Here is a 54,272-nt window from a genome sequence, read left to right as displayed (position 1 = left end):
CGACGAACCCCTGGACGTCCTTGCGGACGTGGATGGGGGTCTTGCCCAGCGACTCGACGAACTCGGCACCTTTCTCGGCGACCGACGCGGCGGTGTTCTCGCCGTGGACGACCTCCACGAGGTCCATCTTCACCGGCGGGTTGAAGAAGTGCAGCCCGACGACACGACTCGGGTCCGAGACGGCCTCGGCGATATCCGTGATGCTCAGACTGGACGTGTTCGACGCGAGGATGGTCCCCTCGCCGGTGTGCTCCTCGACCTCGGCGAATATCTCGCGCTTGAGGGCCATCCGTTCGGGTGCGGCCTCGACGACGAGGTCCGCGTCGGTGACCGCTGCTGCGAGGTCGGCCGTCGTGTCGAGCCTGTCGAGCACCGCTTCGGGCGACTCCTCGATGCGGTCCTTCTCGGCGAGCTTCCGGAGGCTCCACTCGATGTTCTCGTAGCCGTCGGCGACGAACTCCTGCTCCACGTCGCGCATCGTCACCTCGTAGCCCGCGAGGGCGGCGACTTCGGCGATTCCGTGTCCCATGTTCCCGGCACCGAGCACGGCGACTCGGCCGATGTCATCGACTGTCATGCGGGAACGTGTGGCCACGAGCGGCTTAATTCCACCGGGCACTCTTTACTACTGTTAAACAGAGATCCAGAATTCGAAACGACGGTAACTCCTCTGCGGCTCGGTCAGGCGTCGTTGGCCCCGTCGACCGTGCGGGCCACCGCGTCGACACCGTCGTCGTGGACGAGGTCGCCGACGACGACCACGTCGGCGTGCTCGCCCATCAGGTTCGCCGACTCGTAGTCGTGGATGCCGCCGCCGTAGAACAGCGTCGACTCGTCGAGTGCGTCCGCGGCCGCCTGCACCGTCTCGGGGTCGCCGAGCATGCCCGAGTACTCGACGTAGACTATCTCCTGCCCGAACATCTTCTCCGCGACCTCGGCGTACGCCGCCACGTCGTCGGCGGAGAGGTCGCAGTCCGCTTCGGTGTACTCGGCGACGCTCGCCTCCGGGTTCAGCACGATGTAGGCCTCCGTCGTCGTGCGGTCCCAGTCGAGCCCGCCCTCGATACGGACCCACTCCTTGTGCGCGCCCGTGACCCAGAAGATGTCGCCCGCGTTGAACACCGTCGGAACGAGGTAGCCGTCGAGCGCGTCGCTCTCGACGACGACGCTCGGGTTCGACGGCTCTTGGTAGATTGGGATGTCGTAGGCCGCGCACGCCTGGATCATCTCCCGCATCTTCTCCTCGGTCATCCCTAGCGTGCCGCCGATCTCGATGGCGTCCGTACCAGTGGCACACACGTCCTCGAACGTCTCGCCCTCGACGAGGTCCTTGTCGGGGTCGAGCTTGAGGATGTGGTTCCAGTCCTCCCAGGGTGCACTCATACCCGGTCGAACCCCACGTGCGACCAAAACCCCTTCGATACGGTGGAATCGGCATCCGATTCGGGGCTCGAAACCGAACGAACGGTTATGCCCACCCGACCGAGACACACGCTCGATGCAACGACGACGGGTGCTGCGGCTGGCTGGCATCGCCGCCGTGACGGCAGTCGCCGGCTGTTCCGAACTCTCCGGCGGCTCCAGCTCCGAAGCGGGCAGCGGCATCGCCCGTCGCCCCAGCAAGGACGCACCGCCCCGGGCCGTCCTCCCGAGCCCGGAGGGTGGACTGGCGATCACCGGGATTCGAACGACCGGCGGTTCGGTCGGCGCGAACGCCGGCCAGCTCGCCACCTACGAGGCCGACGACGGCACCACCTTCGAAGTTGCTGCCCTCCGGATGGAGACGGAGTCCGACGCGGCCGCGCTGGCGAGTCGTATCCGGGACCAGGGCCGGTTCTACGGGATGGACGTCGCGGTCCGCCACGGCGTGTTCGTGGTCGTCGGTGGAACCGACGACGACGCTCGCGACCGGCTGCTGACGCTGTTGAGCTACTCCGAGGCACTGAGCCGAGCGTTCATCGCGGATAACGACCTCCTCGCCGCCGACGGATAGCCACCGTTTTACTCGCGCCACCCCTCGACCGGGACATGAAGCAGGCCATCGTCGCGCGGACCGACATCGGCATGGGCCAGGGGAAACTGGCCGCACAGGTCGCCCACGCGTCGCTCAGCGCGTACGAGGACACTGACGCCCGGACGCGGAAGGCCTGGAAGGGCTCCGGCCAGAAGAAGGTCGTCCTGAAGGGCAGCGGCGAGTCGGAGCTGTTCGAACTCGCCGACAGGGCGGAATCCGAACGGCTCCCGCACGCCATCATCAGGGACGCCGGCCACACCCAGCTCGACTCCGGCACCGTGACTGCGCTCGCTATCGGCCCCGGCGAGGACGAGGTCGTGGATCGCGTCACCGGACACCTCTCGCTGTTCTGAGCGATGCGCGAGGCACATCCACGCGAACGGGCTGTCGGCATCGACGACTACGTGAGCGACGACGACGGCGTGGGCGGCAGACTCCGTGCCGAGAACGACCACTTCCGGGTGGTCGAGCGCGAGCGGTTCGAGTCGAACCCCGTCGACGCTCCCACCGGTGACTATCCGTACCTCGTCGTGCGCGCGACGCTCCGCGGCTGGGACACCAACGACTTCGTCCGCCGGCTCTCGAACGAGCTCGGGATGAGCCGGGGGCGCGTCTCGTGGGCCGGCACGAAGGACAAGCGCGCGGTGTCGACGCAGCTGTTTACCCTGCAGGGCGTCTCGCCCGACGACCTGCCGTCGCTCTCGCGGGCGGACCTCGAAATCGTCGGCCGCGCCGGGCGGGCCATCCAGTTCGGGGACCTGCTCGGCAACGAGTTCGAGATCGTCGTCTCCGAGCCGGACGACTCGACGGCCGCGGACCGCGTGACCGATGAGCTGCGCGCGTTCGGCGACGGCCGGGTCGCCGTCCCCAACTTCTTCGGCCAGCAGCGCTTCGGGAGCATCCGCCCCGTCACACACGAGGTCGGCCTCGACATCGTTCGCGGCGACTGGGAGGGCGCGGTGCGGACCTACGTCGGCAACCCGCATCCTGACGAGCGCCAGGAGACCCGCGAGGCGCGCGAGCTGGTCGAGGACGGCGTGGCCTGGGCGGACGCGCTGCAGGCGTTCCCCGGTGGGCTCCGATTCGAGCGGTCGATGCTCCACACGCTCGTCGAGAACGGTGGCGAGGAACCCGCGGATTTCCGCGAGGCTATCGAGACGCTCCCGGAGAACCTCCAGCGACTGTTCGTCCACGCGGCGCAGTCGTACGCGTTCAACCGCATGCTGAGCAGGCGGCTGGAGCGGGGCCTTCCGTTCACGAGACCGGTGGCCGGCGACGTGGTCTGTTTCGCAGACGCGGACGCACCCGAGGAGTTCCCGCTGCCGGACGTGGCCCGTGAGCAGCGCGTGACGGAGTCCCGTGTCGACACCGTCGCACGCCACTGCGAGCGCGGTCGCGCCTTCGTGACCGCGCCGCTCGTCGGGACGGAGACGGAGCTAGCCGACGGCGAACAGGGCGAGATCGAGCGCGAGGTGCTCTCGGAGCTGTCGCTCACGGGGGCGGATTTCGACCTGCCCGGCGAGTTCCACAGCGAGGGCACCCGGCGCGCGCTGCTCGTCAGGACGGCCCTGGACGTGGCACGGGAGCCCCTGAACTTCTCCTTCTCGCTCCCGAAGGGCTCCTACGCGACCGTCCTGCTGCGCGAGTACCTGAAGGTGGACCCGGTCGAACTTGGCTGACAGGCGACGCTCTCCTCGCGTGGACCGTCGCGTCGCACACCCGCTACGCGGTCCACGACCGCTGGTCAGGGCACGCCGGTGGTGGACCCGGCTTCTTATATGAACCCCCGGGAGGACACTCGCCGGACGACGGTCGCCGGTGGCCGAACCGCACGGCTTTAGGTCGGGCGACGGTTACAACCGGCCATGGACTGCAGGCGGTGTGAGACGCCGCTCGAACGGCCGGGGGACTTCTGTCTCACCTGTAACACCGCCAACTGCGACGCCGTCGTCGTCGACTGTGGCCGCGAGCGAGCGACCGTGACGGTGCTCGACGGCGACGAGGTCGTCGGCGAGACGACGGTGACGACGGTGCCCGACGACGGCGAGGAGACGGGCGTCGTCGAGTTCCGGAACTTCGCGGGTCGCGTGGCTGACGAGGTGCGACGGAAGCGCCCGGAGACGGTGTACGCGGCCGGCGACCGGGCGGTGATTCGGGAGACGCGTGCCCAGCTCCACCACGAGTTCTACCGTGTCGACGACGAGGACCCGGTCGCGGCGGCGATCGGTGGGCTGGGCGAGTCGGGGCTCGACGTCGTCGACCTCGCGCCCAGGGAGAAGATCGGCGGCGCGCACTCGACCCTCATCGGCGGCCGCACCGGCCAGACCGCCATCCGGACCGTCGCCGAACATCCGCACGTGAAGAAGGTCATCCCGGGGCCCATCGAAGCCGGCGGGTCGAGCTCGCAGGCCAGCGTCGGGGCGAAGGTGACCCGGGCTGACGGCAACGGTAACGTCCGCATGCTCATCCGTGACGGGTCGAGCGTCCAGGAGAACCGGGTGGTGACGACGGCGGGCGACCGCGAGATGGGCGAACGGGTCCGCGAGGACCTGAACGAGGCGCTCACGACGGCCGACCTTCGGTGACGCGGGCGTTCCAACTCAACAGGTTTATTTGCGGGCTGACGGTACTGACTGGTATCATGGCCAAGAAAAAGGGAAAGACCGGTAGCTCCGGCCGATTCGGCGCCCGTTACGGTCGCGTCTCGCGACGCCGCGTCGCGGAGATCGAGGACGAGATGCGGAACTCCAAGGTGGACGGTGACGACGTCAAGCGCGTCGGGACCGGCATCTGGGTCAACGAGGAGACCGGCGAGAAGTTCACCGGTGGCACGTACCGCGCCCAGACGCCCGCGGGCAAGACCGTCCGGCGCTCCATCCGCGCCGCGCTCTCCGACGACAGCGACGACGAATGAGCTACAAGTGCTCGCGCTGCAAGCGTGACGTGACGCTCGACGAGTACGGCGGCGTCCGCTGTCCCTACTGCGGGCACCGCGTCCTGCTGAAGGAGCGCAGCACGGACATCAAGGAAGTCGACGTGCGGTAGGGCGGGCGATGCCCGCGAACGAGACCGTTCTGGAGTTCGAGTACGACGACGACGCGACGGCGACGTTGGTCGCCGAGAGCGTTCGTCCGGAGGTCGGCGAGATAGCGAGCGACCGCTCTACCACCAGCCTCCGGTGTGACGGTGGCACGGTCGTCGTGACCGTCGCCGCGGACGACCGGGTCGCGCTGCGTGCCGGGGTCAACACGTGGATCAGGCTCGTTGCCGTTGCCGAGCGGACCCGTGGCCTCGTCAGCGGGTCCTGACCCGGCGCCCGCATTCGATTCTACCCGAGGCGAGGGTGGGTGTGTCTCGCGCCCGGGAAAGCGGGGGTTTTTCAGGGCGGAAACCATCCAGCAGAGTATGCAAGGAAATCTGCCGCCGGAAGCACAGGAGAAGATCGAGGAGCTGCAGGACCTGCAGGAGACCGCACAGCAGGTCGCGGTCCAGAAGCAGGAGGCCGAGTCCCAGCTTACCGAGGCCCAGACGGCTCTCGACGAGCTCGACGACATCGACGAGGACACACAGATGTACCGCGAGGTCGGCGAGCTGTTCGTCGCCACGGACTACGACGAGGCCAGCGAGGCGCTCGACGACAAGGTCTCCAGCCTGGAGATCCGCGTCGAGACCCTCGAGAAGCAGGAGGAGCGCGTCCAGGAGCAGTTCGAGTCGCTTCAGGAGGAGCTCCAGGACATGCTCGGCGGTATGGGCGGCGGCATGGGCGGCGCCGGCGGCGCGTAATCGGATGAGCGACCCGACGGACGAGGAAGTCGTGCAGGTCGCTGCCGAGGCCGCCGAAGGCCTCGTCCGCTCTCGATACAAGCAGTCGAACATCCGTGACCTCGACGTGACCGTCACGTTCGAGGACGGCGTGCTCGACGTCGACGTCTACCTGAACGCCCCCGAGGGCGATGCCGATGCGGAGGCGGTCGCCGACGAGGCTGCACGCGCGGCACAGTCGGCCGCCGACGAGCTGTTCGAGGACGCCTAGGACAGCAGGAAGACGACGACACTCAGGCCCATCGCGGCCATCGTCAACAACACGGCGAGCGCCCCGCCCATCGAGACCATCGCGTTGGCGTGGCTCGCCAGCGTCTCCGTTCTGTCGTTGCCGAACACCGTGACGCGAGCGCGCTCCGAGGCCATCCCGGCCTCGACGGGTTCGCGGTCGGCGAGTGCGCGGTTCGTGAGGTCGCCGACGAGCTCGACGAGTTCGTCGATGTCGAGCGCCTCGCCGACCTGGTTGCTCGACTCGACCCGGTTGACGACGTGGGTGTCGGTGGTCATCACCTCGGCACGCGCGACCTCCTCGGGGAGCCCCTCGATGAGCCGCTCCCTGACACCGGGCTCCATGTTGTTCCCGTCGACGAGTACGTACACCGTCACCTCGCCGGCGACGTCGACACAGGCGACACGGACGCCGAGGGGGCCGATGCCGTCCTCGGGCCCCCAGTCGGTCGCCTCCCACGCGACGCCGAGCTCGAACGGGTGGCGGTCGGCGTCGGTGAGTTCCTCGGCGGCCTTGCGCGCGGCCTCCATGATGTCGAACGAGCGCTCGCTACCGGGAGTGACGTGGCCGAGGTCGTCGCCGCGGAGGCCGTTGTTGCAGTTGTGGGCGTCGACGAGCAGGGCCTCGTCGAAGCCGCCCGAGCGCGCCTCCGCGATGGCCGAGAGGCCGACCGCGTAGTCCACGTCGTCGGCGAATCTGGGAGAGTGCGTGTTGACGAGCAGGATGTCGTCGCCGAACGCCTGGGCGAGCAGTTTGGCGTCGCCCGAGGTGGTGCGGACGCTCTTCGTCGCGCCACCGCCGACGGACAGTGCGTCGGTCGCGACCGCCGCCGTCTCGACGATGGTGTCGACCTCGCGCTCGGTGACGAGGTTGAAGTCGTGTCCGGCCGTGGCGTGTGGTGGTAACGCCATCCCCTCGGTCGCCCGGGCGACGCGTTCGGGGAGGTTCCCGCCGCCGATCTCGCCCATCGGGCCGGGGTGGACCATCGGGAGGACGGCTCGGGCCTTCTCGGAGCCGTCCTCGCGCCGGAAGCCGAGGACCGTCACCGGCACGAGCGCCTCCTCGCCGAGCTCCTCGAAGAAGGTCTCGAGCTCGCGCGAGTCCTCGGCGATGTGGCCGATGAAGCCGCCGAGGAAGTCCCGCACGGAGACACCGAGGCTGCGCTTCCACGGGCGGTCGATGATGACGAGGAAGAGCCACACCGCAGAGCCGTACAGCAGGCAGACGACCCCGAGGATGACGAAGTCACCCGGGACGATGGGCGTGAGCTGGATCTCGGTGTGCTCGGCCCGCGAGAGGAACGCCTGGACGAGTGGGCCCCCGACCTCGAGGTAGCGGCTCGTCCCGCTGTAGACGAACAGGAGCACCGCGGCGGCGACGGTCTGGATGCTCGCCGGGACCACCGCTCGGGGGATGGAGTGGCTCGACACCGCGGCGATGACCAGGAGCCGGAGCGCGAAGACAGAGGCGAGGCCGGCGTAGAGCACGTCGAACACGAAGTTCTGGCCGAGAGGAGTGACCAGCGCGACGACACCGCCGACCGCGAGGAAGACGACGACGAGTATCTCACAGAGCAGCGCGAGCAGCGACGACCGACCCGCGGTGAGCTGTCCGCCGAGTCGCTGGTCGACGACGCCCGTCAGCAGGCTCGCGACGACCGTCGGCACGCCGATGAAGAAGATGCCCTGGGTGAACCCTCCGAGGAGGAAGCCGTCGTCGAAGACGCCGACGCCGGTGACGCCGGCGACCACCATCGCGAACGCGAGACTCGTGTACCACTGTGGGGCCCGGAAGATGTACCGCGAGAGGCTCGCGAGGTCGCCCTGAGTGGTGGTCATGGTGGTCCCCCGGGCTCACTCACACAGAGCGAGGAAGTTCTCGAACACTTCCTGGCCTTCCTCGGTGTGGCTGACTTCGGGATGCCACTGGACGCCGTAGAGGTCGCGGTCGGTGTCGCTCATCGACTCGACGCCGCAGACGTCGGACTGGCCGGTGACGGTGAAGCCCTCGGGGACCTCCTTGACCTCGTCGGCGTGGCTCGCCCAGACCCGCGTCTCGGGCGCGAGCGACCCGACGAGCGGGTCGTCCTCGTCGAGAACGTCGACGGTCACGTCGGCGTAGCCACCGTACTCGCCCGCACCGACCGAGCCGCCGAGCTCCTTCGCGATGATCTGCATGCCGAGACAGATGCCCAGCACCGGCACGTCCATGTCGAGGTACGCGGGCGACTCCCCGCGTCGGTCCATGTCCGGGCCGCCCGAGAGGACGATGCCGTCGGCATCGACCTCCGCGGGTGGTGTCTCGTTGTCGACGACCTCGCTCTCGACTCCCATATCTCGCAGTGCCCGGTGTTCCAGATGTGTGAACTGCCCGTGGTTGTCCACCACGACGATGCGCGTCATTACGCACTGATAGCGCGCGGGTCCCCAAAAACCGTCCGACATCTCGTGCCGGCTGGACACCGTCGCAAGCGTCGCCGTCTGCGAGGTCCCGACGGCTCCCGAGTCCCGCCGTCCGTCGGGCGCGTGGGCACGGGTGGCTCCGGACCGGTGTAACTAAGCCCCACGCACCACACGGGTCGGGCATGGAACTCCCAATCGACTCCGACCACCCGTCCTGGCTGACGGTCGCCGGGACGTTCGGCGGCTACGGGCTGCTGCTCGTCGTGATGTTCGTCCTGCTGTTCGTGGTGCCGCTGGCGATCTTCAGCGTGCTGTAGGACCGCGGCGAAAAGAATCCGGTCTCAGGCGAACGTCTTCGAGATCTCGTCCTCGTTCTCGCTGCTCTCTGCCTGGATCTTCTCCCAGGCCTCCTCGAAGTCGCGCTTCTCGATGGTGCGGCGGTCGTCGCGGATGGCGAACATCCCCGCCTCCGTACAGATCGCCTTCACGTCGGCGCCGGAGGCCTCGTCGGCTATCTCGGCGAGGTCGGCGAAGTCGACGTCGTCGGAGACGTTCATGTCGCGGGTGTGGATCTTGAAGATTATCTCGCGGCCCTCGACGTCGGGCTTGGGCACCTCGATGAGGCGGTCGAACCGACCCGGCCGGAGGATGGCGCGGTCGAGCATGTCGAAGCGGTTGGTGGCCGCGATGATGCGGATGTCGCCGCGCTCCTCGAAGCCGTCCATCTCGGAGAGCAGCTGCATCATCGTCCGCTGGACCTCGGCGTCGCCGGAGGTCTTGGACTCGGTCCGCTTGGCCGCGATGGCGTCTATCTCGTCGATGAAGATGACGGCAGGCTCGTGTTCGCGGGCGACCTGGAACAGGTCACGGACCAGCTTCGCACCCTCGCCGATGAACTTGTGGACGAGTTCGGAGCCGGCCATCTTGATGAACGTGGCGTCGGTCTCGTTGGCGACGGCCTTGGCGAGCATCGTCTTCCCCGTCCCCGGCGGGCCGTGCAGTAGCACACCGGACGGCGGGTCGATGCCGACCTCGGTGAACATTTCGGGCTTCTCGAGGGGCATCTCGACGGTTTCGCGGACCTCCTGCATCTGCTCCTCGAGGCCGCCGATATCGGCGTAGGAGACCTCGGGGCTCTCCGTGACTTCCATCACGCGGGCACGGACGTCGGTCTCGTTGCTCAGCGTCTTCACGATAGAGAGAGAGTTGTTGACGGCGACGCGCATGTCGGGCTCGATCTCCTCGCGCATCTCGTCGGTGACCTCGGTGAGGGCCTCCTGGTTGTTGCCGTGCTGCTTGATGATGACGCCCTCGTCGGTCAGCTCCTGGATGGTGGCGACGAACAGCGGCGACTGCTTCAGCTTCTTGTTCTCGTGGGTGAGCCGCTCCAACTTCTGCTGGTACTTGTTGTTCTCCGCGTTCGCGTCGAGGAGCTTGTCACGCATCTCGTCGTTCTGCGCCTCCAGCACCTCGAGCCGCTCCTGCAACGCCGCGATCTTCTCCTGTTTGGACGCCTCCTCCTCGTTGTACGGGAGATCGACGTCGTCCACCGTGTCGGTCATCAGCGTTTCATAAGGCACTGATTCTTAAGAGGCTTCGGGTGCCGTACGGAACCGCCGGCCTCAGGCCGTGTGACCGGTACTCGTGGGTACTTCGGTTCGCCCATGCTGACGAACCCGGACCGTCGCGGCGACTGCCCCAGCGGCGGTGCCAGCATGGCATCGCAACCGATGTCCAGAAGTAATATTTCTAATGAGTAAGTATTATTACGGGGTATGCACAAACGGTGGATACGATGAGTGCAACCGAGCCGAGAACGAGCGAGCCGCCCACCGGGAGCTGGGACGACGTCCGCGACCTGCCACCGAGCGCGAAGCTCGTCGCGAAGGTACTGGAGTACAACGACACGCTGACCCAGAGCCAACTCGCGGAGGAGACCCTGCTACCGCCGCGTACCGTCCGCTACGCGCTGAACCGTCTCGAAGAAGAGAACGTGGTTCACTCTCGCTTCTCCTTCTCCGACGCCCGCAAGCGTCTCTACACCCTCACGGTCGAGTAAGGTCCGGCGTCGGACCGGCACGCTTAGGGGCCAATCTGTCGAACGTCGAGCCATGGTACACGACCTCGACAGCATCGAGCGTATCGGCGTCGTCGGCGCGGGCACGATGGGCAGCGGCATCGCACAGGTGGCCGCGACGAACGGCTACGCGGTGACGATGCGCGACATCGAGGAGCAGTTCGTCGAGAACGGCTTCGAGTCCATCGAGAGCAGCCTCGACCGCTTCGTCGGCAAGGACACGCTCTCCCGCGAGGATGCCGACGCGGCGCTCGACCGCATCGACGGCACGACCGCGCTGGGGGACCTCGCGGACTGCGACGTCGTCGTCGAGGCAGCCGTCGAGAACATGGATATCAAGCAGGAGGTCTTCGCCGACCTCGAGGAAGCCGTCGACGAGGACTGCCTGCTCGCGACGAACACCAGCACGCTCTCCATCACGACCATCGCCGCCGCCACGGAGTCCCCCGAGCGCGTCGTCGGCCTGCACTTCATGAACCCGGTCCCTATCATGGAGGGCGTCGAGGTGGTCGACGGCGAGAAGACGAGCGCGGAGGCACTCGACCTCGCCCACGACATCGCCGAGGCGCTGGGGAAGACGACCTGGGAGTCCGACGACAAGCCCGGCTTCGTCACCAACCGCGTGCTCATGCCGTGGATCAACGAGGGCATCCGGGCCTACGACGAGGGGGTCGCCACGAAGGACGACATGGACCGCGGGATGAAACTCGGCACGAACGTCCCAATGGGGCCGCTGGAGCTCGCGGACCACATCGGCCTCGACGTCTGCCTGCACGCGAGCGAGACGCTCCACGAGGAGCTCGGTGACCGCTACAAGCCGGCCTACCTGCTCAAGCGCAAGGTCGACGCGGGCGACCTCGGCAAGAAGACCGGCAAGGGCTTCTACGAGTACGAGTAGACCGTCCCAAATTTCTTCTCGGTCGGCGTCGTCGCAACGAACGATGTCCCTCCACCGACCGCAGACGCTGGCAGTCCTGACGCTCCTCGTGCTGGCAGCCGTCGCCCTCCCAATCGTCGCACCAGTCACCGCAGGACCCCCGCCCGAGGCAGTCTGTGGGCTCTGTACCGACGATGCGCTCGACGGCGGGGTCGAGCACAGCGAGGTCGTCGTCCGGGTCCAGGACGACGGCAGCGCCGACTGGACCGTGCGGGCGACTCTCGACGAGCGAACGGCCGGCGAGTTGCGCGACGCTCCCGCCGAACGTCGCGACCGCGTCCGTGGTGAACTCACCCGCCGGACCGTCGTCGACGAGGTCACAGCCCTCCAGACCCGCATCGAGAACCGCACCCTCGTCGCCACGTTCACGTCCGCCGACTTCGCACACCGTGGCGTCGGGGGTGTCCTCGTCGCCGACGGCCTGTTCCCCTCGCACGAGGCAGCGGGGGTGACCGTCCACGCCGACCGGCTCGCCGTCCACGGTCCCGACGGCACCAGCCCGACGCTCGTCCCCGACACCGCGACGGCCGACGGCGGCGCGATAGTCTGGACCGAGCAGACCGGCATCGGCTCGGAGACGTACCTCGCGTTCGGTGCCGACGCCGGCCTGGTCGCCACCGGTACGAGCTACCTCGCGGTCGGGATGGCCGTCGTCGAGCGGTCACTGGCGCGGGCCCTCGCTATCGTCGCGCTTCCGACGCTCCTGTTCGTCGGCGTCCTCGTCGGGTTGTTCCGCGACGGTGACCGGTTCGGACCGGACCGGGCCGACGACGGACTCGCCACCCGAATCGGACTCGTCGTCGGTGCCGTCGCACCCGTCCTGCTTGCGGCCGGCGTCGGCCTGTTCCTGCTCGGAACGAGCATCGAGGGGTGGGCCGTGGACCTGGCGATATTCGTCGGTCTCACGCTCGTCTCGCTGGTCCCACAGACGCTCGTCGCCGCGGGCACTGCTGCCGCGTTCTCCCTCTGGGGCGACCGCATCAGCCTCGACAGCTACGCCTGGTGGGTGTTCCCGGCCGCGAGCGGCTGCTGGCTGGTCATCGTCGGGGCGACCGGCCCGAACCGGCTCCTGGGCACGTGGACGACGACCGTCCTCCTGTTCCTGCTGCTGGGTGCGGCACACGAGCGCAGCACGCTGGCGGCGGCACCCGTCGCGGTCGTCACCCTGCTGACGCCGACGCTCGCCGCTTTCCCGTTCGTCTCGCCGTCGGTCGCACCGTCGTATACACTCCTGCTCTGGGCGGTTGGGACAGTCGTGCTGGGAGTCGCGCTCTACGCGCTCGGGCGGCAAGAGTCGGCGAGGACGGAGGTCACGGAGTCATCGGACACCGAGAAACCGACGGCCGAGGCGACCTGACTCAGGAGAGGTCCGCTTCGTGTAGTGGCTTCTGCTCGATGGTCTGTCGCACCCGTTCGAGCGCCTGCCGGTCACCGGACTCACGGAACCAGTGGATGATCGCCATGACCTCCATCCGCGAGACTTTCACGCCGCCTTCGCGGACCACGTCGGCGGGTCGCTCCCGGAGCTCACGGAGGGTCGCCACGGCGAGCAGGTACGGGATACCCCACGCCGACAGCGTGTTCCCTCGTCGCTCGGGGAGGGCTTCGAGGTAGGTCTGCGTGTCGTCGAGGTAGCCGGAGGCGTGGTCGACGACGCGCTCGATGACCGTCGCCACTGCCTCCTCGTTCTCTGGGTCGCAGACGGCGTCGCGGTCCACGCCCTCCGACTCCAGCCACTCCGCGGGTAGGTAGACGTTGTTCTCCTCGTGGTAGTCGTCGCTCACGTCCTTGGCGACGTTGACCAGCTGGAGCAACAGTCCGAACGACCGTGCGTTCTCGCGGAGCCGGGACTCGCGTCGGTCGGTCGTCCCGCGGGTCACGAGCCCGGTCACGAGGGAGCCGACCGTGCCGGCGACGTACCAGCAGTACTCCTCGAGCTCGTCGAGCGTCTGGATCCGCAGCCCGCCCGAGTCGGCGTGGCGCTCGACGAACTCGGCCATGCCGTTCGTCAGTTCGAGCACGGGCGGGAGGATGGCATCCTTCGCCTCGGGCGGGAGGCGGCGATACGTCCGTACTACCCGGGGGGACTCGGCGACGACGGTCCAGTCCTCGTCGCGTTCCTCGGGGAGCCACTCGTCGACCGCGGTCCTGAACTCCTCGGCGGTCGCCGGGTCGTCGGCATCGAGCACGTCCGCATAGAGACGCAGCAGTTCCGCCTTCTCCGCGGGGGGGATGTGGCCCGCGTCCTCGACCGTGTCGGCGACGCGGCAGAGGAGATAGCCCAGACAGATGTGGCGGGCGGTCGGCTCCTCTAGCTCCTCGATGGTGATGGCGAAGGTGCGGGAGACGCCCTGCACCGCCTCGTAACACCACGCGAGGTCGTCGTCGACCGGATACTCTACCTGTTCCTCGTTCATTCACGTTCCCCTGTGTATTCCACGCTGAAAAACCCACCTGCCACGACGGCAAACTCTGGCTCTGGAGAGAAACACACGCCCGTATCGCTCATACCTCATATGGAGCCCTCTACTCGTCTATACTTTTCGGACCCGGACCGTGGACGCAAGACAAAAGTAAAGTCGCGAGGGTCGAACGTTCTCCCATGGACTTCAGCCTCAGCGCGGAGCAGGCCCAGATACGGGACATGGTCGCCGAGTTCGTCGACGAGGAGGTCGTGCCGGTCGCCGACGAGATCGACCACGAGGACGAGTTCCCCGCCGAGCTCGTGAGCGAGATGGCGGACCTCGGGCTGATGGGGATGCCGTTCCCGGAGGAGTACGGCGGTGCGGGCCTCGACTACCACAGCTACGCTATCGGACTGGAGGAGATCTCGCGTGGCTCCGGCGGCCTCGGCACCATCGTCGCCGCCCACATCTCGCTGGCGGGCAACATGATCTACGAGTTCGGCGACGAGGCCCAGAAGGAGGAGTACCTCACTCCGCTCGCGGAGGGCACCGACATCGGCGCGTTCGCCCTCTCCGAGCCCGGTGCCGGCTCCGACGTCCCCGCGATGGAGACGACCGCCGAGCGCGACGGCGACGAGTACGTCATCGACGGTGGCAAGCTCTGGATATCCAACGGCTCCGTCGCCGATACCGTCACGGTCTTTGCGAAGACCGACCCCGAGGCCGGCAACAGGGGCATCTCCTCGTTCGTCGTCCGGCCCGACGAGGACGACGGCTTCCACGTCGAGGGCACCGAGGACAAACTCGGCGACAAGGGGTGTCCCACGGCCGAGCTCCGCTTCGACGACATGCGCATCCCGGCCGACCGCCTGCTCGGCGAGGAAGGTGACGGCTTCGTCCACGCGCTGAAGACGCTCAACGGCGGCCGCATCACCATCGCCGCTCGCGGCGTGGGTATCGCCCGCGCCGCCCTCGAGCAGGCGACCGAGTACGCACAGCAGCGCGAGCAGTTCGACCAGCCCATCTCGGAGTTCCAGGCCATCAAGCACAAGATCGCGGACATGGACACGAAGGTCCAGGCCGCGAAGATGCTGATGCACCGCGCCGCCGACAAGAAGATCCGCGGCGAGAAATTCATCAAGGAGGCCGCACAGGCCAAGCTCTACGCCTCCGAGATCTCCCGCGAGGTGGCGAACGAGGGCATCCAGATCCACGGCGGCTACGGCTACACGAAGGACTTCCCGGCCGAGCGGTTCTACCGCGACGCGAAGCTCAACGAGATCTACGAGGGCACCAGCGAGGTGCTGCGGAACACCATCGGCGACCAGGTGCTCGAGGAGTAGTCGCACCGGCCGGAACTCTTTTCGACGCGAATGGTAATATTTAATGGTACACCTGTCGAAGGGACGTTCTTAGGCATCAACAGGACCCAGCAGACGGTCCTGGTCGGCGGGCTGAGCTTCGCGCTGATGAGCTATGTGCTCGTCAACTCGTCGGCGGTCGACACGTCGTACGACCCACTGCTACTGGGGGTCGGGCTGGTGATGGTCGTCTACGCCGTCGTTGTCGCCGTGCACGACTTCGTGCTCGGGTGACCGCCGACTCAGACGAACAGCCGGGCCCGGGTTCCCACCGTCCGGAGCCAGGTCAACGCCGTGAACACCGAGGTCGCCTCCAGATAGACGTGTCGCGGGAACGGCCCGGGGTCGAGGAGTACGAGCGCACCGAAGGCCATCGTCGCGAGCCAGATTACCGCCGTGACCGGCCGACCGCCGGCCGTCGCCGCGAACGCCTTCACGTCGTGGAGCATGGCCGGTCTGGTCCCGGCCTCCCAGTTGAAGCCTCGCCCGGGTTACCCCACGTCGCGCGTCCGTTCGACTACCCAGTCCACGTGTTCGTCCACCCGCGCCCGCCCGGCGTCGGTCAGCGAGTAGACGTCGTACAGCCCCTCGGTGTGGGTCTCGACGAACCCCGCCGACTCCAGCGCGTCGAGCGCGCCGTAGAACGACTTCGGCTCGATTCGCTCGTCGTAGTGTCGTTCGAGGCGGGTCTTCAGCGCCTGTGCCTGGAGTTCGCCGGCGTCGTGGAGCAGCAAGCAGAGGTCCCGCCGCCGCCCGCTCTGGATGAACTTCGTCATGCGTGTGTGCTCGCGGCCGGCCCACTGGTGCGTTTCGCTTCCGAAACCGGCAGGTACGACATCCTCCGGTCCCAACGCCCGTCCATGACAGAGGACACGGCGACGAGCGATGGCATCACGGCCCGGTACGAGGAGACGGAGACCGAGCGCGTCCTGTCGTTCGAGCGCGACGGCGCGACCGCCGCTGTGGCACAGAACGTCGACGGCTACGCGATGCTGAAGGTGCGACCGACGGCAGGGGGCGACGAGTTGGAGCGCTACTACGGCTTCGACATGGCGCTGGACCACGTGGCGGAGCTGTTGGGGGTCCCGCCCCACGACCTGCCTATCCCGGCGGCCGCCGAAGACCTGGGCATGTAGCTCAGGTGACGACGGCGTACAGCAGCAACATCCCGAAGTAGACGACGACGAGGGCACCGACCAGCTTCAACCGGTAGAGCCCCAGCTCCGCCTCCTCGGCGGAGTACACTTCGCGGAAGGCCGCTTCCTCGGCCTCGGTCATCCGGTCGTAGTGGCTCAGCCCGACGTGGAGCGTGCGCTGGTCCTCGTGACGGAACGGCCGGTCGCAGTACGGACAGCGGTGGGCCGTCGCACCCGCGGGGACGTTCGTCTCCGAGGGCGCATCGGTACGGTCGTGGTGGGAGTCGGTGCTGGCTGTCATAGGAACGGTGGGGTGCGTGCGGGGGCTGCGACGATCCAGAGGCTCACCATGGTGTAGACGACCATGACGCCGATGAACGGGTACTGGCTGCGGACGGCCTGGAGACGGCTCGGGAAGACGTCGTAGGCGGTCGAGTGCGCCACCCAGATGGCGAGCAGGTGCCCGAGCAGGACGAACGCGAGCTCGAGCCCGCCGACGAAGCCCGGCAACCCGTACCGCTGGGGGTTCAACGGCGGCGCGGTCGGGTTCGCGAGCACCTGCCAGAGGGGGAGCGAGAGCACGACGAAGTAGCTCAGGTAGTGGGCGAGGTGGTAGCCCGCGGCGATGGCGAGCAGGGGTGCGGCGAACCGTCGGCCGAGGGCGGCCGGCGTGAGGAACGTCTCCCCGGTGGTCCGGGCCAGCAGCGCCGCGAGCCAGTAGACGCCGACGAACACTCCGAAGCCGAGCAGGTACGCGAGCAGGTAGGTCAGCAGCCAGGGGAGCCCGCCGCCGACCGCGGCCCTCGCGAAGTCGCCCCAGAGCGGCGTCGTCACGAGGCCGTCGTAGGTCGTCACCCACAGCAGCGTGACGACGAACACCACGTCGCTCCGGTCGCGGACGACCGACGAGTCGGTCAGGCCCATGCCGGGGAGCCGGAGCCGGACACCGTCGTCGGACCGGACGAGCGGGGCGACGGCCCCGAACGCGGCGAACGTGCGCGAGACGGGGTCGCCCCGCTCGAACCAGCTCTCCCCGAAGGCGAGGCCGGCGACGGTCGTCGCGACACCGTAGCCGGCCACGGCCGTCGCGAGCAGCCGCGGGTCGTCGGCGAGCGGGAGCACGACCTCGGTGAACACGAGGGCGAGCAGGCCGACGACGGCGGGCCAGCTCCCGAGCCGCTGTGGGTACTCGCGGGGCGGCGCGGCGCGGAGCGTGTACACCCCCCGGACGAGCGCGCGGAACGGGTTCAGCGCGCGCCAGGTGTTCCCGACGAGGTACGTCGTCATCGTGAACCCGGCCCACCAGCCGACCCAGACGACCACCACTGCGAGGTTCCGGAGCGGCGTCGTCGGTCCGGTGAACCCGAACCAGAGGACGGCACCGAAGCCGACCAGCCCGACGAGCGGCGCGAGGTAGCGCGAGACCGCCACCGGGAACCGCCGAAGCGTCCGATGCCAGTCGTCGATACTCGCGATGTAGCGTCGGTCCGTCACCGTCGCGGCGAGCAGGAACGAGGCCCCGACGGCCGCCCCGCCGGTCAGCAGGAAGAGCCAGGCCGGCACCGCGATGCTGCCGGCTTCACCACGGAGCGAACCGCCGTGGGCGAGGGCCGTCCCCGTCGCGAGAACGAGCGTCCCGAACGCCGCCAGCACGAGGCGTCGGGGACGGTGTCCCTCCATCGCGGGTTACGCGACGGGTGCGCCGACGTACAGGACGACGACGAGGAAGATCCAGACGATGTCGACGAAGTGCCAGTACATCGAGACCGTGCTCACGGAGACGTGGCGCTCGGCGGAGTACTGACCCCGTAGCGCGCGCACGAAGACGATGCCGATGAGCACCGCACCCAGGCTGACGTGCAGGCCGTGCAGTCCGGTCAGCGCGTAGAAGCCACTGGCGAACACCTGACTGAACTCGCCGGAGCCGAGGGCGAACCCCTCGTGGACGATGAACTCGTAGTACTCGTACACCTGGCCGGCGATGAACACCAGCCCGAGGACGAGCGTCGCGCCGAGCAGGCCGATGAACCGCTTGCGGTTGCCCTTCAGCAGCGACGTGTGTGCGAAGTGGATGGTGAAGCTGGAGGCGACCAGCAGCGCCGTGTTGACGATGACGAGGCTCCCGAACAGGTGGGGCACCTCGCCGACGTCACCGACGCGGACGAAGAAGTAGTACACGAAGCCCGCGCTGAAGGTGGCGACCTCCGAACCGAGGAACGCGACCATTCCCCATCTGAGCTTGTGTGCACTGTGTTCGTCGGCACCGCGCTCCCAGAAGGAGACGATGAACGCGTGGTAGAGCCAGCCGAACAGCCCGACCAGGAACAGGAGCGTGCTCAGGATTGCAGCACCGGCGAACACGCCGTAGCTCACGATGTTCCTCGATACGAGCACGTACAACGCGGCGCCGAGGTAGATACCGCCGGCACCGAGTGCGGCGACGAACGGCCACCAGCTGGCCTCGCCGAACCCGCGCGGCCAGTCCTCGACGGCCGGCAGGTGGTGCCCGTGGTCGTCCCCGGATTCTTCGGCAACTGTCATGGAAGGGGCTTACGAGTGGACTACCAAAAATCCATCCAAGCGCGTTCGCGTCCCGAATCGGCGAAACACCGGGACGGAACCGACATCGCTCGCCGGCGACTGTCGAGGCGCTGTCAGCTCGCCCGGGCCGCCGGCCGGTCGCGAAGACGAGCGCGAGCCGGAGCACCGCCAGCCCGGTCAGGACGAGCCCGAGGAGTGCCAGAATCCAGAACACACTGCCGACCTGGAGAGCGACGACCGCGCCAGCGACGAGGTCACCGACCAGGAGCCGGAGCGACCGCCGAGGAGACGGGTGTTCCAGAGTGCGGCGAGCGGGCCACGCGGGGTTGCACACCGGCGCTCGGAACAGAAAGAGATGTTCGAAGTCGCGCGTCGAAGCGACGTTCAGTCGTCAGGCCGCGACCGTCGCGTTGTTCGAGTTGCCGTCGTCGTCGGGCGCCTCGCAGGTCAGCTCCTCCTCGTTCCACTCACCGGTACACTGGTCGGCGAGCCACGTCTCGTACTCGTCCTGGGGCATGACCTCGACCTCGAACATCATCGCGGAGTGGCCGGTGCCACAGTACTCCGCGCAGTAGCCCTGGTAGAGGCCGGGGTCCGTCCCGGTGGTCATGATGTAGTTGTTCTGACCCGGGACCGCGTCCTGCTTGAGCCCGAGCTGTGGCACGTGGAAGGCATGCAGCCAGTCCTTCGTCGTGATGTTGAAGTACGTCTCCTGGCCCTCGGGGATGACCAGCTTCGAGCTGGAGGAGACGTTGTGGCGGGTGTACTCGAACGTCCAGGCGTACGTCTCCGCGGTCACGTTGACGTGCTCGGCGTCGTCGGGGACGTCGGCGCGGTCCTCGACGCCGTCGGCGATGACCGACTGGTCGGCCATGACCATCGTCGTCGCGATGCCGACGAACAGGAGGATGACGGCGGTCGCGACGGTCCAGGTGATCTCCAGACGACGGTTCTCCCGGGTCGGCTTGGCCTCGTCGCTGTCCTTGAACTTGAGGACGGTGTAGATGAGGATGCCCTCCACGAGGACGGTGATCGGGATGGCGACGACGAGCAGGCGCTCGTTGAGCCCGTTGATGGCCTCGGCGGACGTCGACTGCGCGGCCGCCGGGTCGGCAGCGAGCAGCAAGAGCGCCGCCCCGAATGTGGCCAGCGGGGCGATTCGCTTTGCGTTCATGTCGATTCGTGGCTTAGGAAGACGGGGTTAAATATGTGCTGACTCGGGGCCGACGACCGGGTGAAAGCGTCGATTCTAAGTGCTCCCAGCCGAAGGTTGCCCTAGTACCCGTGTCCCGACCGTACCCCCGCCCCGTCGGCTCGCGTCGCCGGTTCACCGGCCTGCTCGCAGCGACCGCGATGGGCATCTACGCGCTCGTCCTCGTCGGGGGGACGACCGCCATCACCGGGGCGTCCGAGGCCTGCTCGACCTGGCCCGCCTGCAACGGGCAGTGGCTGGTCGGGCTCTCGAACCCCGACCTGCTCGTCGCGTGGGGGCATCGCGTGGCCGCGCTGTTCGTCGGCCTCGCGGTCGTGGCGACGTTCGCGGCGGCCTGGCTCGGCCCGGCGAGCCGCCGCGTCAGGCTCGCCCTCGCTGGCGCGCTCGTGCTCTACCCCGTACAGGTCGGCCTCGGCGCGGTCGCCGCGACCACGGCCACGCCGACGGCGCTGCTCTCGGGCGTCCACCTGACCGTCGGCGTCTCCATCTTCGGCGCGGCGATGTTCGCCCTCGCCTGGAGTCTGGAGTCCGCGACGGCGACCGAGGACGACTACGACCCGTCCGTCGACGCCGACCCGGTCGACGAGGGTGACGGCGACGCCGACGCGCCGGCCCGTGACCTCCCGGCCAGCGGGTTCGCACGCGCCAAACTCGTCGCCAACGCCTACTTCCGGCTCATGAAACCGCGGCTGATGTGGCTGCTCTGCCTCGTCGCCGGCGCCGCGATGGCGCTTGCGGCGGCCACGAGCGCGGCCGACCTCACGGTCCGCATCGTCGGCCTGACGATGCTCGGCGGCGTCCTCTCCATCGGTGCGTCGGGAACGTTCAACCACGTGCTCGAACGCGACGTGGACCGCAAGATGCAACGCACCTCCGACCGGCCGCTCGCGGTCGACGTGGTGCCGGTCCGCAACGCGCTGGCGTTCGGGTTCGCACTCGGAACCGCGTCCCTGCTCTCGTTCGCGGCTGTCAACCTGCTCGCGGCGGTGCTCGGGCTGGTCGCCATCCTGTTCTACAGCGTCGTCTACACGCTGGTGCTGAAGCCGAACACGGTCCAGAACATCGTCGTCGGCGGTGCGGCGGGCGCCCTCCCGGCGCTCATCGGCTCCGCGGCGGTCACGGGCACCATCGGCCTCCCGGGGCTCGCGCTCGCGACGGTCATCTTCCTCTGGACGCCCGCGCACTTCTACAACCTCGCGCTGGCGTACAAGGAGGACTACGCCCGCGGCGGGTTCCCGATGCTCCCGCTGGTCCGCGGCGACGCCGTCACACGCAAGCATATCGTCTGGTACTTCACGGCGACGCTCGCCGGCGCGGGCGGACTCGCGGCCGTCTCGGACCTCGGACTGCTGTACGCCTTCGTCAGCATCACGGTCGGCGCGGTGTTCCTCTGGGCCATCGTCCGCCTTCACCGCGAGCGCACCACCGACGCCGCGTTCCGCGCGTTCCACGCCTCGAACGCGTACCTCGGTGCGCTCCTCGTGGCCGTCGTCGTGGACTCGATGGTGTTGTGAGATGGCGACCGAACGCGTGGACGTCGCCTCGCTCGTCCCCGAGCCCTCGACCGTGTTCGCGGGGTTCGTCGTGCTCACCATCGAGGCGCTCCTGGCGCTGCTGTACCTCACGGAGGTCAGCTCTATCGCGCTCTCGCTGGTGGTGCTCCCCTTCGTCTGGATCAACGTCGGCCTGTGGGCCCTCTGGCGAACCGACCCGCCGGCGGCGCCCGTCCGCCGCCGACGAATCGCGGCCGTCGTCGCGGTCGGCTACGCGCTGATACTCGCGTACTTCGGCGGGCTGCTCGACCTCGGCTACGCGTTCGTCTCGGTGCCGGGGTACGACCCGTCCTACGGCTGGTACGTCGCCACGTCGCTGCCGCCGGGGTTCGGCCCCGCGGTCACGTACGAGAGCGACCTCCTCATCGTCCGCCTGTTCCCGTACCAGGTGGTCGGCTACACTGCGCTGGCGTACCTGGTCTACGTCACGGTCATCGACGCCGCTGGCGCGGCGGTCTCCGGTGTGCTCGGCCTGCTCTCGTGTGTCTCCTGTAGCTGGCCAGTCATCGCGACCATCGTCACCGGCGTCGCCGGGAGCTCCTCGGCGCTCGCGGCGCAGGCGTACCAGCAGTCGCTCCCCCTCTCGACGGCGGTGTTCGTCGTCACCGTCGGCCTGCTCTACTGGCGGCCGTCGCTGTAGCTCGATGGCGGCGTCAGGTGGACGTGGAACAGCTTCTCACAGTCGGGCTCGCCGCAGACGGGGCACTCCCGACCGTCGCCGGGGGTGCCGCCGTCCGTGGTCGCCAGCCCGCGGTGGGCGCTCCGCGAGCCAGGGGCGGGGTCGGCTGCCGAGACCACCCGCTCGCCCGCGTGCCCGAGCTCGTAGCCCTCGCCGGTCTCCCGGACGTAGTACTCGCAGAGCTTCGCGAGGTGGTAGTTGAACTTCCCGCTGTCGCGCATCCCCACCCTGGCGTGGAGCGCAGAGAACGACAGGGGCTCGTCGGCCTCGGCGAGCGCGCGCAGGATGGCGATGCGGTGCTCGTGGGCGAGCACGTCGAGGGCGTCGGCGGCGTCCGCATCCTCCATGTCTGGCGGTGTGGGAGAGTCAGTGATATAGTTCGTGGTACGTATCGGAATCTCTTCATAAATCCCGTTCAGAGAACGGTCAAGTGGCTCCCGCCGATGGGTGGAAACGTGACCGACGTCGTCTCAATCGAGCGGTTCGGCCTCGGCGACCGGCTGTCTGTGCTGCGCAATCGCAGCTTCAGACGACTGCTCGCCGGCCGCGCGGTCAGCGTGCTCGGCGACGGCCTCTACACCGTCGCGGCGATGTGGCTCGTCTACGAACTCACGGGGTCGACCGCCTACACCGGCATCGCCGGGTTCCTCACGGGCATCCCCGGCCTGCTCTCGGTGCTGGTCGGTCCCATCGTCGACCGCTCGGAGCTCGAACGCGTGCTGACTCTCTCGGAGGTCGGGCAGGGACTGGTGGTCCTCGTGGTCCCACTCGCGTGGGCGACCGGGCACCTCACGGCCGGTGTCGTGCTGGCGACGATGCCGCTGCTCTCGCTCGTCGGGCTGTTCGCGAACCCCGCCCAGAACGCCGCCGTGCCCCGGCTCGTCCCCAGCGACGCACTCGTCCGGGCGAACGCGGCGACGACGACGGTCCGGAAGACCGTCGACGCGACCGCACGAGGGGCGGGCGGGCTGCTCATCGCCGCGGTCGGCGCGGTCGGCGTGTACCTCGTCGACGCCGCGACGTTCGGCCTCGCCGCGCTCGTGTTCCTGGGCCTCTCCGTCCCGTCGGCGGAGCCTCACGACGACGAGGATGCTGCGTCGGACGACGCCGAAGCGGCCGGCGATGGCGCGACCGACGCCGACGCGGAGGGCGACGGCTTCGACCTCGACACCTACCGCGACGACCTGCGCGAGGGCGTCGCGACCATCGCGGGCTCCGAGCTGGGTCTGATGGTCGTCGGGAGCCTCTCCGCGAACTTCCTGTTCGGCGTCGCCTACGCGGTCCTGCCGGCGTTCGCCGACGGTATCGGCGATGCGGGCACCTACGGCCTGCTGCTGGCGGGGCTCACCGCCGGGACGGTGGTCGGCTCGCTCCTGGCCTCGGTCACGGAGTCGTACCCGCTCGGCTGGACGACCATCGTGAGTCTCACCGGGTCGGGCCTGCTGTTCGCATTCGCAGTCTGGCTCGCGGCCCCGTTGCTCACCGTCGGGCTCGTGGCCGTCTCCAGGGTCCCCATCGGCATCTACAACGTCTCGGTGATGGCGACGCTCCAGTCGGGCGTCCCGCAGGACCGGCTCGGCCGCGTGAGCGCCGTGCTCGGCAGCGCGGCCAGTCTCGTCTCGCCCGCCGGCATCCTCCTCGGCGGGTTGCTCGGGACCGTCGTCGGTGCCCCGGCGGTGATGCTCGCGAGCGCTGCTGGGACCGTGCTGACGGCGCTGTTCTGGCTGGCGACGCCGTCGCTCAGACGGTTCGGACCGCCGGTCGAGGTAGAGCAGGGTCGGTTCGCGTGAGGCCGAAACGCCGGGCGAGCCCGGCCCGCGGTCAGAACAGCGCCTCGTCCTCGTCGAGCAGCCGTGCCGGACCGCCGACCTCCCAGATGGTCGTCCGGACGCCGGTCTCGCTGACGGCCTCCTTGACGCGCTCGGCGTGGTCGGCGGTGGTGTTCACGTACACCGACGCGCCGGTGTCGGTCGAGAACCAGACCGGCACGCTGTCGACGTCGTCGTCGTCCTCGTAGCCGTTCTCGCGCAGCTCGCGTACCTTGTTGAAGACGGCGAGCGTCGGGGGCTGCCAGTACACCCAGCCGTCGGGGCCGGTCATCGTCGTGGCGGCGAGCGAGAGCGAGTCCTGTTCGGCGATGTGACCCATCCGTTCGAGGTCGTCGTCGTGCAGGGCGTCGCGCATCTCGACGAGCTGGTCCTGGACGTACGCCCGGCGGTCGCCGAACATGTGGCTCTTCTCGGCCTCCGCGTGGGCGTCGTCGGTCTGCTTGTACGAGGGGACGAGCGCGACGATGATCTTGAGCTCGTCCTTCAGGTCCGTCGGGATGCGGTGGGAGCGGCAGTCGCGGTCGTTCAGCCCGGCGCGCAGGTGCGAGAAGCCGCCCGTCACCGAGCGGGCGGCCGACGCTGAGCCGACGCGTGCGATGGTCGAGATCTCGGCGTGCGAGGCGTCGAGTTCGGCGGCCTCCGAGAGCGCCATGGCGGCCGCGGCGAAGCCCGAGGACGACGAGCCGAGGCCGACGTTCGACGGGAAGGAGTTCTCGGACTCGAGCTTGACGGGGTAGACGGTGTGGGCCGCGTCGGACATGTCCCGCGCCTTGTCGACCACGCGCTCGACGCGGTCGAAGGCGTGGCCCTCCAGTTCCTCGCCGTCGACGATGTACGTGTCCTCGTCGTAGTCCATCGAGAACTCCACCGTCGTCTTCGTGTGGCTCGGGGCCGTACAGACGCTGATGGAGTCGTGGTACGGCTGTCGCTCGATGTCGTCGCGCATGCCGTGGTACTTGACGAGTCCCTGGATGGGGTGCGCCATCGCGGTTGCCTTCATACCCCGATAGCCGACCGACGCGCGCTTAAAAGTCACGGGTGATTGGGTGTCGCCACGACCGTGGCAGAGTTCGACAGCACTGGCGGCACGGGTCGGTCGTCCCCAATCGACACAGGAATTCTTAACTCAATTAACCGATAATGTCGTGTAGAAATGTCTCCCAGTTCGCTCTCGTCGACGATTGTACCGCTCGCGTCCGGGGGTCTCGCGGGCTGGGCGTCGACCAACCCATTCCTCGCGGCGTCGTTCTGTCTTTTCGTGACCGGGAGCGCGTACGCATTCAGTTCGACGTTACGAGGGAAGGACCTCGACCTGTGGCTCGGTCTGCTCGGTATCGTCTCGGGTCTCGTCGCGATCGTCTCCGGGCAGGCGGTCGCCATGGTCGGCTGGCTCCTGATCTTCGGCCTGGTATGGACGGTGACGGTCGGCCACTTCTACGAGACGGACAAGGAGACGGAGGAAGACGCGTTGGCGCAGCCGGATGGCTCCGCGAGTGCCGACTCGGGTGAGTCGGACGACGACCTGTCGACGTTGATCGAGGAGGCCGCTACGGAGGGGGAGGACGAGGAGACCGCGGGTATCGACCCGGCTGACGTCGTCGAGCCGTCCGTGGGGCGCACCCTCGACGGAATCGCAGGGATGACCGAGCAGGTCGATGCCATTCGGAACCGGGTGCTCGACCCCCGTTCGAACAGCGAGCTGTACGCGGACTCCGGCGTCGACAGTGTCAGTGGGGCGCTCCTCTTCGGTCCACCCGCCTGTGGGAAGCGGACACTCGCCAGCGCGACGGCCGAGTCGCTTTCGGTCCCGTTTCTCAGCGTCGACCCGACAACGTCGCTTGGGGATGGTGCGGACACCGACGAGCTCGTGGAGGACGTGTCGACGCTGGCCCGCTCTCACAGTCCCTGCGTGTTGTTCCTCGAAGCTGTGGACTCGTTCGCCTCCGCGCCGGACCAGGATGCCCCGTCGAGGCGCTTCGTCGTCTTGCTCGGGGAGACGCTCGCGGACGACGAGGACGTCCTGGTGTTCGGGTCGGCGCGTTCCATGGACGCCGTCCCGGACCAGCTACGCAAGGGCGGCTGCTTCGACGAGCGCATCGCCGTTCCACTTCCGGACCGGGAGACGCGGGCGGCGTTGCTCGCCGAGTTCCTGAACGAGGAGGCCGTGGCAGCCTCCTTCGACTGGTGGCGGGCCGCCGACCAGCTGGAGGGCTGTGACGCCGCCGACATCGAGTACGTGGCCGACCGGCTGACCAGGCAGTCGGTTCGGACGGGCGAAGCGGTCGAGACGAGCGACGTGCGCGCTGTCGCACGCGAGACGGGACAGGAGGTGTCCGAAGTCGACCACGACGTCAGCACGAACTGAACCCGCACTCACCGGCCACTACAGGCGCCTGGGACAGTGTCCAGATAAGGATGAAGGGTGGGGCGGAACGACCTTTGAGTGGTGTATGCTCGAAACTCTATGAATTGGGTGTCGACGCCTTTCGTTCAACCATCCATAACTGGGTGCAGTAAGCTGATTTACAGCCGACAGACGGCGTCGAACCGAATCACGTCGCGGTTGACGAGACTGTGGTCCAACTCAACGACGAGCGATATTGGCTGTACGCCGCCATCGCTCCAGCAACGAATCGCCTGCTGCACGTCCGGCTCTATCCGACGAGAACCCAGGCGCTGACCGAGATATCTCAACGAACTCTGCGAAAACCCCCCGTCGACGACGCCGTCATGCTCGTCGATGGAGCGCCATGGCTGCAGGTGGCCTGTCACTGTCACAGGTTTCGATTCCAACATGAAACTCATCGGAATCGCACCAGTGTCGAACGTGTCTTTGCAGAACTAACCAATGCTCAAACTGTTGCAGCCATACCGAAGCAGAGACCGTCGAGGATTGGTTGCAAGCGTTCGCACTCGTATGGAATCCGCTAATCTGAACGCTACCTACGGCCGGTCGTGACGCCGAACAGGGTGCAGAATCGCTCGAACCCCGACGGCTCCGGGGAATTGACATAGAAATATTTAACTTAATTAACTAGTAATACGGCGTATTAATGGATAGTTCGACTCTGGGCCCGGCGGGGAGACCGCTCGCGTCGGGCGGTATAGCGGGCTGGGCGTCGGCCAACCCGTTCCTGGCGGGGGCGTTCGGACTCCTCGCGGTCGGGTCGGCCTGTGCGTTCCATCCGGGCCTGCGACGGAAGGACTACGACTGGTGGATCGGCCTGCTCGGGGTGGTATCGGGGGTCGTCGCGCTCGGCTCTGGCGCGGGTCTCGCGATGGCGGGCTGGCTCGTCCTGGGAGGACTCGCCTGGCTCATTACTATCGGCCACTTCCACAACAAGGACACGCAGACGGTCGACGACACGGGCGGGCCGGATGGCAGCGAGGACGACGGCGAACAGAGCCTCGACGTCGCGTCGCTGTTCGAGCGCAACCCGGACCGGAGCTTCGACGACATCGGGGGGATGGACGACCTGAAGGCGACGTTGCGCGAGCGGGTCGTCCGGCCACTCCACAACCCGCGCCAGTACGACGACTACGGACTCGGGGTGGTCAACGGCGTGCTGCTCCACGGCCCACCCGGCTGTGGGAAGACGTACGTCTGCGGCGCGCTCGCCGGGGAACTCGGCTACAACTACGTCACCATCTCGCCCGCGGACGTTGTGAGCAAGTACATCGGCCAGGGCTCGCGGAACGTCGCGCGGCTGTTCGAGCTGGCCCACCGGAACCAGCCGTGTCTCGTGTTCATCGACGAGATCGACGCGCTCGCCTCCGACCGGGGGTCGGACATGACGAACAGCGAGAAGCAGATGGTGAACCAGCTGCTGACCGAACTGCAGGAGATAGACGGCGAGGACATCGTGGTCGTCGCGGCGACGAACTACGTCGACGACATCGACGACGCCATCCTGCGCTCGGGGCGGTTCGACGAGCGCATCGAGGTCCGGCCGCCGAACGCCGAGGCGCGGGCCGAGATCCTGCGGCTCCATCTCGCCGACAAACCCCGGACGGCGGACCTCTCGCTGTCGTCCATCGCGGACATGACCGCCGGCTACGCGTCGAGCGACCTCGAACTCGTGGCCGAGACGGCGGCCAGACACGCCCTGCAGGACGAGGAGCCCATCGACGAAACGCACCTCCGGGCGGCCGTCGCGGAGACGGAGACCAGCATCCCCGACTGGCTGCACCGGTACGACCACCTCGACGACGGGGGACAGACGACGCTGGACGAGGCCGTGGAGTCGAGCGGGTTCGACGCGGCCGACGCGGTCCTCGACCCCTCGGAGATCGTCGAGCCGGACGTCGGCCGGGACCTCGACGACATCGCGGGGATGACCGACCAGCGCGACGCCATCCGGACCCGGGTCCTCGACCCGCTCTCGAACAGCGAGCTGTACGCCGAGTCGGGGATCGACCGCGTCGAGAGCGTGCTGCTGTTCGGGCCACCCGGCTGCGGGAAGGAGACCCTGGCCCGGGCGACCGCGGGAACGCTGTCGGTGCCGTTCCTGACTGTCGGTCCGACCACCTCCACGGTGGACGACGCCGGCCCGGCGGCGTTCTTCGAGGACGTGGCGGCGCTCGCGCGGTCGCACGGACCGTGCGTCCTGTTCATCGAGGACGTGGACTCGTTCGTCACGGGCGCGGACCACCCGGCCGGGGCGGCCCGGTTCGTCACCCTCCTCGCGGAGATGGTCACGTCGCTCGATGCCGACAGGGACGTGCTGGTGTTCGCGTCGGCGCGGTCGATCGAATCCGTCCCCGCCGAGCTGCTCGACGAGGGCTGCTTCCACGAGCGCATCGAGGTCCCGGCACCGGACCTCGACACGCGGCGCGCACTGCTCGTGGAGTTCCTCGACGAGGATGTCGTCGACGACGGGTTCGGCTGGTCGGAGGCGGCGTCCCAGCTCGAGGGCTGTGACGTCTCCGACGTCGAGTACGTGGCGAACCGGCTGACACGGCAGTCGGTCCGGTCCGACGAGCCGGTCGGTGTCGACGCGGTGCGCGAGGTGGCACGCGAGACCGGCCACGCGGGGGGTGAGTCCAGCGACAGCGTGCGCCCGATCTGAGCCGGGATCGCCGCCTCGCTGTTCCTGCCGAACGTTCAAGCGTCCGGAGTGCGAACTTCTCGCATGGAACCGACCGAACACGACCACGGAGAGGCGGTGCTGGAACGGGCCGGCTACGAGCTACGAACCGCGAGCCACGCCGTGGTAGGCGACCCACGCGGCGGGACCCGGCGGCTGACCGGCACCGACCGACCGCTGGCGGTCGTCGCGCTCGACGACCCGCAGGTCGAGCCCGCGGCGCTGGTACCGGAGTTCGCGTCGGTCCTCGCCCACGGTCACGACGCGCTGTTCGTCGTCCCGGACGTGGACGCACTCGCGGCGGTCGTCGAGGTGCTCGACAGGCCGTACTGCGTCGCCGCCGAGGACGAGGACCGCTGCCGGACCTTCTACGACGGCCCCGACCGCGTCCCCCTCGCGAACGGCCACTACGCCCTGGCGCCGGCGGGCGACCTCGTCTGGCGCGAGCGCGACCCGCCGGAGGCCGACGACGGGGACCGGACTGGCTCCGACCGCAAGCAGGTGGTCCTGGAGGACGGCGACGAGATTCTCGCCCGCTTCGACGACGTCGACGCGCTCGCCTGCCCGTCGGCCGACGCGTTCCCCCTGTCGTACAAGCGCGGCGGCGACAAGACGTTCCACGTCTACGACCGCTGGGGGAGCGAACTCGGTCGCTTCGGCACCATCAAGGCCATGCGCCAGCACGACTTCGAGCCGGTCGCGATGCCGCTCGTCCCCGAGCACAGCTTCGACGACGGCTCGCTCGTCACCTCCTGGGCGGTCGTCGTCGAGGGCGCCAGTACGGTCCACACCGCGGACGGGACCACGCAGCTCCCCGAGGCCTGAGATGTCGGCGTCGCCGTACCCCGCACTCGCGCCGGACGGCGACGGCTGGCGGCTCAGTGACGAGTCCACCGAGGTCGTGTTCGACCTCGCGACGGTGCGAGTGCTCGGCGCGACACGGCTGTACGAGGACGCCGACCTGCGCGCGGCGGTGCGCGAGGCGACCGACGGCGCGCTCGACCAGCCCTGGCGGTTCTGTTTCGCCACCCAGCTCTCGTTCCAGCCGCCGTTGATGCCCGGCGTCGGCCCGGCGTCGCTGTCCCCGACCGTCGTCTCCTCGGCCCGCCGTCAGTTCGCCGACGACCTGCGCGAGCGGGGGTTCCGGAGCGTCGAGCGACACCGGAGCGAGCGCATGCGGACGGAGACCGGCGCGCGGGCTCGTCTCACCCGGTACGAGGCGGCGCTTCCGCTGACGGACGCGCTCGATGGCCCCTCCGACCGCCCGGCCGACGTCGCCGTCGAGGGCTGGCTCTCTGTCTGGCTGGCCGATGGGCAGTTCAGGCTCGCCGGCGGCGCGTACCCGACCGACGGGCTGGACGCCGTCGCGCCCGGGGTGGCCGACGACCCCGGGTCCTATCGGAACGAACTGCTCTCTGTCCTGCGGTCAGCGTGAACCCGGGCGTCCGTTCGCGAGTGGCGTCGACTTCTGACCACCGGCGTGTGGCTGTGCCGGGGTCGCGGCCGGTGGGCACTGGACGGACCAGTCCACACGGCACCTGCGACGACGTCTGAGCCCCCCAGTCGGTGTCGGCGAGCGCCTGCGGTGCTCTGGCTGCGCTCGCTGGCGAGTGTTTCGACTCCGGGAACCGAACAGGAGCGCCCATCTCGGACCCTCCCCTCGCGGACCGCAACACCTTTTACATCTAGGTGGTACCACTAGGTTGTATGGACGACTTCGACTCGTTCGCGGACGTCGGCGAAGCGGAGGTAACGCGCGCAATCGGGCAGGAGTGGAGCGAGGAGTTCCTCGACTTCAGCGACAGCGAGGTCATCATCGTCGGCGGTGGCCCGTCGGGACTGACCGCTGCGAAGGAGCTCGCCGAGCGCGGCGTGAAGGTGATGGTCGTCGAGAAGAACAACTACCTCGGCGGCGGCTTCTGGCTCGGCGGCTTCCTGATGAACAAGGTGACCGTCCGGGACCCCGCCCAGGGTATCCTCGACGACCTCGACGTCGAGTACGACGAGGCCGGTGACGTCGACGGGCTGTACGTCGCCAACGGCCCCGAGGCGTGTTCGGGCCTCATCAAGGCCGCCTGCGACGCCGGCGCGAAGATGCAGAACATGACCGAGTTCACGGACATCGTCGTCCGCGAGGACCACCGCGTCTCCGGCATCGTCATGAACTACACGCCGGTCCACGCGCTCCCCCGCGAGATCACCTGCGTCGACCCCGTCGCCGTCGAGGCCGACCTCGTCATCGACTCCACCGGCCACGACGCCATGGCCATCAACAAGCTCGACGAGCGCGGCGTCCTCGACGCGCCGGGCATCCAGGCCGCCAACGAGCGCGGCGAGGTCATGGACCAGACCGGCGACGACAGCTACGGCGCGCCCGGCCACGACTCGCCCGGCCACGACTCCATGTGGGTCGGCCGCAGCGAGGACGAGGTCGTCGAGCACACCGGCGTCGTCCACGACGGTCTCGTCGCCAGCGGCATGGCCGTCGCCACCGCCTACGGGCTCCCGCGCATGGGCCCGACGTTCGGCGCGATGCTCGTCTCCGGGAAGAAGGCCGCACAGGTCGCGCTGGACGAACTCGACAAGGACGTCGAGCCCGTGACGCTCTCGGACTCGCGCGCTGCCGCCCCCGCTGACGACTAGACGGTCACCCTCCCCCTACTCCTCGTCGTCGTTCGCCACGAGCAGCCACTTGTACTCGCCCGAGGTGACGAGGATGTCGGTCGAGAAGGCGACCTCGGCGTCGGCCGCGGTCACGTTGTCGGCGACGGTCGCACGGACCCAGCCCGTCCGCGAGTCGCCGGTCGGGAGCGGCCGGACGCTCCGGTACAGGCCGTCGCTCGCCCACGTGGGCGCGCCGTCCGGGTCGTTGGCGGTGGTGTTCCGCGGCCTGACTGCGACCGCCGGGGTCGCACCGTCCTCGTTCCCGACGTTCTCGACGGTCACCTTCACGAGGAGGAACTGCTCGCCGTCCGGCGCGGTGACGGTCTGCGTGCCGCCGGAGTCGTCGGCGGCGTCGTAGGAACCGGCGAACCGGTAGTCGTCGACCGTGACCGCGATGGTCGTGTTCTCCTGGCCGAGCTCCGCCGTCTCGCCGATGCCGTACGAGTCCTCGCTGCCACCCCCGAAGTCCTCGGTACACCCGGCCAGCGACAGGCAGAGGACGACTGCGAGCGCGACGGCGACGTAACGGTTCGTTTGCATACGCCACTGACGTATCAGTCTACGAAAGTTCTTGTGCCGCGTTGGGACCCATCAGGCTGGCTTGCCGAACGCGAACAGCGTCATCGGCGTCTGGTTCGCCGCGCGGGGCGAGAGGTGGTCGGTGACGAGGTCGTCGAAGAAGGTGAACCCGCGGCCGCCGAGCCGGCGATGGGCGTAGGTGGTGAGGTAGAGCCGGCCGAGTTCGACGCCGGCCTGGAGCTGGGCGAGCCGGTAGCCTCGGTTCCCGAACAGCTCGACGAGCGCGTCCACGTCGGCCATCGTGTAGACGTTCACCGCGGCGTCACCGACGACCGACTGGCCGGCGGCGAGGTCGCCTGCGGTCTCCCTGTCGGTGGCGCCGAGGCGTTCGAGACAGCCCTCGTCGGGGTGGTACTGGTAGGCCCCGGACTCGATGCCGTCGACGGCGTGGACGAGGCAGTAGTGGTCGAGCACGCCGTGACCGCCGTCGAAGCAGTCCGTCGGGACGCCGGCGAGGGCGCGGTCGAGCACCGTCGCGAACAGTCGGTCGCTGATGGCGTCGTGGCTGTACTCGCGCGCCGAGCCGCGCCGACGGATGGTGTTCCCGAGCGGGCGGGCCGAGGCCGTCTCGGCTTCGACCGGGTCGAGTTCGAGGCGCTCGTCGCTGCCCGGTCCGTGTGTCCCCAGCAACTCGGCCGTGCCGTCAGCCTCGTCCGCCGGGACCCGACCGCGCCACTCCCGCGCCGCGTCGCCGTCGGGCAGGGAGCTCTGTTCCCAGGCATCGTGGACGAGCGGGTAGTCGACAGGGCCGGAGTCGAGGAGCACCTCGGGGTCGATGGGGTCGATGTCGGGTCCGTCCGGCGCGGGGTCGTCGCCCCCGACCGGGACCAGCGCGAGCGGCCCCTCGTCCACGGGGTCGAGCCCCAGCAGATCCACCACTGGTGCGTCGGCGAAGCCCGCCACGACCTCGGCGCGTCGACCACCGGCGTGGGCGGCCGCGAGCAGGTTCGCGAGGACGGTGCCCGAGTCCCAGAAGGCGTGCCGGTAGGTTCGGTCCCGGTACTTCCAGGCGTTGCGCCACCAGGTCGACGTCGCGACGACGGTGACCGGTGCCTCGGCGACACCCTCCTGTCCGCCGGTCGCCACCGCGAGCACACCCCGGTAGTCGCCCTCGCGTAGCACGTGGAACGCGTCGCTCTCGGGGTCGTACTGGTAGACCCCGGCGTCGACCCCGTCCAGGTCGCCACAGACCACGTAGCAGTCGACGTGGTACAGCTTCCCCGTGCAGGAGGCCGCCCGGAAGGCGACCGGCTCACCGCCACGCTCCAGCGTCTTCGTGACGCCGTTCGCGTAGTGACAGAGGGTCGTGAGTGCGTCGCCCGACAGCGGTTCGAGCCCTACTTCGGGTGGCTCACCCGGCGCGCTCCCGGGGACGGCAGTCGCCGTGGCGACGGCCGAGAGCGCTGGCGTTTCCGGTGGCTCGACCACGGCACCGAGCGACCGCCGCGGCAGGTCGGCGTACACCTTCCACGAGCGCGGCTGGTTGTCGAAGTCCAACTCGAACTCCATCTCGCGGAACTGCTGCGGTGTGTGTTTCGTGCGTTCGTGGTACTCGCGGGCGTCGACCATACCGTTGCATTTCACACCCCGACGAAAACAGTTTGCCGTCCCGTGTGTCCCGGTGACGTGACTCAGAGTCGCCCGCCTGTCAGCCGGACGAGACCCAGCACGCGCTCCTCGCGGTGGCTCGCCCGCGCTCGGCCCAGCAGCGCGTCCCGGGCCGACTCGACCCGCTCGCGGAGCAGTTCGTGCGGCGGTGGGTCGTACCGGAACTGCAGCGTCGGCGGCGTCGAAAGTATCGTCAGCGCGCGAAAGAGCGCGTTCACCGGTGCGGCCCGCGAGTCGTGAGAGAGCGCCGCGTCCACGAGCACGACCGTCCCGTCGGGCGCGAGGTCGCACCAGCCGTCGACGGCCGCGGCGGGCTCCGCGAGCATCCCCGAGACGAACGTCGCGAGGACGCCGTCGACCGGCTCCGAAACCGGGGGAGCGGTCGCGTCGCCGTGGACGAGGTGGACGTTCTCCCAGCCCCTCCTGTCGACGAGTTCGCGGGCCTGGTCGAGCATCCCGCGGGTGTAGTCCACCCCGACGACGGTGCCCTCGGGGCCGACCTGCTCGCGGAGGTACGGCAGGTTCGCGCCGGTGCCACAGCCCATCTCGACGACGGTGTCGCCCCGGTCGAGAGCGAGCACCCGCGCTGCGTGGTCGCGCAACTCACCGACGCCGGGAACGTACGTCGCCAGCAGGTCGTACAGCCCCGCCCACCGACCGTAGAAGGCTCGCGCGGCGGCGGTGCCGTCGCTCATGTCAGCTCGCGTATCGTCTCCGCGACGGCGACGGGGTCGTCGCCGAGCACGTAGCAGATGGGCTCGATGCCGACCGCGCCGGTCTGGTACAGCACCGTCGCGTCCGGCGTCTCGTCGAGCGCCGCCGCGACGCCCGCAGCCACGTCGCCCTCGCTCTCGAACGCCGCCGTCACGTAGCCACCTTCCTCCAGCGCCGCGACGATGTCGGGGTCGTAGCGGATGTTCGCCGCCGCGTTGACACCGCTGCCGGCATCGCGCGCCGCCAGCAACACGCTCGCGACGTACTCGCTGACGCCGAACTCGGGTTCGGCCGGAATCGTCGCCCGGCCCTTCACGTCAACGATGCGGCCCGGTACCCCCGCCACGTCGTCGATAGTGGTCGCGTCGGGCGTACACGCCACCAGGTTCGAACCCACGTTCGGGATGAGCCCCGCGAACCCGCTCGTGTTCTCCAGCACGCGCAGCCCGCGCCGGAGCGACGACAGCACGCGCTCGGCGCTGCGCAGGTCGCTGTCCGGGTCGTGGATGGCGAACTCGGCGCCGTACTCCGCCAGCTCCGGCATCTGCTCCCTGTGTATCGCCGCCAGCAGGTCACCGCGCTCGAGCTGCCGGATGACCACCTCCGCCTCCACGAGACCCTGGACCGGGCGCATCGTGTCCGACGCGAGCCCCTCACCGACGCGTGCGACGAGCTCCTGGACCCGTTCGTCCTCGACGAACTCCTGCCGTCGAGTCACGTCGCCGTGTGCGTACTTCGACACCGCGGACTGGCTGATGCCGAGTGCCTCCGCGACCTCGCTCTGGGTGAACCCGCGGTCGCGCAGGTCCTCCGCGAGCATCGAGCGGAACGTCGGGAGGAACTCCTCGACGACGATCTCCTCGACGAATCTCATTTCTGGTCTCCACTAAACTCGTGATCGCCTTGAATCTTCGACGCCTGCGGCCCGCTCTGGTCCTGGTACTTCGACCCACGCTCGGTCCCGTAGGGGCGCTCCGCCGGCGTCTTCAGCTCCGTGAACGTCAGCTGGGAGATGCGCATCCCCGGGGTGAGCGCGACCGGCGCGCTCCCGAGATTGGAGAGTTCGAGCGTGATCTGCCCGCGGTACCCCGGGTCACACAGGCCGGCGGTGTTCGAGAGGAACACCCCACCGCGACCGCCGATGAAGTTCTCTATCGTCCTCCCTCTGGGCTGTACCTCGAGGTCGTACGTCTGTTCGACTCGCTCCGTTTCGGTCACCTCGGTGACCTTCTCGAAGCGGATCTCGCCGTCGAGAACCTGGTCGAGACGGGTCGTGTCGGCTCCCGCGTCGGCGTAGGCGTCGCGGAAACGTCGCAGCGTCTCACGCTTGACAGTGCCGTACTGCTCGTTCTCCACGTTCGAGATGCTGGATTTCGAGGCGTAACCCATCGCCTCTGCTGCGTCCGCCATCCGCATTCCAGCTTCCTCACGGAGTTCTTTGAGAAGCTCCGTCGGCACCGGCACGTACTGCCCGCGCTTGTGACGGTTTCGCTCGCTCACGTCGACGGCCCACATCTCACCCTCCCAGTCGACGTCGCTCATCGGAATGTGGTTCTTCCGTTCCCGGCTGTACATCGAGCCGAGTTTACCCAGGCTACTCGCGAGGTACATCGTCCTGTTCGCGAGTCCCGGATTGGCGGTGTAGAGCGTATCTCGGTGCTCGCGCCGACAACCGTCGCCGTCGAGGAGACCGTTCAGCAGCGCCTCCTGTACCTCCGCTGGCCATTCGAACGCCTCCTCAGGAATCGTCTTCTCCTCGCCCGCACCGGCGAGTTCTCGGAACAGCTTCGACCAGAGCGCCGAACAGACCGTGACCTTCGTGAGTTCTTCCTGCTCGTCCCACGAGAGACCGGTGTCGTACTCCTCGAAGAACGACCCGAACCGGTCCAGAAACTCCGAGCTGGTGTTCCCGACCTGAATCTGTTTCCGGCGGGCGAACCCTTCTGCTATGTAGAACCCGAGCACCCAGCCGAACTCCTCGGTCAGGGGAATCCGACGGGGGAGACGGTTCGAGCTCTGCTTGAACGCAACGTCGACCGACTCGGGGAGTTCGGGCCGTGAAACCGCTGTCAACGGCGCACTGCTGGCGTCGTCGTAGTGCCCCCGTGAACCGGGAGGGATGGCGCTCTCGTCGACGGTTCCAATCCCGTCGGTCGCGTATACCGTCGTCTCGTCCTCGTCCACGTAGTCGAGGAGATCCAGTGTGTCCCGTTCGCTCGGCGACGCCGGAAGTTCACCCGGAACCATCACCGCTGTCCCCTCTGCGTCCTCGCTCGGAATCCGGGTCACACCGCCGTTCTCGTCCAGCGTGAAGAGGTTGTGGTCCTTCGTGACGTGGACCTCGCGCCCAGAGTCCAGCGTCACCCGGTAGATACGCTGTGTCGGGTTCTCTATGTAGTCGGTCACTCGGTGCGTGCTCACACGCAGCGTCTTCGGGTCGAAGGCAACCGCGCGCGCCGAGCGTTCGTTCTCGACGATGTCGCCTATCTCGTAGAAGCCGAACCCTTCATCCGGGGTCCAGAGGAACACCTCCTCATCGTAGGGGAGCGATGCGTGCACGACCACCGCGAGCCGCCCCAGCGACGACCGCCCCTCGACGTGCGCGATGAGGTCCGCCGGGATCTCCACGCGCTCCTTCGTCGTCCCCAGCACGAAGTCGCCCGGGTGCAGGATGAACTCCTCCTCGGGGTCGACGACCGTCTCGCTGACGTACTCGTCCACCTCGCTCTCCGAGTTCGGGTGGATGCAGGGGATGTTCGTCCGCTGGAACTCCAGGAACTCCCGCCCCAGCCGCAGGTCGACGCTCGCCGGCTGCACCTGCAGGTCGATGTCGTCGAGCGGTTCGACGACGAGGTCGCCCTGTTCGAGGCGTCGCAGGATGTCCGCGTCCGAGAGTATCATGCTCTGAGTGTCCACCGGGGGGCGGGTAAAAGCTCTCGATTGAATCCTGTGGCGTGAAAACAGAGCCGACCGACCGGGCTACACGCCGGGAACCCCGAACGCCCCCACACCCAGATTGAACACGACATTGAGCGCGTAGATGATAACCGTCGCGGCGACCCAGGCGACGAGCCCGATGATGGCGGCGTCCGTCCAGCCGCCGGGGTAGCGCCAGTTGATGACCCAGATCCAGGCCAGCAGCGCGAACAGGACGCCGAACAGCGGCACCAGCGACCCGAGCGCCCACGCGATGGCACCGACGAGCGCGGTGACGACCGCGTGACCGTAGTCGTCCACGTCGGCGACGACGCGGGCGGCCACGTAGATGGCGAGGCCGCCGACGAGCAGTGCGACGACGAACGAGACGACGGAGCCGATGATTGACACCATGTCGCTATGTTCGACGGCATCGGTGATATAGACCGGCCCCGTGCTGGCCGGCTATCGCGTCCCGGGACGGCTCGACTCGTCACCTCGCGGATGAGAACGGTTACGGCTCCGGCGGTGCTTTGGCCCGGTATGTCCCTCCACACGGACGAACGACCGTGGCTGACCGCGGCGGCGACCGTCGCCTTCCTCGTCGGGGTCGTCGCGCTGACCGAGGCGACGCCGCGGTCGGTCCTCCCCATCGCCGTGCTGTTCGGCGGGACCGCGCTCTGGAACGTCGTCGAAGCAGCTGTCGACACGCCGAAAGGGTCGAACTGGGTGGTCTTCGGCGGGCTCGTCGCGTGCGTGGGGGGTCTGCTCGCGCTCGTCGACGGCTCGGTCCTGCTCGGGGCAGCGGTCGTCGCCGCCGGCCTGTGGTTCGTCGCGGACGGCGCGACGACCGTGCTGTACGCACCGGCGACCGAGCGCCCGGCGTTCCTGTCCGGAATCGACGAGGACTCCGGGGAGGCGATGCGTCGCATGGGGACGCTCCGGACGGTCTACCAGCGGCTGGAAGCCGCGGATTCCCCGGTCACCCCCGCCGAACTGGCCGCGGACCTCGAACTCACCGAGCAGCGGGCCGCGGACGCGCTCTCGTACCTCGAGACGCAGAACAGGGTCGAGAAGGAGGACGCTGGCTACCGGGTGCAGCCGCCGCGATGGGGTCGGTTCGACCCGGTGGTCCGGTTCCTGGTCTGGGTCCCGCGACGGCTCCTCCGTCCAGTTAGTCGGGTGCGTCGGGGGCGCGCTGACTGAGTCGGCGACCGGCTCAGGCGTTCGCCTGCCAGTCGCGCACGCGGTCGGCGCTGACGCCCTGGACGTCGCCCGCGACGGTGTCCGGGTCGGCGTCTTTGAGGTCGTCGACGCTCTCGATACCGGCGTCCTTCAGCTTCTCCGCGGTCGCCGCACCGATGCCGTCGAGCGATTCCAGGTCTGTCCCCGACTCGCTCTCGCGCTCCTGGTACTCGCGGTAGTTGCAGATTGGGCAGCCGAGCTCCCAGGGCTCGCGGTCGTCGTCCTCATAGGTGATGTGCAGGGCGTGGACGCCGTGCTCGTCGCAGACCTCCTCCTGCACCTCGATGTCGCCGCGGCGCGGGAGCGGCACCGAGTAGTCGCAGTCCGGGTAGCGATTGCAGCCGACCAGTCGGGAGCCGTTCCGGAGGGTCTTGACGGCGAGCTCGCCATCCTCGTCCGCTCCGCAGTCGGGACACGGCCCGATACTGGGTCCCTCGCCGGCCTCGTCGGCCCTGCACTGCGGGCAGCCGTGGACGAACGTCTGGCGACCGGCGAGCATCTTCACCTCGTTGAGGCCGTGCTCCTCGCAGGTCTCGTCGAGGATGAGCGGCTTCCCCGTCGAGGGCAGCGGGAGGGTGTAGTCGCAGTCGGGATAGCCGTCGCAGCCGACGAAGTACGAGCCGCGGCGCGAGCGACGCACGAGCAGGTCGTGGTCGGACTCGGGGCAGGGGCCGAGGCGCTTGTCCGCCTTGAGGCTCTTCTGGAGGTGGTCGCCGACCTCCTCCCGGGAGTCACGGAGCTCCTCGAACACCCTGTCGAGCATCTCGCGGGACTCCTGGGTCACCTCCTCGTAGCTCGCCTCGCCCTTCGCGATTCGGTCCATGTCCTGTTCGAGCTGTGCGGTCATCTCCTCGCTGACGATGTGGTCGGCGAACGCCTCGGCGGCCTCCACGACGGCCTCGGCGAGTGCGGTGGGGCGCGGCGGGTCGTTCTCGATGTAGCCGCGGTCGTACAGCTTCTCGATGGTCTCGTGCCGGGTCGCCTTCGTCCCGATGCCCATCTTCTCCATCGTCTCGATGAGGCGGGACTGGCCGTAGCGCCGTGGCGGCTGGGTCTGTTTCGCCGCCAGCCGCACGTCCTCGATGGCGAGTTCGTCGTCGACGTCGACGTCGGGGACGTAGTTCTCGTTGGTCGAGTAGTAGGGGTACACCGCGTGGTAGCCGGGGTCGACGAGGCGCTTGCCGTTGGCCTTCAGCCGGTGGTCGCCGACGTCGGCCACGACCTTGAGGTGCTCCCACTCGGCGGGCTCGGCGACGGTCGCGTAGAACCGGCGGACGACCAGCTCGTACACCTCCCACTCGTCGTCGTCCACGTCGCTGCCCCGGACGGGGATCTCGCCGGTCGGGTGGATGGGCGGGTGGTCGGTCGTCTCCTCGTCGCCCTCGGTCGGCTCGATGTCCTCCAGGTCGAGCAGCTCCTCGGCGCTCTCGCCGAGCTCCGAGTGCCCGGCGAAGTCGTCGAGCAGCTCCTCCTCGTCGAGGTCGTCGGGGTAGACGGTGTTGTCGGTACGGGGATAGGTGATGAAACCGGCGGTGTAGAGGTCCTCGGCGATGCTCATGGCGCGCTTGGCCGAGTAGCCCAGCGAGCTGGCCGCCCGGATGAACTGCGTGGTGTTGAACGGCGCGGGCGGGCTGTCGGTCCGGCTGCGGCGGTCGACGTCCGTGACGGTCGCGCTCGTCGCTCCCGAGAGGTCCTCGAACACCGCGTCGGCGACGTCCTCGTCCCAGACGCGCTCGGCCTCGTTGTCGTCCTCGTCGAGGTAGTAGTACTGCGCCTCGAACGCCGCGTCCTCGTCCGCCGGGGCGAGGTCGGTGAACAGCTCCCAGTAGTCTTCCGGGTCGAACGCGTCGATCTCGCGCTCGCGGTCGACGATGAGCTTCAGTGTCGGCGACTGCACGCGGCCGACCGAGATGAAGTCCTCGCCGAGCTGGCGCGCCGACAGCGAGAGGAACCGCGTCAGCGCTGCCCCCCACACGAGGTCGATGACCTGCCGGGCCTCGCCGGCTGCGGCGAGGTCGAAATCGAGGTCGTCGGGCTCGGCGAAGGCGTCCGTGACCTCGCGCTGGGTGATGGAGGAGTACCGCACCCGGTCTACGGGCACGTCCTCGTTCACCTCGCGGACGATCTCGTAGGCCTCCTTCCCGATGAGCTCGCCCTCGCGGTCGTAGTCCGTCGCGATGGTGACCCGGTCGGCCTTCCGGGCGAGCAGGCGAAGGGTCGCGACGATGTTCTCCTTCGTCGGCGTCTTCTGTATCTCGGCGTCGATGAGTTCGTGCGGTTCGACGTCCCGCCAGTCGTCGTACTCCGGCGGGAAGTCCACGCCGACGACGTGGCCCGACAGCCCCACACAGCGCTTGCCGCCCCACTTGTAGACGTTGACGCCGTTCTCGCGCTCGGCCGACGCCGACTCGCCGCTGAGGATGTCGGCGATCCGACGTGCCGCGTTGTCCTTCTCTGTGATGATCAGCTCCATCCTCCACCTCGCGGTACTCCCTGGGTCATTGCGAGGGGATAAGCGAAGGCTCGGTTTAGAGCTTTCGACGGGAAATCGCAGGACTGCGCGGGTGTGCGTGCGCCTGAGCGGTACGTGCGGTCGCGTGCGCGAGGTGTCGAACGGCGCCCTACCGCCACGACCTGACGGTCCGGTTCGACTGGTAGACCTCCCCGTCGGCGACCGCGATCCACGTGTTCGTGGCGAACCGATCCGAGAGGGTGTCGACGAGTGTTCCGTCGTCTGTCGCGAGGATATCGAGTTCCGGCTCGCGGTCGACGGGCTTGCGTAGTGCGTAGAGGTGGTTCTCGTCGACAGCCGTCGGGACGAACACCTTCGCGGAGTCCCCGAGGGTCGTCTCCCACTGGACGCTGCCGTCAGTGCGGTCGAGTGCGAACAGATTGGGGCCCCGATACCGGTTCTCCCTGACAGACTGGCGCTGTTCCTCGGGGATGGCACCCGCGCCGTTGGCGAAGCCGAGCGCGAGGTAGACGTGGTCCGAGTCCACCGTCACGGTGGTCGCCCCGCCCAGACTCATCGGGTTGTTCGTCTCGTCCCGGTCGTACTGGTAGGACCAGCGTTCGCTCCCGTCTGCGAGATCGAACGCACGTACGTGGCGTGCAGGCGGTGTCCTGCCGTCCTCGGTCTCCCCTCCGTACGCCGTGCGTCCGCGATCACCCTCGACGACGTAGACAGTCTCCTCGGTGACCGTTGGGAGCGAGCGCGCGTGACCGATCTCGGTTGTCCAGCGATGACTGCCGTCGGAGCGGTCGAACACCGTTATCTGCGACCACGCGGGTCCCTCGTCGTTCTGGACTGCCGACACCGTCCCTTCGTTGACGACCGCGAGGACGTCGTCACCGACGACCGGGGCGGACGTGATGTGCGTGTTATAGTAGGGTTCCGTCCGGTACTGGATGCTCCCGTCCGCTGTCGAGAGAGCGATAGCCCGGAAGTCCGGATCGAACAGGTAGAGCGTGCCGTCGTCGACGACCGGGGCGGTCTTCGTGGCTAGCCCCTCGAGGACAGCCAGCTCCTCGACCGAGCTCCCGTCACGGGCGACTTTCGTCACGTGTAGACTGAAAGACTCCGACCGCTCGTCGAGGTGGACGATGTACAGCGCGTTCGGACCGAGCGTCGCCGTGGGTTCCCCGATCGCGAGGGGACCGGTCCCCTCTCCACCCTCGACTGTGGTGACCGTCTGCCGCCACAGTTGACTCCCGTCCTCGCGGGAGATGGCGTACGCGAAGAGTTCGAACACGGGCGGACTCGAATCGTACGGGTCTGCCGACTCGGCGACCGTGTACACGGCGTCTTCGTCGACCACCGGGGCGCCTTGCCAGCCGATGGAAGTCGCCCCTCGCAGTTTCTCGTACCGGCTGCCCTCCGGAGTTGCGTCGAACGCGTGTTCCTCCGGTGGTGACGCCTCGGAGCCGTTGTACCCGGTTGCAGCCGCCGTTCCGCGCGGTTGCTGCCAGCCGTCGCTCGATGGCGCTGAGTCTCCTTCGTCGGTGCTATTCCTGTCGAGTGCCATACATCCAGCCAGGGACGCACCGACAGTCGCTGTGATCGCAAGGACGCTTCGTCGGGACCAATTCATTGCGTATCGAACTCAAACCTGTTCGAATAAAAGAATTTCGCGAGCGCCTGGCGACGTGGTACCGCGTTCGACGGCAGCGCAGCGATCGCAATGAGCACGAGAGACGACTGTGGAGTCGAAACAGGCACCGAACTGGACGTGGAGAGTGGTTTCTGGTACGACCGGACGGCCCCGGTCGACTGGACGACCTCCCCGTCGGCGACCGCGAACCACTGTTCCGGCTCGCCTCCCGACGACAGCGCGTCGACGAGGTCACCCGTGGACGTCCGGGCCACGCCGAACCCGGGGCTCGGCGTCGACCGGCCGTAGGAGGGCGTAGAGGTAGGTCTCGTCGATGACCGTCGAAGACACGGCCCCATATCGCCATCCACGACGTCCACCGCCATCTCGGTGAGCGTCGGCAGGGAGCCCGCGTATCCCAGGTCCGCCATCTAGCGATGGCATCCGTCGGTCCGTTCGAACACCGTCAGCTGCGGCCAGGCCAGGCCCTGACCGCGGCCGACCGCTCCTGTCGTCCCGTGCTCGACGACGGCGATCGCGTTCGAGCCGACGACTGGCGCGTTCGTCGCGTGCCGCTGGCTGTACGGCTCGGTTCGGAACGCCCGAACGAGTCGTCACTGCCGTCGTGGTAGACGACGTAGAGTGCGTCCGGGTCGAGCGTCGCGGACTGGCACGTGGCGTCGAGTGACACCTCGCGGCACACCTCCGAGCAGTTAAATTGGAGGGGCCGAGTAGCAGGGAGCGTGACGATCGAACTGGACGGCGCGCATACCACCGCCCGCGTCATGGTCGAGGACGAGTCGCTCGTCGAGGGGAACTGTCTGGACCAGCTCCAGACGCTGGTGGACCACCCGGCGTTCACCGAGCCGGTCCGGGTCATGCCGGACACCCACTGGGGGGCCGGCGCGCCCATCGGCTTCACCATGCCGCTGGGCGAGCGCGTGGTCCCGAACATCGTCGGGGTCGACGTCGGCTGCGGGATGGCGGCGACGAACCTCGGCAGTGGGCTGCCCTGCGAGGACGCCGAGCGTGAGCGCCGGGTCCGCGACGCCGTCCCGATGGGCCGCGACGTCCACGACTACGACGACGCGGTCCACCTCGTCGACGAGTTCCCGTTCGAGCGCGCGACCGAGGTGTTCGAGCGGTTCGACGCGGCCTACCGCGAGCGCTTCGGCGAGCCCGTCGACCCCCTCGGGTTCGAGTTCGACGGCTACGACGAGGACTACTTCAAATCACTCTGCGACCGCGTCCTCGGCCGGAAGCGCCAGGGCATGGGCTACGTCATCCGCGGCGCCGGCACGCTCGGCGGCGGGAACCACTTCGTCGAGTTCGCCCGCGGCCGCGACTCCGGCGACCACTGGCTGGTCGTCCACTCCGGATCGCGCTACCTCGGGCTCTCCGTCGCGGAGTACTGGCAGGAGCGCGCCTCCGACCTCCGGGACGCGGCCCACATGCGCGGCCAGATCGACGACGGGGACAGGCAGTACCTGAAGTTCGACCCCGACGAGGTCAGCGCCTCCGAGCTGTTCGCCTGGGTCACCGGCGGGATGGGAGAGTCCCACGTCCACGCCGACGCGGTCCGCGCGGACTTCGACGGAAAGGACATCGAGCACACGTTCGACCGGCTGAACGCGATGGACCCCACCGGCACCGACCGGAACGAGGACCTCGACTGGCTCGAAGGGCGGGAGGGCCACGGCTACCTCGTCGACATGCTGTTCGCCCAGCAGTACGCCCGCTGGAACCGCGAGCTGATGAGCGACGCAATCTGTGACGCCCTCGGCGTCGACCCCGTCGACCGGTTCCAGTCCATCCACAACTACATCGACTTCCGCGACCTCACCATCCGGAAGGGGGCGACCCCCGCCCGCGACGGCCAGCGCCTCGTCGTTCCGTTCAACATGGCCGACGGCTCGGTCATCGCCCGCGGGAAGGGAAACGACGAGTGGCACCGCACCGCCCCCCACGGCGCGGGCCGGGTGATGGGCCGCCGCGATGCCCACGAGACGTTCTCCGTCGAGGAGTTCGCCGACGCGATGGACGGCGTCTACTCAGAGTCCGTCGAGGAGGCGGTCCTCGACGAGGCTCCGATGGCGTACAAGTCCGCCGAGGCGATTGCGGAGGCGTTAGCGCCGACTGCGGCGGTCGTCGAACGGCTCGACGTGGTCCACAACCTGAAGGCGAAGGAGTGAGGCGGAACAGGTGCGGTCTTTTGACATCCTCCTCCGCGTGAACGCGGAGGAGCGTGTCAATCGTCCAGTTCCTCCCGCAGCAGCCCGTTCACCGTCCCGGGGTCCGCGCTCCCGCCGGTCTTCCCCATCACCTGCCCGACGAGGAAGTTGATGGCCCCGTCGTCGCCGTCCTCGTAGTCCGCGACGGCCTCGGGATTCTCGTCGATGGCCTCGGTGACGGCCTGGGCGACCTCGTCCTCGCCGGTCTTGCCGAGGCCCTCGGCCTCGACGATGTCGTCGGGCTGCTCGCCCTCGTCGAGCATCCGCCGGAGGACGATCTCCTCGGCGTTCTTGGTGGTTATCTCGTCGTCGGCGACGAGCTCGACGAGCCGGGTGAACTCGTCGAGGCGTCCCTCCACGTCGGTTATCTGCATGTCGCGGTAGTTCAACTCGCCGAGCAGGTTGTCCGCGACCCACGTCGCCGCGAGGTCCGGGTCGAACGACTCGGCGACGTCCTCGTAGAAGTCCGCGACCTGCTTCGTGCTGGTGAGCTTGGATGCGGACTCGTCGTCGAGACCGTACTCCTCTTCGAAGCGCTCGCGCCGGGCGTCGGGGAGTTCGGGGATGGGGATGCGTTCCTTCCAGTCCGACACCTGCAGCGGCGGGAGGTCGGCCTCCTCGAAGTACCGGTAGTCCTTCTCCTCCTCCTTCGACCGCATGGAGACGGTGGAGCCGTGCGTCTCGTTGAAGTGCCGGGTCTCCTGCTGGACGCCCTTCCCGCGCCGGATGAGGTTCTTCTGCCGGGTCTCCTCGTAGGCGAGTGCGGTCTCCGCGCCCTTGTGGCTGGAGATGTTCTTGACCTCCGTGCGGTTCGCGTCCGCGAGCGTCTCCTCGGAGATGGCCCCCTCGTCGTCGATCTCGTCCTCGGGGATGATGGAGAGGTTGGCGTCCACGCGGAGGCTGCCGTCGCGCTGGCTGTCGAACACGCCCAGGTACTCGAGCACCTCTTCCAGCTTCGCGAGGAACGCCCGGGCCTCGGCGGGCCGCCGGAAGTCCGGCTTCGTGACGATCTCCATCAGCGGCGTGCCGGCGCGGTTGTAGTTCACCCGCGTGTGCGTCGCGCTGTCGATGCCGCCGCCGACGTGCTGCAGGCTCCCGGGGTCCTCCTCCAGATGCGCCCGGCGGATGCGGACCGTGCGGCGCTCGCCCTCGACGCTCACTTCGAGCTCGCCGTCCCGACAGATGGGCTCGTCGTACTGGGTGATCTGGAAGTTCTTCGGCAGGTCGGGGTAGTAGTAGTTCTTCCGGTGGAACCGCGTCTCCTCGGGGATGTCGGCGTCGATGGCCTTGCCGACCTTCACCGCGGCCTCGACGGCCCCCTCGTTCAGCACCGGGAGCGCCCCCGGCAGCCCGAGACAGACCGGGCAGACGTTCGTGTTCGGTTCCTCCGTCGGCTCCGTCGAGCAGCCACAGAAGATCTTCGTCGCCGTCTCCAGTTGGACGTGGACCTCCAGTCCGATGACCGCCGCGAGGTCGCCCTCCTGGGCAGCCTGCGTACTCATTGCGACAGGGTTCGGCGTGTACTGGTTAAAGCGTGACGGGTTTCGCGTCTGAACGTGATGTTCCTGTCCGTTCGTGGTGTGCGTGCATCGAATTTTCCCGAGCGGGGCTTCGTCTCCAGAGACAGCCAGAAAGCCCCTCGATTACCGGGAACACCAGGTTCCGACAACAACCAGAAAGCCCCTCGATTACCGGGAACACCAGGTTCCGACAACAACCAGAAAGCCCCTCGATTACCGGGAACACCAGGTTCCGACAACAACCAGAAAGCCCCTCGATTACCGGGAACACCAGGTTCCGACAACAACCAGAAAGCCCCTGCTCGCTCGACTCCCGCGACTCGTTGCGGTCCTCGCTGCGCTGCGGTCCTTACTTCGTCGGGGTTCGTCGAGCGAGCAGCCCCTTTCAGTCTCACCCACAGCATCCGCACCGCACCTCATACCTCCCCAGCCTCCTGCGATGCTCGCTCCGCTGCGCTTCTCGTCCCTCGCACGAGTGTCGGCGAACGGCCTCGCTGGCGCTCGGCACGTTCGCCAGCCGCGCGCCACTGTCAAGAGGTTTACAACTATTGTAAACCTTAGCTGATTCGACTCTCTCGCCACCAATCACACGGCCAAGACACCCCGCGCCGGCAGGCGCGTGGGTGTCGAGGGGGAGGGCTGGCGCGGTGCGGGGTCGGTGCTGTCGGGTGGGACTGAAAGGGGCGGCGGGGTACGGGAACCCGGACGACGCAAGGACCGCAGCGGAGCGAGGACCGCAGCGAGTCCCGGGAGCGTACCCCGCCGGGGCTTTCCGGCTGTTGGCAGGTCCTGTGAGTCAGACGGTGGGCGGGGCTTTCTGGCTGCTCGCGGACCTCCCGATTCATACGAAGAATGGACCCATCACCCCGCTCCCGCCGAACCGAACACGACCGTCCGGGCCGACTCACAGACAGAACGTTCACACGGGAGGGGGCCCAAGACGGGACAGATGACCGAAACGGCGGACGTCTCGAAGACGCGGGCGTGGGTGATGGCGGCGCGGCCACAGACGCTGCCGGCGGCGGCGTCGCCGGTCCTGGTGGGGACCGCGGTCGCGTACTACGGTGGGGTGTTCGAGCCGGTGGCGGCGCTCTTTGCGTTCATCGGCGCGGCGCTCATCCAGGTCGGGACGAACTTCGCGAACGACTACTACGACGCGGTGCAGGGCGCGGACACCGAGAACCGCGAGGGGTTCACCCGCGTGACGGCGGGCGGGCTCATCGAGCCGGCGGCGGTCAAGCGCGCGATGATACTGACGTTCGGGCTGGCCATCGTCTCCGGGGCGTATCTGGTCTACGTCGCGGGCGTGCCAATCCTCGTCGTCGGCCTCGTCAGTGTCGCCTGCGGCGTGGCGTACACGGGCGGGCCGTACCCGCTGGGCTACCACGGGCTGGGCGACATCTTCGTCTTCGTCTTCTTCGGCCTCGTCGCGGTGACCGGCACCTACTACGTGCAGGCGGCGGCGCTGCTCGGCGAGCCGCTGGCGACGGGGCTCGTGGACGCGCCGGAGCTGGGCCTCGCGTTCGTGGCGAGCCTCCCGATGGCGGCCATCTCGACGAACATCCTCGTGGTGAACAACGTCCGCGACCGCGAGGAGGACGCCGAGACGGGCAAGGAGACGCTGGTCGTGAAGTTCGGCTACGGCTTCGGCCGCGCGGAGTTCGTCTCGATGCTCGCCCTGTCGTACCTCACGCCGGTCGCGCTCGTCGTCGGCGATGGGGTGCCCGCGACGGTGCTCCTGTCGTGGCTCTCCCTGCCGCTCGCCTGGAGCGTCACGACGACCGTACTGAACCGGACCGATGGCGCGGCGTTGAACCCGGCGCTGGAGCGGGTCGGCCAGCTGCTCGCGCTGTACGCGCTGCTGTTCTCGGTCGGCTTCGCCGCCCCGGAGACCGCCATCGGGGGCGCGCTGGCCGCCGGCGCACCCGCCATGCCGACGCCGACGGAGGTGCGCTGATGCGGGTGGAGACGCGCGACTTCGCCGTCTCGCTCGCCACGCCGCTGGCGACGGCCCGCGGCGAGATCACCGAGCGCGAGGGCGTCCTCGTCAGGGTCGAGGACGGCGGTGAGACCGGCATCGGCGAGGCGACCCCGCTCTCCTCGTGGACCGAGTCGCTGGGCGACTGCCGGACCGCGCTCTCCGACGCGGCCGACCGCGTGAACGCGGGCGAGGCGACACCCGGCGAGGTGCTGGGCGACCTCGTGGACACGCCGGCGGCCCGGCACGGGCTCTCGCTCGCGCTGGCCGACCTCCGGGCGGGCCGCAGGGGTGAGCCGCTGTACCGCTTCCTCGGCCGCGAGAGCGAGCGCGAGGCCGTCCCGGTCAACGCGACGGTCGGTGACGGCGACCGCGCGGAGACGGTCGCCGCGGCCGAGGAGGCCGTCGCCGCGGGCTACGGCGCGGTGAAGCTGAAAGCTGGAACCCGGTCCGTTGACGCCGACGTCGGCCGTGTGCAGGCCGTCCGCGACGCGGTCGGTCCCGACGCGGAACTCCGGGTCGACGCCAACGGGGCGTGGGACCGCGAGCAGGCGACCGAGGCGTTCGAGTCCTTCGCCGACGCCCGGGTGCGCTACGTCGAACAGCCGCTCCCGCCGGACGACCTCGAGGGCCACGCCGAACTCCGCGGCGGTCGGGTCGGCGTCGCACTGGACGAGTCGCTGGCGAGCCACCCCGTGGAGTCCGTGCTGGAGACCGGAGCGGCCGACCTGCTCGTGCTGAAACCGATGGCGGTCGGCGGCGTCCAGCGCGCGAAGCGGGCCATCCTGCAGGCTCGCGAGGAGCGAGTCGCGTCGGTCGTCACGACGACGGTCGACGCGGCGGTCGCCCGCACGGCTGCGGTCCATCTCGCCGCCTCGGTCCCCGGTATCTCCGCCTGCGGGCTGGCGACGGCGGACTGGCTCTCGACGGACGTGGGGCCGGACCCCTGCCCGGTCGACGACGGGGCCATCGACGTGCCCCAGGGGCCGGGGCTCGGCGTGGAGGGGGTCTGGGAGTGACCGGGGTGCAGCCTCCCCGGGTGGTGCGACGATGAGGCCGCCGACGGCGTGGCCGTCGGCCGACCTGCTCGCCGAACGGGCGAGCCGGACACCGGGGCGCGAGGCGCTCGTCGCCGCCGATACCGGGGCTGCGTGGACCTATCGCGAACTCCACGCTGCCGTCGATGGCCTCGCGGGCCGCCTCGACCCCCACCTCGGAGACGGCCGGCTCGGCGTGCTCTCGCCGACCCGGCCGGCCGTCGCCCAGCTGCTGTTCGCCGCGTTCCGCCTCGGCGTCCCGCTCGTCCCGCTGAACCACCGGAACGCGACGGACGACCTCGCGGACCAGGCTGACCGCGCCGACCTCGACGCGCTGGTCTGTACCGTAGCGACGCGGGCGGCGGCCGACGAGGTCGCCCCCGACGGCTGCGTGGTCGCGAGCGTCGACGACGAGGACGGTCCGGCGTGGGTCGACGAGTCGGGCCGGAGCGACGAACGGGACGCGCTGTGTCCACCGGACCCCGATTGCAGCGCCGACGCCGAGGCGCTCCTCGTCTTCACCTCGGGGACGACGGGCCGGCCGAAGGGCGTGCGCCTGACGGTCGAGAACCTCGTCGCCAGTGCCACCGCGTCCGCGTTCCGGCTCGGCGTCGACCGCGACGACCGCTGGCTCGTCCCGCTCCCGACCTGCCACGTCGGCGGGCTGGCCCCGCTGGTGCGGTCGACGCTGTACGGGACGACCACGGTCCTCGGTCCCGGCGGCGGCTTCGACCCCGAGACGACGGCGCGGCACCTCGCCGAGCAGCGGTGCACCTGCGTCTCGCTGGTGCCGACGATGCTCGACCGACTGCTCGAGTTCGGGTGGACACCGAACGACCGGCTTCGCGTCGTCCTGCTCGGCGGCGCACCCGCGAGCGAGGGCCTGCTGGACCGATGCGCCGAACGGGCGGTGCCCGCGTGGCCCACCTACGGCATGAGCGAGGCGGCCTCGCAGGTGACGACGGCTCCGCCGGCGATGGCCCGCGAACACCCCGGCACGGTCGGCCAGCCGCTCGTGAACGTCACCCTCCGCGTCCTCGACGCCGACGGCGAGCCCTGTGCCCCCGGCGAGCGCGGCGAACTCGTCGTCGACGGCCCGCAGGTGATGCGGGGCTATCTCGACGACGAACACACAGACGCCGCCGTCTCCGAACGCGGGCTCCACACCGGCGATGTGGGCTACCGCGACGGGGACGGCCGGCTCTGGGTGACCGGGCGACTCGACGACCTGCTCGTTTCCGGCGGGGAGAACGTGGACCCGAACCGGGTCGCGCGGGTGCTCGTCGAGTGCCCTGGCGTGAGGGACGTCGCCGTCGTCGGCCTCGACGACCCCGAGTGGGGCGACCGGGTCGCCGCACTCGTCGTCGGCGAGTGCTCGCCGGACACGTTCGACGGCTACGCCCGCGACCACCTCGCGGACCACGAGCGCCCGCGGACGGTCGCGTTCGCCGACGCGCTGCCACGGACCGCCTCGGGGACCGTCGACCGCGACGCCGTCAGGGCACGGCTCCGGTCCGACGGGAGGTGAGTTCGGGCCGCCCGCTCAGATGGTCAGAATCTCGTAGCCCTCGTCAGCGAGCTGGGCGACCGCGGGCGCGTGCTCGTCGCTGTCGCTGAGCAGCGTCACGCCCGACGCCTCGCAGGCCGCCTGCGAGTCGAACGCGTTCGCGCAGTAGCCACACGCGCCGGCGAGCAGGTCGCGCTGCTCGATGAGCGTCCAGTTCCGACTGAACGGCCGGCCGGGGTCGTCGGCGAACTCGGCCGGCCACTTCGTTGCGACCCCGTCGAGGAACACGTCGACCTCGTAGCCCGCATCGTCGAGTTCGATGGCGTACTGGAAGCCGTTGCCGGCGGCCGCGAAGTCGTCCGGCCCCGCGTTCATGAGGATAGCGTACTTCGTGCCGGTGCCTCCCTCAGCTGTTGGGGCGCGGCCGCCGGTCGTGCCGTCGTCGCTCTCGGTCCCGTCCTCCGTCGGAGTGCCCCCGTCTTTGAACAGCGAATCGAGTAGTCCCATTCCGGGTTTCGCTTGGTAACCGGGTACAAAACCGTTTCCTCGGTCGGGCGTGACAGCTGGACAACCGTCTCGGCGCGGTCAGTCGACGCCGTGCCGGCCGTGCTCGTCCACCTCACCGGCGACGACCCGGGTGGAGGAGATGCGCTCACCGTCCTCGGCCAGCACGAGCGGGACTACGACCGCGACGAGGGGTTCGAGTCCGTTCTCCCGGCGCTCGTCGTTCAGGTCCGGTACCTCGTCGGCGGTCTCGCGGGAGACGACCACCGCTTCGAGGCTCGCCTCGCTCGCGGCGAAGTCGTGCTCGCTGGCGATCTCGCGGAGTTCGACGGTGCGTCCCCAGCGGTCGAGCGCGTCGAGCTCCCGCCGGAGCGCCTCGGCGCGGTCGGTGAACGCGGGCACCTCGCGCTCGCGGCTGCTGGTCGCGAACCGGTCGCTCGTCAGCCCGACCACGACGCCGTCGGCGCCGACCTCCAAGGCGGTCTCGAGCAGGGAGCGGTGGCCGTCGTGCAGCGGCCCGAACGTCCCCGCGACGGCGACTCGCATGGGTGGCGCTTCGCGGCCCGGGGGCTTAGTCCACGGGGGCGATTTATCCCGGTCGGCTCCCTACGGCAGTGCGTGTGCACGCTCACCCTCGCCTGGCGCGTCTTCGACGAGCCCGTCGTGGTCGCCGCGAACCGCGACGAACTGCTGGAGCGCCCCGCCGTCGGGCCCGCCGTCGTGGAGACGGACCCGGTCGTCGTCGCCCCCCGTGACGAGGACGCCGGCGGCACCTGGATCGGCTACAACGAGCACGGCGTGTTCGTCGGCGTGACGAACCGCTGGCTCGATTCGGACCTGGCCGGCGAGCGGTCGCGCGGCCTGCTCGTCCGCGATGCGCTCCGCCAGCGGACTGCGGCCGACGCCGCCGCCATCGTCGAGGCAGCGGTCGCCGAGCACGAGTACCAGGGGTTCCACCTCGTCGTCGCGGATGCCGACGACGCCCGCCTACTCTCCTGGGACGGCGGGCTGACGGCCACCGAGTTCGACCCCGGCGTCCACGTCGTCGTCAACGTCGGCGCGGACGACACGTTCGACGTCCCCGACCGGCGGCGCGAACCCGGCGAGCGACAGGCCGAAGCTGTCGGCAGCATCCGCGCCGAACTCGAGCCGCGCGACGGCGAGACGGCCCGCGGGTGGCGTGACCGGGCCGCCGCCGTGCTCGGGGACCACGAGTTCGGCGTCTGCGTCCACGACCCAGAGGGCCGCTTCGGCACCCGCTCGTCCTCGCTCATCGTCCTCGGCGACGAGCCGGAGTACCACTTCGCGGACGGTCCCCCCTGCGAGACGGCGCACGAGCCGGTGGTCCTCGAAGGGCAGGTTTAAGCGGGACGACCGACGTACTACGGACGTGATAGCCATGCCTGTCGCACCGACGACACGGGGGTGGTCGGCGTGAGCGTCGCTGAAGAGGACCTGTCGGCGGACGAGCTCGCCGGTCTGGAACTCGTCAGAGAGACCGGTGGCATCCACCAGAGCGACTTCTGGAAGGAGCTCGACGTCTCCTCGCGCAAGGGTTCGCGCATCGCCGAATCCCTCGTCGAGAAGGAGCTCGTCGACCGGGAGGAGACGGTGTACGAGGGCCACAACACGTACCTCATCACGCCCATCGCCCGCGACCTGAACTTCTCGCTGCTGATGGCCGGCGACATGCTCTCGCCGTACATCGGCGAGGAGGAGGCGGACCCGCAGTCCGACGCCTTCACGCAGTGGATAATGAACCTCGCGTACGAGGAGTAACTACCCGCAGCGCCGTCGATACGCAGTACAGTTCTCCGCCCGACTACGCCGTCGGGTGCCGTCGTTCGATCAGCACGAACGGGTCGCGCTCCCTGTTGTAGTAGCCCACGTCCCCGTCGATGGCTTCGATGATGCGGCGGTGGACCTCACGTGCGGCCCGTCCCTCGTCCGGCGAGAGGTTGTGCCGTCGCCGGAGCCGTGCCCAGAACATGCCGTCGAGCCAGAACAGGCTCTCGTCGTTGGACTGGTAGGTCAGCTCGCCCTCCTCGCGCAGCGCCTCGGGACCGAGTCCGCGGCCCGAGAGCTGTGCCCGTGCCAGTACGGCGACGAGCTGGCGGCGCGATATCGGTGCGTGCAGTGCTACGTCGTCTATCAGGTCGTCGAAGTAGTCCTCGACGAGGTCGCAGGCTCGCGAGAACTCGTCGAACTCGACGTCGGTTTTGGTGCTGAATCGCATGGTGAACCCCCCCGAACGCCGTCCCGGCGGCGGTCGGTCTCCTCTACACGTTGTTGCATGCCAACGAGGGTGTCATAGAACTCTTCTCACACCGTGATGATCGTACTTCCCGGATTGTCTCCGCGTTCGTAGTTGGTGATAGCGACGACGAGGCGAA

Annotated in this window: 58 protein-coding genes and 2 pseudogenes (1 of these 60 running past the window's edge); 32 read left to right on the top strand and 28 right to left on the bottom strand. The window is 68.7% G+C overall.

Translation table 11 applies throughout. The features are described from left to right. Together BLT27_RS01695 and BLT27_RS01690 are read right to left on the bottom strand one after the other, a co-directional pair. On the bottom strand, nucleotides 1-577 hold the beginning of the coding sequence (locus tag BLT27_RS01695; protein ID WP_089731303.1) for a 3-hydroxyacyl-CoA dehydrogenase/enoyl-CoA hydratase family protein. It extends 1,382 nt beyond the left edge of the window; 577 of the gene's 1,959 nt are visible here — the first part of the coding sequence; it begins with the start codon at nucleotides 575-577; the stop codon falls past the left edge of the window. A gap of 104 nt (nucleotides 578-681) precedes the next feature. Then, nucleotides 682-1,383, bottom strand: coding sequence for a phosphoglycerol geranylgeranyltransferase (locus BLT27_RS01690; RefSeq protein WP_089731302.1), 702 nt, complete (start codon nucleotides 1,381-1,383; stop codon nucleotides 682-684). Between the two features lie 115 nt (nucleotides 1,384-1,498). On the opposite strand from BLT27_RS01690, the gene BLT27_RS01685 reads away from it, so the two are divergent. The 9 genes from BLT27_RS01685 to BLT27_RS01645 all read left to right on the top strand — a co-directional run bounded on the left by BLT27_RS01685 (nucleotide 1,499) and on the right by BLT27_RS01645 (nucleotide 6,047). Then, entirely contained in the window at nucleotides 1,499-1,993 is a 495-nt protein-coding gene (locus tag BLT27_RS01685) for a hypothetical protein (protein ID WP_089731301.1), read from the top strand. 35 nt (nucleotides 1,994-2,028) lie between these two features. Continuing rightward, complete coding sequence (gene pth2, locus BLT27_RS01680; RefSeq protein WP_089731300.1) at nucleotides 2,029-2,367, top strand: peptidyl-tRNA hydrolase Pth2; 339 nt, start codon at nucleotides 2,029-2,031, stop codon at nucleotides 2,365-2,367. A gap of 3 nt (nucleotides 2,368-2,370) precedes the next feature. Further along, nucleotides 2,371-3,693, top strand: coding sequence for a tRNA pseudouridine(13) synthase TruD (gene truD, locus BLT27_RS01675; RefSeq protein WP_089731299.1), 1,323 nt, complete (start codon nucleotides 2,371-2,373; stop codon nucleotides 3,691-3,693). A gap of 186 nt (nucleotides 3,694-3,879) precedes the next feature. Then, nucleotides 3,880-4,599, top strand: a complete 720-nt coding sequence (locus BLT27_RS01670; protein ID WP_089731298.1) for a DUF2103 domain-containing protein — start codon at nucleotides 3,880-3,882, stop codon at nucleotides 4,597-4,599. Between the two features lie 56 nt (nucleotides 4,600-4,655). After that, on the top strand, nucleotides 4,656-4,928 hold the full coding sequence (locus BLT27_RS01665; RefSeq protein ID WP_089731297.1) for an eL43 family ribosomal protein: 273 nt from the start codon (nucleotides 4,656-4,658) through the stop codon (nucleotides 4,926-4,928). Further along, nucleotides 4,925-5,059 (top strand): DNA-directed RNA polymerase subunit P, encoded by a 135-nt coding sequence (locus tag BLT27_RS01660; protein WP_089731296.1) that lies wholly within the window; start codon nucleotides 4,925-4,927, stop codon nucleotides 5,057-5,059. Before BLT27_RS01665 ends, BLT27_RS01660 begins: the two co-directional genes overlap by 4 nt. Nucleotides 5,060-5,067: 8 nt before the next feature. Further along, nucleotides 5,068-5,322, top strand: a complete 255-nt coding sequence (locus tag BLT27_RS01655) for a KEOPS complex subunit Pcc1 (RefSeq protein WP_089731295.1) — start codon at nucleotides 5,068-5,070, stop codon at nucleotides 5,320-5,322. Between the two features lie 97 nt (nucleotides 5,323-5,419). Then, nucleotides 5,420-5,797 carry a prefoldin subunit beta gene (locus BLT27_RS01650; protein WP_089731294.1) on the top strand — a complete coding sequence of 126 codons (378 nt, stop codon included), beginning with the start codon at nucleotides 5,420-5,422 and terminating at the stop codon, nucleotides 5,795-5,797. Between the two features lie 4 nt (nucleotides 5,798-5,801). Continuing rightward, entirely contained in the window at nucleotides 5,802-6,047 is a 246-nt protein-coding gene (locus BLT27_RS01645) for a DUF3194 domain-containing protein (RefSeq protein ID WP_089731293.1), read from the top strand. Here BLT27_RS01645 and BLT27_RS01640 read toward each other — a convergent pair. Beyond that, on the bottom strand, nucleotides 6,044-7,903 hold the full coding sequence (locus tag BLT27_RS01640) for a DUF2070 family protein (protein WP_089731292.1): 1,860 nt from the start codon (nucleotides 7,901-7,903) through the stop codon (nucleotides 6,044-6,046). The two genes, BLT27_RS01645 and BLT27_RS01640, sit on opposite strands and share 4 nt — an antisense overlap. A gap of 15 nt (nucleotides 7,904-7,918) precedes the next feature. Next, nucleotides 7,919-8,467, bottom strand: coding sequence for a GMP synthase subunit A (locus tag BLT27_RS01635; protein ID WP_089731291.1), 549 nt, complete (start codon nucleotides 8,465-8,467; stop codon nucleotides 7,919-7,921). A 182-nt stretch (nucleotides 8,468-8,649) separates the two neighbouring features. Here BLT27_RS01635 and BLT27_RS20350 point away from each other — a divergent pair, with 182 nt between their 5' ends. After that, entirely contained in the window at nucleotides 8,650-8,784 is a 135-nt protein-coding gene (locus tag BLT27_RS20350; RefSeq protein ID WP_281241444.1) for a hypothetical protein, read from the top strand. 24 nt (nucleotides 8,785-8,808) lie between these two features. On the opposite strand, the gene pan1 is transcribed toward BLT27_RS20350, so the two are convergent. Further along, complete coding sequence (gene pan1 / locus BLT27_RS01630; RefSeq protein ID WP_089731290.1) at nucleotides 8,809-10,029, bottom strand: proteasome-activating nucleotidase Pan1; 1,221 nt, start codon at nucleotides 10,027-10,029, stop codon at nucleotides 8,809-8,811. Between the two features lie 233 nt (nucleotides 10,030-10,262). Here pan1 and BLT27_RS01625 point away from each other — a divergent pair, with 233 nt between their 5' ends. The 3 genes from BLT27_RS01625 to BLT27_RS01615 are packed head-to-tail and all read left to right on the top strand — an operon-like array spanning nucleotide 10,263 to nucleotide 12,838. Then, complete coding sequence (locus BLT27_RS01625; RefSeq protein WP_089731289.1) at nucleotides 10,263-10,526, top strand: MarR family transcriptional regulator; 264 nt, start codon at nucleotides 10,263-10,265, stop codon at nucleotides 10,524-10,526. Between the two features lie 52 nt (nucleotides 10,527-10,578). Next, the gene (locus BLT27_RS01620) at nucleotides 10,579-11,442 is read left to right on the top strand and encodes a 3-hydroxyacyl-CoA dehydrogenase family protein (protein ID WP_089731288.1); all 864 of its coding nucleotides are present in this window, start codon (nucleotides 10,579-10,581) and stop codon (nucleotides 11,440-11,442) included. A gap of 43 nt (nucleotides 11,443-11,485) precedes the next feature. Next, a complete protein-coding gene (locus tag BLT27_RS01615) occupies nucleotides 11,486-12,838 on the top strand; it encodes a hypothetical protein (protein ID WP_089731287.1) in 1,353 nt (450 codons plus the stop codon). Nucleotide 12,839: 1 nt separating this feature from the next. Here BLT27_RS01615 and BLT27_RS01610 read toward each other — a convergent pair whose 3' ends face one another. Continuing rightward, a complete protein-coding gene (locus BLT27_RS01610) occupies nucleotides 12,840-13,898 on the bottom strand; it encodes a phytoene/squalene synthase family protein (protein ID WP_089731286.1) in 1,059 nt (352 codons plus the stop codon). Between the two features lie 185 nt (nucleotides 13,899-14,083). On the opposite strand from BLT27_RS01610, the gene BLT27_RS01605 reads away from it, so the two are divergent. After that, on the top strand, nucleotides 14,084-15,229 hold the full coding sequence (locus tag BLT27_RS01605) for an acyl-CoA dehydrogenase (protein ID WP_089731285.1): 1,146 nt from the start codon (nucleotides 14,084-14,086) through the stop codon (nucleotides 15,227-15,229). A 126-nt stretch (nucleotides 15,230-15,355) separates the two neighbouring features. After that, complete coding sequence (locus BLT27_RS20345; RefSeq protein WP_281241443.1) at nucleotides 15,356-15,481, top strand: hypothetical protein; 126 nt, start codon at nucleotides 15,356-15,358, stop codon at nucleotides 15,479-15,481. Nucleotides 15,482-15,489: 8 nt separating this feature from the next. On the opposite strand, the gene BLT27_RS01595 is transcribed toward BLT27_RS20345, so the two are convergent. Then, the gene (locus BLT27_RS01595; protein ID WP_089731283.1) at nucleotides 15,490-15,696 is read right to left on the bottom strand and encodes a hypothetical protein; all 207 of its coding nucleotides are present in this window, start codon (nucleotides 15,694-15,696) and stop codon (nucleotides 15,490-15,492) included. A gap of 42 nt (nucleotides 15,697-15,738) precedes the next feature. Further along, entirely contained in the window at nucleotides 15,739-16,023 is a 285-nt protein-coding gene (locus BLT27_RS01590; RefSeq protein WP_089731282.1) for a PadR family transcriptional regulator, read from the bottom strand. A gap of 84 nt (nucleotides 16,024-16,107) precedes the next feature. Here BLT27_RS01590 and BLT27_RS01585 point away from each other — a divergent pair, with 84 nt between their 5' ends. Continuing rightward, on the top strand, nucleotides 16,108-16,383 hold the full coding sequence (locus BLT27_RS01585) for a DUF7111 family protein (RefSeq protein ID WP_089731281.1): 276 nt from the start codon (nucleotides 16,108-16,110) through the stop codon (nucleotides 16,381-16,383). A gap of 1 nt (nucleotide 16,384) precedes the next feature. Here BLT27_RS01585 and BLT27_RS01580 read toward each other — a convergent pair whose 3' ends face one another. The 4 genes from BLT27_RS01580 to coxB form a co-directional block, all read right to left on the bottom strand. After that, nucleotides 16,385-16,684: a DUF7410 domain-containing protein gene (locus BLT27_RS01580; protein WP_175526341.1), complete on the bottom strand. Its 300-nt coding sequence runs from the start codon at nucleotides 16,682-16,684 to the stop codon at nucleotides 16,385-16,387. Further along, a complete protein-coding gene (locus BLT27_RS01575; RefSeq protein WP_089731280.1) occupies nucleotides 16,681-18,063 on the bottom strand; it encodes a hypothetical protein in 1,383 nt (460 codons plus the stop codon). Before BLT27_RS01575 ends, BLT27_RS01580 begins: the two co-directional genes overlap by 4 nt. Nucleotides 18,064-18,069: 6 nt before the next feature. Next, nucleotides 18,070-18,924 (bottom strand): cytochrome c oxidase subunit 3, encoded by an 855-nt coding sequence (locus BLT27_RS01570; RefSeq protein WP_089731279.1) that lies wholly within the window; start codon nucleotides 18,922-18,924, stop codon nucleotides 18,070-18,072. A gap of 391 nt (nucleotides 18,925-19,315) precedes the next feature. Next, nucleotides 19,316-20,098 (bottom strand): cytochrome c oxidase subunit II, encoded by a 783-nt coding sequence (gene coxB, locus BLT27_RS01565; protein WP_089731278.1) that lies wholly within the window; start codon nucleotides 20,096-20,098, stop codon nucleotides 19,316-19,318. Between the two features lie 179 nt (nucleotides 20,099-20,277). On the opposite strand from coxB, the gene cyoE reads away from it, so the two are divergent. Both cyoE and BLT27_RS01555 read left to right on the top strand, forming a co-directional pair. Then, nucleotides 20,278-21,651, top strand: a complete 1,374-nt coding sequence (gene cyoE / locus BLT27_RS01560) for a heme o synthase (protein ID WP_089731506.1) — start codon at nucleotides 20,278-20,280, stop codon at nucleotides 21,649-21,651. 1 nt (nucleotide 21,652) lies between these two features. Continuing rightward, a complete protein-coding gene (locus BLT27_RS01555) occupies nucleotides 21,653-22,330 on the top strand; it encodes a DUF7546 family protein (protein WP_089731277.1) in 678 nt (225 codons plus the stop codon). Here the strand turns inward: BLT27_RS01555 and BLT27_RS01550 are convergent. Next, on the bottom strand, nucleotides 22,309-22,716 hold the full coding sequence (locus BLT27_RS01550; protein ID WP_089731276.1) for a DUF7347 domain-containing protein: 408 nt from the start codon (nucleotides 22,714-22,716) through the stop codon (nucleotides 22,309-22,311). The genes BLT27_RS01555 and BLT27_RS01550 overlap by 22 nt on opposite strands. A 108-nt stretch (nucleotides 22,717-22,824) precedes the next feature. On the opposite strand from BLT27_RS01550, the gene BLT27_RS01545 reads away from it, so the two are divergent. After that, complete coding sequence (locus tag BLT27_RS01545) at nucleotides 22,825-24,159, top strand: MFS transporter (protein WP_175526340.1); 1,335 nt, start codon at nucleotides 22,825-22,827, stop codon at nucleotides 24,157-24,159. Between the two features lie 31 nt (nucleotides 24,160-24,190). Here the strand turns inward: BLT27_RS01545 and mvaD are convergent, their stop codons facing one another. Continuing rightward, on the bottom strand, nucleotides 24,191-25,198 hold the full coding sequence (gene mvaD, locus BLT27_RS01540; RefSeq protein WP_089731274.1) for a phosphomevalonate decarboxylase MvaD: 1,008 nt from the start codon (nucleotides 25,196-25,198) through the stop codon (nucleotides 24,191-24,193). 153 nt (nucleotides 25,199-25,351) lie between these two features. Here mvaD and BLT27_RS01535 point away from each other — a divergent pair, with 153 nt between their 5' ends. From BLT27_RS01535 to BLT27_RS01510, 6 genes and pseudogenes are all read left to right on the top strand, one after another. After that, entirely contained in the window at nucleotides 25,352-26,563 is a 1,212-nt protein-coding gene (locus BLT27_RS01535) for an AAA family ATPase (RefSeq protein ID WP_089731273.1), read from the top strand. Between the two features lie 74 nt (nucleotides 26,564-26,637). After that, a pseudogene (locus tag BLT27_RS18995) lies at nucleotides 26,638-27,134 on the top strand (IS6 family transposase); the annotation flags it as partial. 117 nt (nucleotides 27,135-27,251) lie between these two features. Further along, entirely contained in the window at nucleotides 27,252-29,267 is a 2,016-nt protein-coding gene (locus BLT27_RS01525) for an AAA family ATPase (RefSeq protein WP_089731271.1), read from the top strand. Nucleotides 29,268-29,330: 63 nt separating this feature from the next. Next, entirely contained in the window at nucleotides 29,331-30,110 is a 780-nt protein-coding gene (locus tag BLT27_RS01520) for a hypothetical protein (RefSeq protein WP_089731270.1), read from the top strand. 1 nt (nucleotide 30,111) lies between these two features. Continuing rightward, nucleotides 30,112-30,720, top strand: coding sequence for a DUF6517 family protein (locus BLT27_RS01515; protein ID WP_089731269.1), 609 nt, complete (start codon nucleotides 30,112-30,114; stop codon nucleotides 30,718-30,720). A 272-nt stretch (nucleotides 30,721-30,992) separates the two neighbouring features. After that, entirely contained in the window at nucleotides 30,993-31,928 is a 936-nt protein-coding gene (locus tag BLT27_RS01510; protein WP_089731268.1) for a sulfide-dependent adenosine diphosphate thiazole synthase, read from the top strand. A gap of 15 nt (nucleotides 31,929-31,943) precedes the next feature. Here the strand turns inward: BLT27_RS01510 and BLT27_RS01505 are convergent, their stop codons facing one another. The 7 genes and pseudogenes from BLT27_RS01505 to BLT27_RS01475 all read right to left on the bottom strand — a co-directional run bounded on the left by BLT27_RS01505 (nucleotide 31,944) and on the right by BLT27_RS01475 (nucleotide 38,180). Continuing rightward, entirely contained in the window at nucleotides 31,944-32,489 is a 546-nt protein-coding gene (locus BLT27_RS01505) for a DUF4352 domain-containing protein (RefSeq protein WP_089731267.1), read from the bottom strand. Between the two features lie 51 nt (nucleotides 32,490-32,540). Continuing rightward, nucleotides 32,541-34,097, bottom strand: coding sequence for a SagB family peptide dehydrogenase (locus tag BLT27_RS01500; RefSeq protein ID WP_089731266.1), 1,557 nt, complete (start codon nucleotides 34,095-34,097; stop codon nucleotides 32,541-32,543). A gap of 62 nt (nucleotides 34,098-34,159) precedes the next feature. Beyond that, nucleotides 34,160-34,831, bottom strand: a complete 672-nt coding sequence (locus BLT27_RS01495; RefSeq protein WP_089731265.1) for a class I SAM-dependent methyltransferase — start codon at nucleotides 34,829-34,831, stop codon at nucleotides 34,160-34,162. After that, nucleotides 34,828-35,724: a thiamine-phosphate synthase family protein gene (locus BLT27_RS01490; protein ID WP_089731264.1), complete on the bottom strand. Its 897-nt coding sequence runs from the start codon at nucleotides 35,722-35,724 to the stop codon at nucleotides 34,828-34,830. The genes BLT27_RS01495 and BLT27_RS01490 overlap by 4 nt, the downstream gene beginning before the upstream one ends. Then, nucleotides 35,721-37,379 (bottom strand): dCTP deaminase domain-containing protein, encoded by a 1,659-nt coding sequence (locus BLT27_RS20100; RefSeq protein WP_139172235.1) that lies wholly within the window; start codon nucleotides 37,377-37,379, stop codon nucleotides 35,721-35,723. Before BLT27_RS20100 ends, BLT27_RS01490 begins: the two co-directional genes overlap by 4 nt. Nucleotides 37,380-37,397: 18 nt before the next feature. After that, nucleotides 37,398-37,751: pseudogene (dcd, locus tag BLT27_RS20095) on the bottom strand (dCTP deaminase); the annotation flags it as partial. Between the two features lie 78 nt (nucleotides 37,752-37,829). After that, nucleotides 37,830-38,180 (bottom strand): hypothetical protein, encoded by a 351-nt coding sequence (locus tag BLT27_RS01475; protein ID WP_089731263.1) that lies wholly within the window; start codon nucleotides 38,178-38,180, stop codon nucleotides 37,830-37,832. Nucleotides 38,181-38,309: 129 nt separating this feature from the next. On the opposite strand from BLT27_RS01475, the gene BLT27_RS01470 reads away from it, so the two are divergent. Next, nucleotides 38,310-38,972 (top strand): hypothetical protein, encoded by a 663-nt coding sequence (locus tag BLT27_RS01470; RefSeq protein WP_089731262.1) that lies wholly within the window; start codon nucleotides 38,310-38,312, stop codon nucleotides 38,970-38,972. Nucleotides 38,973-38,985: 13 nt separating this feature from the next. Here BLT27_RS01470 and BLT27_RS01465 read toward each other — a convergent pair whose 3' ends face one another. The 3 genes from BLT27_RS01465 to BLT27_RS18985 all read right to left on the bottom strand — a co-directional run bounded on the left by BLT27_RS01465 (nucleotide 38,986) and on the right by BLT27_RS18985 (nucleotide 43,533). Beyond that, nucleotides 38,986-41,484 (bottom strand): DNA topoisomerase I, encoded by a 2,499-nt coding sequence (locus tag BLT27_RS01465; protein ID WP_089731261.1) that lies wholly within the window; start codon nucleotides 41,482-41,484, stop codon nucleotides 38,986-38,988. Nucleotides 41,485-41,632: 148 nt separating this feature from the next. Continuing rightward, nucleotides 41,633-42,829: an outer membrane protein assembly factor BamB family protein gene (locus tag BLT27_RS01460; protein ID WP_175526338.1), complete on the bottom strand. Its 1,197-nt coding sequence runs from the start codon at nucleotides 42,827-42,829 to the stop codon at nucleotides 41,633-41,635. A gap of 269 nt (nucleotides 42,830-43,098) precedes the next feature. After that, complete coding sequence (locus BLT27_RS18985; RefSeq protein WP_139172229.1) at nucleotides 43,099-43,533, bottom strand: hypothetical protein; 435 nt, start codon at nucleotides 43,531-43,533, stop codon at nucleotides 43,099-43,101. A gap of 312 nt (nucleotides 43,534-43,845) precedes the next feature. Here BLT27_RS18985 and BLT27_RS01445 point away from each other — a divergent pair, with 312 nt between their 5' ends. Next, entirely contained in the window at nucleotides 43,846-45,294 is a 1,449-nt protein-coding gene (locus tag BLT27_RS01445) for an RtcB family protein (protein ID WP_089731257.1), read from the top strand. Between the two features lie 56 nt (nucleotides 45,295-45,350). Here BLT27_RS01445 and gatB read toward each other — a convergent pair whose 3' ends face one another. Then, a complete protein-coding gene (gene gatB / locus BLT27_RS01440; RefSeq protein ID WP_089731256.1) occupies nucleotides 45,351-46,835 on the bottom strand; it encodes an Asp-tRNA(Asn)/Glu-tRNA(Gln) amidotransferase subunit GatB in 1,485 nt (494 codons plus the stop codon). Nucleotides 46,836-47,802: 967 nt separating this feature from the next. On the opposite strand from gatB, the gene BLT27_RS01435 reads away from it, so the two are divergent. From BLT27_RS01435 to BLT27_RS01425, 3 genes are read left to right on the top strand one after another with little or no spacing between them, the layout of a single operon-like run. Next, on the top strand, nucleotides 47,803-48,810 hold the full coding sequence (locus BLT27_RS01435; RefSeq protein ID WP_089731255.1) for a 1,4-dihydroxy-2-naphthoate polyprenyltransferase: 1,008 nt from the start codon (nucleotides 47,803-47,805) through the stop codon (nucleotides 48,808-48,810). Then, a complete protein-coding gene (locus BLT27_RS01430) occupies nucleotides 48,810-49,850 on the top strand; it encodes a mandelate racemase/muconate lactonizing enzyme family protein (protein ID WP_089731254.1) in 1,041 nt (346 codons plus the stop codon). The genes BLT27_RS01435 and BLT27_RS01430 overlap by 1 nt, the downstream gene beginning before the upstream one ends. Before the next feature lie 31 nt (nucleotides 49,851-49,881). Then, entirely contained in the window at nucleotides 49,882-51,396 is a 1,515-nt protein-coding gene (locus BLT27_RS01425; RefSeq protein WP_089731253.1) for a class I adenylate-forming enzyme family protein, read from the top strand. A 15-nt stretch (nucleotides 51,397-51,411) separates the two neighbouring features. Here BLT27_RS01425 and BLT27_RS01420 read toward each other — a convergent pair whose 3' ends face one another. Both BLT27_RS01420 and BLT27_RS01415 read right to left on the bottom strand, forming a co-directional pair. Further along, nucleotides 51,412-51,882, bottom strand: a complete 471-nt coding sequence (locus BLT27_RS01420) for a DsrE family protein (RefSeq protein ID WP_089731252.1) — start codon at nucleotides 51,880-51,882, stop codon at nucleotides 51,412-51,414. Nucleotides 51,883-51,960: 78 nt separating this feature from the next. Then, the gene (locus BLT27_RS01415) at nucleotides 51,961-52,425 is read right to left on the bottom strand and encodes a pantetheine-phosphate adenylyltransferase (protein WP_089731251.1); all 465 of its coding nucleotides are present in this window, start codon (nucleotides 52,423-52,425) and stop codon (nucleotides 51,961-51,963) included. A 72-nt stretch (nucleotides 52,426-52,497) separates the two neighbouring features. Between BLT27_RS01415 and BLT27_RS01410 the strand changes: the two genes are divergently transcribed. Further along, a complete protein-coding gene (locus BLT27_RS01410) occupies nucleotides 52,498-53,244 on the top strand; it encodes an NRDE family protein (RefSeq protein ID WP_089731250.1) in 747 nt (248 codons plus the stop codon). Nucleotides 53,245-53,304: 60 nt separating this feature from the next. Further along, nucleotides 53,305-53,658 (top strand): helix-turn-helix transcriptional regulator, encoded by a 354-nt coding sequence (locus tag BLT27_RS01405; protein ID WP_089731249.1) that lies wholly within the window; start codon nucleotides 53,305-53,307, stop codon nucleotides 53,656-53,658. Nucleotides 53,659-53,701: 43 nt separating this feature from the next. Here BLT27_RS01405 and BLT27_RS01400 read toward each other — a convergent pair whose 3' ends face one another. Beyond that, a complete protein-coding gene (locus tag BLT27_RS01400) occupies nucleotides 53,702-54,115 on the bottom strand; it encodes a DUF8048 family protein (RefSeq protein WP_089731248.1) in 414 nt (137 codons plus the stop codon). Nucleotides 54,116-54,272 lie beyond the last annotated feature (157 nt).

This window comes from Haloarchaeobius iranensis (genome assembly GCF_900103505.1).
GTDB classification, from domain to species: Archaea; Halobacteriota; Halobacteria; order Halobacteriales; family Natrialbaceae; genus Haloarchaeobius; species Haloarchaeobius iranensis.
Note: the sequence above shows the minus strand (reverse complement) of the source record. Positions and strands in the feature narration are given on the sequence as shown.

Bases quoted from the DNA above. Each gene is read 5' to 3' on its own strand.
- BLT27_RS01690 (WP_089731302.1), bottom strand. From the start codon at position 1,383: ATGAGTGCACCCTGGGAGGACTGGAACCACATCCTCAAGCTCGACCCC.
- BLT27_RS01685 (WP_089731301.1), top strand. From the start codon at position 1,499: ATGCAACGACGACGGGTGCTGCGGCTGGCTGGCATCGCCGCCGTGACG.
- pth2 (WP_089731300.1), top strand. From the start codon at position 2,029: ATGAAGCAGGCCATCGTCGCGCGGACCGACATCGGCATGGGCCAGGGG.
- truD (WP_089731299.1), top strand. From the start codon at position 2,371: ATGCGCGAGGCACATCCACGCGAACGGGCTGTCGGCATCGACGACTAC.
- BLT27_RS01670 (WP_089731298.1), top strand. From the start codon at position 3,880: ATGGACTGCAGGCGGTGTGAGACGCCGCTCGAACGGCCGGGGGACTTC.
- BLT27_RS01665 (WP_089731297.1), top strand. From the start codon at position 4,656: ATGGCCAAGAAAAAGGGAAAGACCGGTAGCTCCGGCCGATTCGGCGCC.
- BLT27_RS01660 (WP_089731296.1), top strand. From the start codon at position 4,925: ATGAGCTACAAGTGCTCGCGCTGCAAGCGTGACGTGACGCTCGACGAG.
- BLT27_RS01655 (WP_089731295.1), top strand. From the start codon at position 5,068: ATGCCCGCGAACGAGACCGTTCTGGAGTTCGAGTACGACGACGACGCG.
- BLT27_RS01650 (WP_089731294.1), top strand. From the start codon at position 5,420: ATGCAAGGAAATCTGCCGCCGGAAGCACAGGAGAAGATCGAGGAGCTG.
- BLT27_RS01645 (WP_089731293.1), top strand. From the start codon at position 5,802: ATGAGCGACCCGACGGACGAGGAAGTCGTGCAGGTCGCTGCCGAGGCC.
- BLT27_RS01640 (WP_089731292.1), bottom strand. From the start codon at position 7,903: ATGACCACCACTCAGGGCGACCTCGCGAGCCTCTCGCGGTACATCTTC.
- BLT27_RS01635 (WP_089731291.1), bottom strand. From the start codon at position 8,467: ATGACGCGCATCGTCGTGGTGGACAACCACGGGCAGTTCACACATCTG.
- BLT27_RS20350 (WP_281241444.1), top strand. From the start codon at position 8,650: ATGGAACTCCCAATCGACTCCGACCACCCGTCCTGGCTGACGGTCGCC.
- pan1 (WP_089731290.1), bottom strand. From the start codon at position 10,029: ATGACCGACACGGTGGACGACGTCGATCTCCCGTACAACGAGGAGGAG.
- BLT27_RS01625 (WP_089731289.1), top strand. From the start codon at position 10,263: ATGAGTGCAACCGAGCCGAGAACGAGCGAGCCGCCCACCGGGAGCTGG.
- BLT27_RS01620 (WP_089731288.1), top strand. From the start codon at position 10,579: ATGGTACACGACCTCGACAGCATCGAGCGTATCGGCGTCGTCGGCGCG.
- BLT27_RS01615 (WP_089731287.1), top strand. From the start codon at position 11,486: ATGTCCCTCCACCGACCGCAGACGCTGGCAGTCCTGACGCTCCTCGTG.
- BLT27_RS01610 (WP_089731286.1), bottom strand. From the start codon at position 13,898: ATGAACGAGGAACAGGTAGAGTATCCGGTCGACGACGACCTCGCGTGG.
- BLT27_RS01605 (WP_089731285.1), top strand. From the start codon at position 14,084: ATGGACTTCAGCCTCAGCGCGGAGCAGGCCCAGATACGGGACATGGTC.
- BLT27_RS20345 (WP_281241443.1), top strand. From the start codon at position 15,356: ATGAGCTATGTGCTCGTCAACTCGTCGGCGGTCGACACGTCGTACGAC.
- BLT27_RS01595 (WP_089731283.1), bottom strand. From the start codon at position 15,696: ATGCTCCACGACGTGAAGGCGTTCGCGGCGACGGCCGGCGGTCGGCCG.
- BLT27_RS01590 (WP_089731282.1), bottom strand. From the start codon at position 16,023: ATGACGAAGTTCATCCAGAGCGGGCGGCGGCGGGACCTCTGCTTGCTG.
- BLT27_RS01585 (WP_089731281.1), top strand. From the start codon at position 16,108: ATGACAGAGGACACGGCGACGAGCGATGGCATCACGGCCCGGTACGAG.
- BLT27_RS01580 (WP_175526341.1), bottom strand. From the start codon at position 16,684: ATGACAGCCAGCACCGACTCCCACCACGACCGTACCGATGCGCCCTCG.
- BLT27_RS01575 (WP_089731280.1), bottom strand. From the start codon at position 18,063: ATGGAGGGACACCGTCCCCGACGCCTCGTGCTGGCGGCGTTCGGGACG.
- BLT27_RS01570 (WP_089731279.1), bottom strand. From the start codon at position 18,924: ATGACAGTTGCCGAAGAATCCGGGGACGACCACGGGCACCACCTGCCG.
- coxB (WP_089731278.1), bottom strand. From the start codon at position 20,098: ATGAACGCAAAGCGAATCGCCCCGCTGGCCACATTCGGGGCGGCGCTC.
- cyoE (WP_089731506.1), top strand. From the start codon at position 20,278: ATGGGCATCTACGCGCTCGTCCTCGTCGGGGGGACGACCGCCATCACC.
- BLT27_RS01555 (WP_089731277.1), top strand. From the start codon at position 21,653: ATGGCGACCGAACGCGTGGACGTCGCCTCGCTCGTCCCCGAGCCCTCG.
- BLT27_RS01550 (WP_089731276.1), bottom strand. From the start codon at position 22,716: ATGGAGGATGCGGACGCCGCCGACGCCCTCGACGTGCTCGCCCACGAG.
- mvaD (WP_089731274.1), bottom strand. From the start codon at position 25,198: ATGAAGGCAACCGCGATGGCGCACCCCATCCAGGGACTCGTCAAGTAC.
- BLT27_RS01535 (WP_089731273.1), top strand. From the start codon at position 25,352: ATGTCTCCCAGTTCGCTCTCGTCGACGATTGTACCGCTCGCGTCCGGG.
- BLT27_RS01525 (WP_089731271.1), top strand. From the start codon at position 27,252: ATGGATAGTTCGACTCTGGGCCCGGCGGGGAGACCGCTCGCGTCGGGC.
- BLT27_RS01520 (WP_089731270.1), top strand. From the start codon at position 29,331: ATGGAACCGACCGAACACGACCACGGAGAGGCGGTGCTGGAACGGGCC.
- BLT27_RS01515 (WP_089731269.1), top strand. From the start codon at position 30,112: ATGTCGGCGTCGCCGTACCCCGCACTCGCGCCGGACGGCGACGGCTGG.
- BLT27_RS01510 (WP_089731268.1), top strand. From the start codon at position 30,993: ATGGACGACTTCGACTCGTTCGCGGACGTCGGCGAAGCGGAGGTAACG.
- BLT27_RS01505 (WP_089731267.1), bottom strand. From the start codon at position 32,489: ATGCAAACGAACCGTTACGTCGCCGTCGCGCTCGCAGTCGTCCTCTGC.
- BLT27_RS01500 (WP_089731266.1), bottom strand. From the start codon at position 34,097: ATGGTCGACGCCCGCGAGTACCACGAACGCACGAAACACACACCGCAG.
- BLT27_RS01495 (WP_089731265.1), bottom strand. From the start codon at position 34,831: ATGAGCGACGGCACCGCCGCCGCGCGAGCCTTCTACGGTCGGTGGGCG.
- BLT27_RS01490 (WP_089731264.1), bottom strand. From the start codon at position 35,724: ATGAGATTCGTCGAGGAGATCGTCGTCGAGGAGTTCCTCCCGACGTTC.
- BLT27_RS01475 (WP_089731263.1), bottom strand. From the start codon at position 38,180: ATGGTGTCAATCATCGGCTCCGTCGTCTCGTTCGTCGTCGCACTGCTC.
- BLT27_RS01470 (WP_089731262.1), top strand. From the start codon at position 38,310: ATGTCCCTCCACACGGACGAACGACCGTGGCTGACCGCGGCGGCGACC.
- BLT27_RS01465 (WP_089731261.1), bottom strand. From the start codon at position 41,484: ATGGAGCTGATCATCACAGAGAAGGACAACGCGGCACGTCGGATCGCC.
- BLT27_RS18985 (WP_139172229.1), bottom strand. From the start codon at position 43,533: ATGGCGGACCTGGGATACGCGGGCTCCCTGCCGACGCTCACCGAGATG.
- gatB (WP_089731256.1), bottom strand. From the start codon at position 46,835: ATGAGTACGCAGGCTGCCCAGGAGGGCGACCTCGCGGCGGTCATCGGA.
- BLT27_RS01435 (WP_089731255.1), top strand. From the start codon at position 47,803: ATGACCGAAACGGCGGACGTCTCGAAGACGCGGGCGTGGGTGATGGCG.
- BLT27_RS01430 (WP_089731254.1), top strand. From the start codon at position 48,810: ATGCGGGTGGAGACGCGCGACTTCGCCGTCTCGCTCGCCACGCCGCTG.
- BLT27_RS01425 (WP_089731253.1), top strand. From the start codon at position 49,882: ATGAGGCCGCCGACGGCGTGGCCGTCGGCCGACCTGCTCGCCGAACGG.
- BLT27_RS01420 (WP_089731252.1), bottom strand. From the start codon at position 51,882: ATGGGACTACTCGATTCGCTGTTCAAAGACGGGGGCACTCCGACGGAG.
- BLT27_RS01415 (WP_089731251.1), bottom strand. From the start codon at position 52,425: ATGCGAGTCGCCGTCGCGGGGACGTTCGGGCCGCTGCACGACGGCCAC.
- BLT27_RS01400 (WP_089731248.1), bottom strand. From the start codon at position 54,115: ATGCGATTCAGCACCAAAACCGACGTCGAGTTCGACGAGTTCTCGCGA.